We start from the raw sequence: 57,671 nt of genomic DNA, 5'->3' as shown, positions 1-57,671 counted from the left end.
GCGTTCTCCATCGCCATTGCGGCCTGTGCGGCGAAGTCGAGAAGCATGCGCATGTGGCCGTCGTCGATCTCTGCGGTCGGCAGGTCGTCTGCATAGAGCAAGCCCCGTACCACGTCACGCGTGACGATAGGAACGACGCAGTAAGCGCCCCGGCCGTCGGTCAGCGGTGCGTCAGGGTCGGCGGGCGAACCCGTGGAGAGAGGGATCGCTCCGGAAGCGACCTCGCGCAACGTCGAGTCGGCTCGATAGGAGCGCTCGTCCTCGGAGCGAGCGACGTTGCCGTCTGCGTCGCACTCGAGCCGCCGGAGGATCGCGCCGTCGGCGAGGACGTCGAAGAGAATGACGCGCCCGAACTTCAGCGCCGCGCGGACGCCGCGCAAGACGGTCGAGAGGATGTCGTTGATCTCGAGTGACGAGTTGATGGTGGAGAAGACTTGCTGGAGGACGAAGAGTTCCTCGATCTGCCGGGCGTACTCGTTTTTCTCGGCTTCTAGCGCCGCGAGGCGCGACTTCAGTTGCTCGACCTCCTCGTGCGGGGCCGGCCCGTCGTGGGAAGCAGAAGAAGCAGGGTCCGTCATGCCCCACCGAGATTGATACGTACAGCTTGCATCAGTTCGTTCACCTACACGTCCATTCCGAGTACTCGCTGCTCGACGGTGCATGCCGCATCGAGCAGCTCTGCCGCCGAGTCGCCGAGTTCGGCTCGCCTGCGGTCGCACTCACCGACCACGGGGTGATGTACGGTGCGATGGAATTCTACGATGCAGCGCGCAGAGCGAACCTCACTCCTATTATCGGCTGCGAGGCGTACGTAGCGCCACGCGGCCATCTCGATCGTACGCTGCGCGATGAGGCGCACGTGACCCTCCTCGCGGCCGATCTGGAAGGGTACCGGAACCTGAGCGTCCTCGTCTCTAAGGGCTTCCTCGAGGGATACTACTACAAGCCTCGCATCGACCTTGATCTGCTCGAGCGGCATAACCGGGGCCTGATCCTCCTCTCCGGCTGCATATCGGGCCTCGTGGCCGCCCCGCTCCTGCGCAACGATCGCGTCGCTGCGGTTCGCAACGCCAGGACCTATCGGGAGATCTTCGGGGACCGCTTCTATATCGAAGTGATGCGTCACGGCATGCCCGAGCAAGACGTCGTCAACGAAGGCCTGATCGGCATCGCGCGCGAGCTCGACGTACCGATCGTGGCCACGAATGACGCGCACTACCACGAGCGTGCGGACGCCGTCGCGCACGACGTGCTGTTGTGCATCGGCACGGGACGCACCGTCGCCGACACGAACAGGCTGCGCTTCTCGACGGATCAGTTCTACCTGAAGACGCCCGACGAGATGTACGACGTCTGGAGCGATTTGCCCGAAGCCTGCGAGAACACCCTGCGCATCGCCGAGCGCGTCGATCTCGCGTTCCCGAAGCGTACGTTCAGCATGCCGGAGTACCCGGTCCCGCCCGACGCTGGAGACGACGACGCGTACTTGCGCCGGCTCTGCGAAACGGGGCTTGTGGAACGCTATGGGGAGGAGCGCGCGCGAGACGATGGCGCACTGCGTGAGCGGTTCGACTACGAGCTGGGCGTCATCGCGGCGATGGGGTACGCATCCTACTTCCTCATCGTGTGGGATTTCATCAAGTTTGCTCGAGACCGGGACATCCCCGTGGGGCCGGGCCGCGGCTCGGCCGTCGGCTCGCTCGTCTCCTACTGCCTGCGCATTACCGATCTCGACCCGCTCGCGTTCAACCTCTTCTTCGAACGGTTCTTGAATCCGGAACGCATCTCGATGCCCGACATCGACACAGATTTCTGCGTGGAACGGCGTGACGAAGTCATCGCATACGTGACGGAAAAATACGGCGTCGATCGCGTTGCACAGATCGTGACGTTCGGTACGATGGCCGCGCGCGCGGCCGTCCGCGACGCTGGACGCGTGCTCGGCGTGCCTCTGCCAGACGTCGATCGGGTCGCGAAGCTCATCCCTTCAGGCCCTACGGGGCTGTCTATCGCGGCGGCCGTCCGGCAGATATCGGAGTTGAAATCGCTCTACGATACGAGCCCGCAACTGCGTCATTTGCTCGATACGGCGAAAACCATCGAAGGACTCGCGCGCAACGCGGGAACTCACGCGGCGGGCGTCGTGATCTCGGACAGACCCCTCGTCGAGTACGTGCCGCTCGTGAAGTTTGGCGATGGCGGCGTGAACACGCAATACGACATGGAGTGGATCGAGAAGATCGGCCTGCTCAAGATGGACTTCCTCGGCTTGCGCAACCTGACGGTAATGCACAACGCCGTGCGCGAGATTCGGCGCACCACGGACGGCGCGTTCGCGCTCGAGCGGATTCCTCTCGGCGACGCAAAAACGCTGGAGATGCTCGGGCGCGGCGAGACCGTGGGCGTCTTCCAGTTGGAGTCGGAGGGCATGAAGCGCGTCTGCACCGAGCTGCAGCCCTCGCGTTTCGAAGACATCGTGGCGCTGGTCGCGCTCTACCGTCCGGGGCCGATGGAGTGGATTCCGCACTACATCGGCAACAAGCACGGCCGCAGCAGGCCGAACTACCTGCATCCGAAGCTAGAACCGATCCTCGCCGAGACCTACGGCATCGCCGTGTATCAGGAACAAGTCATGCTGATCGCGCGCGACGTGGCTGGATTCTCGATGGGGGAAGCGGACGAGCTGCGCAAGGTCATGGGCAAGAAGCTCAAGGACCAAGTGCCCATCTACCGGGAGCGCTTCATCGAAGGCGCGATGAATCACAGCGGCATCTCACGCCGGCTTGCCGAGGATATCTTTGCGTTCGTCGAACCATTCGCCGGCTACGGCTTCAACAAGTCGCATGCGGTAGCGTATGCGATGATCGCCTATCAGACGGCGTATCTGAAGGCGAATCACCCGCTCGAGTACATCACGGCGCTGCTGACGTCGGTGAAAGACCGCACCGACAAACTTGCCGAGTACATCGAGGACGCCCGCCGCTACGGCATCGCCGTTCTTCCACCCGACGTCAACGAATCGCTCGTCGACTTCACCGTCGTCGCAGACCAGATTCGCTTCGGGCTCTCCGCCGTCAAGGGCGTCGGTGAGGACGCCGTGCGCGCGATTATCGACGCGCGCGAGCGCGGGGGACCGTTTACCGATCTGTTCGACTTCGCCGGACGCGTCAACGCGCGCCAAGTAAACCGCCGGGTCTTCGAGGCGTTGGTGAAGTGCGGCGCGACCGACGCGCTTACCGGAAACCGCGCCCAGAAGCTCGCGGCGCTGGATCTCGCGCTCGACCTAGCCGCTCGAGCGACGCGCGATTTGGAGCTCGGGCAGGCATCGCTCTTCGGCGACATTGCGCGTGACGCACCGTCGCTCGCGCCCGTGCTGCCCAGCGTCGCCGCGCCGTCGCAGCGTGAGAAACTTTCGTGGGAGAAGGAGACGCTAGGCATCTTCGTCTCAGGGCACCCGCTTGCGGACGTTCAGGATACTCTCGTGCGGTCAGGCGCGACGGTGATGAAGGCGTTGCGCAGCCTCGACGACGACACGGCAGTGACCATCGCGGGAGCCGTCACGGGCGCGCGCCGCGCGACGACGCGTGCGGGAGGCCAAATCCTGATCGCACAGCTCGAAGATACGACCGGAAGCTGCGAAGTCGTCGTCTTTCCGAAGCTCTATCCACACGTGCAGCAGCTCTTCGAACGCGACCGCATTCTGGTCGTGAAAGGACGCGTGCGCATTCGCGAGCGACCCGGAGCGCACAACGGCGACGAGGGGAATGTCGATCTTTCGGTGAGCGCGAATGACGTCGCTTCTTTCGAGGGGGCAGCGCAGACGCACAGCGTGCGCGGCTGGCTGGTAGAAGTCTCGCAGCGCGAGCAGATCGACAGGTTGGCGGCGCTCATCGAGCGCTTCCCCGGTGACGCCCCGGTACTGCTGCACGCGCGAGGCAGGGTGCGGCGTCTTCCGCGTACGATCGCCGGCGACGTGCGCGTGCGCCCGGAGCTCGAGCGGATCTTCGGCGGCGAACACGTGCGCGAAGCATGAAGATCCCCCCAGGCGTCCGCGACTGGCTGCCGCAGGAGTTCGCCTTCAAGCGCGACGTCGAGGAGCGCATTCGCGAGGTCTTCCGCTCGTGGTCTTACAGCGAGGTTCTTACGCCGACTTTCGAAGTCTACGAGGCGCTGGAACGCGGCCTGGGCGAGCGGCTGATGCAGCAGACGTTCCGCTTCAGCGATCCGCTGGGGCAGTCGCTGGCGCTGCGCACGGAGATGACGACGCCGATCGCCCGCGTCGTCTCCGCGCGCTTACGCCAAGCGACGCTTCCGCTGCGCCTCTCGTATATCGCGACCGCGTTTCGATACGAGGAGCCGCAGCTCGGGCGCATGCGCGAGTTCACGCAAGCCGGCGCTGAGCTCATCGGCGGTATCGGCACGAGCGCCGACGCCGAGGCGCTTTTCATGGCGGCCGAGACCCTGGACGCGGTCGGCCTGGGCGACGCGCGCTTCGACATCAACGATGCTGCAATCGTCGACGGCGTGCTCGCGAGCGTAGGCCTATCGGGGGATGCGGCCGAGACCTGCAAGCAGTTCATTGCCGAACGCAATATCGTCGCATTGCAAGACTTCGGTGAGCGCAATGCGGTGGAGCCGGAGCGATTTGAGATGCTCGTACGGCTCACGATGACGCGCGGACGCGACGACGTGCTGCGGCTCGTGCGCCCGATCTGCGCGACGCAACAATCGCTCGCCGCGCTCGCGCGCCTGGAAGAGATCCTCGACCGCGCGGACGCGTTCGGATGGCGGGAGCGGATCAATATCGACTTCGCGCTCTTGCGCGATCTGCGATACTACACCGGCTTCGTGTTCGAAGGGTACATCGACGATCTCGGCTTCTCGCTCTGCGGCGGCGGACGGTACGATCAACTCCTACCGCGCTTCGGGTACGACGTGCCCGCCGTTGGCTGGATGGTCGGCGTCGAGAGAATACTGCTGGCGCTCGAGCGGAGGCGAGAGGACGAGCGCCCGCGCAACGAAGTGGACGTGCTCGTCAGCGGTTCGGACGTCATCGCGAAGCGCGAGCGCGCGAAGGGCTTGCGCGTTCGTCTGGACGTCCGTGACCTGGATCGCGGCGGCCTGCTCGCGTACGCGAGCCACAAAGAGATCCCGCGCGTCATCATCGTCGAAGGCGACCGCGTGGAGGAGATCGTGCGGGAAGAGCTCGCGTGAGCGAGCGCCTCGTCATCGCGCTTCCCAAGGGCGCGCTCTACGAAGAGACGAGACGGCGCCTGGCAAGGGCGGGCATCGACGTGCCGGCAAATGTCGGGCGCAGGCTGCAGGTCATGGCCGGCGACGACCGCACCGAGCTGCTCGTCCTTCGCTCGAGTGACGTTCCGGCGTATGTGGAGTTCGGCGCAGCGGACTGCGGCGTCGTCGGTAAGGACACGCTCTGGGAGACGGATCGCTCGGTCAGCGAGCTTGCGGATTTGCGATTCGGCGAATGCCGGCTCGTCGTCGCCGCGCGGCGCAGCGACGGCTACCACGAAGGCGCGCGCTACCCGACGTTCCTGCGGGTCGCGACGAAGTTCAAGCGTTCGGCGCAGGCATATTTTGCGGAGCGCGACGTCGCTTGCGAGATCATCGCGCTGCACGGATCGGTTGAGCTCGCGCCTCTCGTCGGTCTTGCGGATGTGATCGTCGATCTCGTCGCGACCGGAAGGACGCTGCAGGAGCACGACATGGTCGTCGTCGACGAAGTCGGCCGCTCCTCGGCGCGCTTCGTCGTGAATCCCGTGCGCTTTCGCGCGAAATACGCAGCGATCATCAACTTACTCGAGCGCTTGCAGCGTGACTAGACTCGCCATCGTCGAGGCGTCGGACCCCGCGCTCCGCCCCTTCTTCAAAGCCGGCTGGGAGCCGTCGCCGGAGATCTCGGCCGCCGTCAGCTCCATCGTCGCCGACGTGCGCGAGCGAGGAGATGCGGCGCTACTCGACTACGCGCGGCGATGGGACGATCCGGCGTTCGACCTGCGCGCGCTGCGCGTCCCGATCCCGATGCAGGGCCAAGCGCGCTCGCTCGTCGCGCCGGAGGTCGCCAATGCGCTTGCAATCGCGAAGGAGCGGGTGGCACGATTTCACGAGCGACAGCGCCGCAAGGACATCGCGTACGAGGAGTCCGACGGGACGCGCTACGCGTTTGTTACGCGCCCGCTCGATGCCGTAGCGGCCTACGTGCCCGGAGGGTCGGCCCCGCTGCCGTCGACCGCCGTCATGACGGTCGTACCGGCGAAGCTCGCTGGGGTCTCGCGCGTCGTCGTGCTGACGCCGCCCCAAGGCAACGGCCGCGTGGACGCGGGGATTCTCTACGCTTGCGCGCTGTGCGAAGCCGACGAGTTATACGCCGTGGGCGGCGCGCATGCGATCGCTGCGGTCGCCTACGGAACCGATTCGATCGCGCCGGTCGACAAGATCGTCGGTCCGGGCAACGTTTGGGTGACGGAGGCAAAGCGTCAAGTGGCCGGCGTCTGCGGCATCGACGGCTCCGCCGGCCCGTCGGAAGTGCTGGTCGTCGCCGACGCTTACGCCCAGCCAAAAGAGATCGCCGGGGAACTGCTCGCGCAAGCGGAGCACGATCCTCTTGCCCGCGTCGCAGCGCTCTCGGAGTCGCGCGAGATCCTCGAATCCGTCGCCGGCGTGCTCGAGCGATACGATGTCGCAGGCATGCCGCGCGCCGAGATCGTCGCGCGGGTGCTAGCGTCGCGCTGCCGTCTCATTCACGCAGCGCACTTCGACGAGTTGTGTGCGACGATCGAGCGCTTCGCGCCCGAGCACCTCGCCCTACAGATGCGCGAACCCGAGCCGGTGCTTGCGCGCGTACGTCATGTGGGCGCGGTCTTCGTCGGCGCGCAAACGCCTGTCGCATGCGGCGACTATCTTGCGGGAACGAACCACGTCCTGCCCACGTCGGGAAGCGCGCGCTTTGCGTCGGGACTCTCACTCGCCGATTTTACGCGCACCTTCTCCGTCGTGCGCAACGGCGATCGCCGCATTCGTCAAGACGCTCCGGCGATCGCGACGCTTGCAGAGTACGAAGGCCTTGCACAGCACGCGAAAGGCGTCCGCGAGCGGGCGCAGCGGGAGCCGGAATGATTCGCCTCGTCGCTCTGGACCTGGACGGAACGCTCGTCGGGCGCGACCTTGTCCTGCGCCCGCGGGTGCGAGCGGAGATCGCTCGCGTGCGATCGCGCGGCGTCGTGGGATGTCTCGTCACGGGGCGCATGTACCGTGCGGCCCTCCCCTATGCACGAGAACTCGACCTGGACGCACCGATCGTCTGTTATCAGGGGGCGGCGATCGTCGATCCGCAGGGCGACGAGGTGCTCTTCGACATGCCGTTGAGCAACGAGGTGGCGCTCGACGTCGTGGCGATAGCGCAAGCGGAAGGGCTGCACGTGCAGCTGTACCGGAACGACAACTACTACAGCGAAGAGCGCAATCGCTTCTCGGATCTCTACGCGCGGCTCTCGCGCGTGGAGCCGATCGTGGTACCGTCGCTGCGCGAAGCGTTCGCGACGAGCGATGCAACCAAGGCGGTGATCGTTGCGGATGCCGACGTCGCGAGCCGGTATGTGGCGCAGGTACAGGTTCGCCTGGGCAAGCGCGCATACGTTACGCGCAGTTACCCGGAGTTCATCGAGATCCTCAATCCGAACATCGACAAGGGCGAAGCGCTCGAGTTCGTCTGCGCGAGGCTGGGCGTTGCGATGGACGAAGTACTGGCCGTGGGAGATTCCTGGAACGACGAGCCGCTCTTGCGCGTTGCAGGCGTGGCCGTTGCCATGGGCAGCGCCCCGGACGCGGTAAAGGCGCTTGCGGATGCTGTCGTGGGCGACGTCGAGCACGATGGCGTGGCAGAGGCGCTCGCGCGCTACGTACCGGCATGAGCGGGAGAAGGCGGCGCCGCGCGCCGGCTGCGCGATTGCGGCCCTTCTGGTTCGTCGGAACGGCGGCGTTGCTCGTTGCGGTCGCCGCGGGATATTTCTTGATGAGCTGGCCCGGTTTCCGAGCGAAGCACGTGCGCGTGATCGGTAACAGCGTCGTGCCGGCGCAGGAGATCCTCGCGCGAGCGCGCATCGAGCCGCACGGTAACGTCTGGCTCCAGAACACGGCAGCGGTCGCGCGCCGGATCGAGACGATCCCGTACGTGCTTACGGCGCGCGTCCACCGTTTGCCGCCGGCTGACGTCACGATCGTCGTGACGGAGCGCCGCCCCCTTGCGATCGTGCAGAGCGGCGGTGAGATGGCGACGGTGGATCTATCGTTGCGGGTGTTAGAGACGGGCGCGAGCGACGCCGCGCTCCCGGTATTGGTCGTCGCACCGGGTGTGGATTTGCGCGCGGGGAAGTTCGTGCGCGCGCCTTCCGCCCTAGCGCTGCGCACGGCGTTGCTCTCGCTGCGCGCGCACGGCGTGAGCGTTCAACGTCTGTTGGACGATCGAGGGGACGTCGACGCGCTGCTACCTGGAGGCGTTCGCGTCCTGCTTGGCGACGAAACGAACGTTGCCGGCGCCGTTGCGCTGGTCGAGCCGATTCTCACGCGTTTCGCCTTGTTGGGGCGCTTCGTCGGAACGCTCGACCTGCGCTCCCCCACCACGCCGGTGGTGACGGAGCGCGGCAGCGCGCGGCCTAGGGCCGCGAGGTCGGCGCTGGCTCCGACTGGACGCCGTAGTCCTTGAAGACAAGGACCGCGCCCTTCTCCGTAGAGAGCATGAGCGTGTCGCCGGGGTGCACGGCCGCAAAGGTCATCGTCGGCCGTCCTGCGGCGAGCACGGCCTGATCGCCGTCCTGGAACCTGACAAGGATGTGGGTTGCATCCTGAACTTGGCTGACGATGACTCTATAGGTCGTATCCGGGATCTGGGTTGTCGCGTTGAGGGTGCGGCCGGCCGTCGCGGTCTGAGATGCCGCTGCGGCCACGGGAAGGGCGAGCGCCCAGGCAATTACGATAGCAACGAGTCGCATAATCTCAAGATGATAGCGCAAAGGGCCCCTGCTCTTCTAGGGGCCCGTCGGCCTTTGTCGTCTCGAACTGACCGGCGAGCCGCTTGATCTCCCCCGTCCCGGCGTGCACCTCGCGAGCGCCGGAGGCCATCGCAGCGACTGCCTGGGCGTTCTGCTCGCCGAGGTCCTCAGCGCGACGAACGCGCGTCCGGAGTCGGTCGATCGCTGCCTGCTGCGCGGCCGCGGCGTGCGCCACGTCGCCCGTACGCCGCTCGATCTCCGAGACCGACGAGAGGATTTGACTCGATGTGATCGACTGCTCGCGCATCGTTGCTGCGGCCTCGTGCGTCATCGCGCCCATCTGTTCGCTCGCCTTGGCCAGCTCTTCGGAGCCGCGCGCCTGCTGCGTCGTTGCGATGCTGATCTCCGAGATGAGGTCCGCAACGTGCGCGACGCGCTCGCTGATCTGCTCGATCGTCGCGGTGACGTTGCCGGCCGATCGGACGTTGTGCTGCACGAGCTCGTCCGCGCGGCCGGCGCGATCGAGCACGGCTTTGGTCCGGCGCTGAATGTCGACGACGAGCGACGCGATTTGCTGCGTCGAGCCGGCGGACGTTTCCGCTAGCTTGCGTACTTCGTCGGCGACGACGGCGAAACCGCGTCCGTGCTCGCCGGCGCGAGCCGCTTCGATCGCGGCGTTGAGCGCGAGAAGATTCGTTTGGTCGGCGATGTTCTCGATGATGCTGAGGATGTCACCGATCTGATGCGCAGCGCGATCGAGGTTCTGCATCTCGGCGACGACAGCGGAGACGGTTTCGCCGATGCTCGCAATGCCCTGCGTGAGCGCGAGCACGTCGTTGCGCCCGCCGCGTACGCGCTCGTCGGTAGCGCCGGCCTCCGCGCGAACGCTGTCGGTGTTGGCGGCGACGTGCGCAATCGAAGCCGACATCTCTTGCGCGTTCGCAACGGCTTGCTCGACGACGGTCGAGAGGCTGAGGAGATTGCGATCCATCTCGGAGATGGACGCGGTCATCTGTGCGACGGAGCTTGAGATGTCGGTGACGAGGCGCGCGACGCCCTCAGAGTTCTCCGCAACGCTGCCTGCGGCGGTCGCGAGTTCGGTTGAGTAGGCGAACGCTTCGCCGAGCACCGTGTGCTCCTCACCCGCACGCTGCGCCACGTCGGCCGCGAGGCGGCTGCTGCGCTCGCCGGCTTCTTGCAGCATCGTCGCAGCGCGCTGAATCGCCCCGATCGTACGGCTCAGACGATCGGCGAGTGCGTCGATCGAGCTGCCGAGCCGGCCGAGGAGATCGCTCCCGGCCCAGCCCGTTCGCGCCGCAAGGTCGCCGCGTCCCATCGCTGCGAAGATCTCGGTGCAACGCCCGATCGTACGCAGTATCGACGCACGCAGCCACGCGAGCGTAAACGCGACGGTTGCAAGGAGCAGCAGCGGTGCCGCGACGAGCATCACGCCGGCGAAGGCGGAGCCGTTTTCGTACGCCCACAAGCCGATGAGAATGTCTACGAGCACCGCGACGGCGACGATGCCGAAGGCCATCGCGAGGCCGTGCTCTACGCGGCTATGCACGGATTTGTTCAGTTTCTCCACACGTTTTCACACGTTGTCCTCAAGGAGTCTGCCGGAGCCCCGCCAACCCAGGCCCAGACTCTCTCCCGGCTCCTATAGATTGTAGGAGTTCCGGGGCCAAGCCGCAATATATGGTGGGTATGAAGCAAGAGACCGTTTGCGGTCTCGATATCGGAACGACGAAAACCTGTGCAGTCGTTGCCGTCGAGGGCCCTAGCGGTCTCGAGGTCGTCGGGATCGGCGAAGCGCCGTCCCGTGGGATGCGCAAGGGCGTGGTCGTGGACTTGGACGAGACGATCAGGTCCATCGAGGCTGCGACCGAGCAGGCCGAGCGCATGGCCGGCATGCCCGTCCAGGACGTCTACGTCGGCATCACCGGCGATCACATTCGCAGCACGAACAACCGCGCCGTCGTTGCAACCGCAAACGACACGCGCGAGGTCAGCGAGAGCGACGTGCGCCGCGTCGTCGACGCGAGCAAGCTCATCAACGTCACCTCGGATCGCCAGATCATCCATGCTCTGCCCCGGTACTTCACGGTCGACGGGCAGGACGGCGTCGACGATCCGGTCGGCATGGCGGGCGGCCGGCTCGAGGTGGACACGCATATCGTTACCGGCGGTCAGACCTTCATCACGAACGTGCTCAAGTGCGTCCATCGCGCGGGTCTGGAAGCCGCGGGCGTCGTCTTCGAGCCGCTCGCCAGCTCTGCATCGACGCTGCTCCCCGAGGAGCGGCAGGTGGGAGCGGTGTTGCTGGACATCGGCGGGGGCACCACGGACATCGCGGTCTACTCGCTCGGAAGCGCGATATACACCGCGACGATTCCCGTCGGCGGCAACATCCTGACGAGCGATATTGCGCTCGGCTTGAAGACCTCGCACGACCAGGCGGAGGCGATCAAGCGCCGCTTGGGCGCAGGCGTGCGCGACGGCTCGACCGAGGATGCGTTTGCGGTTCAGGCGCTGGACGGTCGCACGACCAAAGAGACCTCGACCGCGGAGCTGCGTGCGATCGTGGTGCCGCGCGTGCTCGAAACGCTGCGCATGGCGCGGCAGAAGATCGTCGAGAACGTGCCACGCGATCTCGTGCTCGGCGAAGTGGTCATCACGGGCGGTGGCTCGCTTTTGCCCGGCATCGACGCGATCGCGGAAGACGTCTTCGGGTTGCCGGTGCGGCTCGGAGTTCCCAAGCACGTCGTCGGGCTGACGGAGACGGTCGCGCAGCCGCAGTACGCGACGGCCATAGGGCTCATTCTCTTCGGCGCCAATGGTAACGGCTCGCTCATCGAGACCTCGCGGCGCAGCGGATCGCCGTGGCAGCGTATTCGCAAGTTTGCATCGGATCTGTGGAACTAAACTTCTCTTCGTCATCGGAGGACAACATGGCAGACGGACGGCGCTACGTACCCGAACACGCGGCCACGATCAGAGTCATCGGCGTAGGCGGAGGCGGTTGCAACGCCGTGAACCGCATGATCGAAGCGGGGCTTACCGGCGTGGAATTCTACGCGGTGAACTCGGACGTTCAGGCATTGCGAAGCTCGCTGACCGAGAACACCGTGCATATCGGCGGCGGGATGACGCGCGGCCTCGGCGCGGGCGCGAACCCGACGCTCGGACGCGAGGCGGCGGAAGAATCGCGCGAAGATCTCTCGATGCTGCTCTCCGACGCTGACTTGGTCTTCATCACCGCGGGAATGGGCGGCGGCACGGGAACCGGCGCGGCGCCGGTGATCGCGGAGCTCGCGCGCGAAGCGGGAGCGCTGACGATCGCCGTGGTGACCAAACCGTTTGCCTTCGAAGGCCGCAAGCGTATGCAGCTGGCGGAGCACGGCATCGGTGAGCTCGAGCAGAAGGTCGACACGCTCATCACCATCCCGAACGAGCGCATCCTGCAGGTGATCGAGAAGAAGACGCCGCTCAACGAGGCGTTTGCGTACGCCGACGACGTGTTGCGCCAAGGCATTGCGGGCATCAGCGATCTCATCACGCAGCCCGGCTTGATCAATCTCGACTTCGCCGACGTGAAGACCATCATGACCGACGCAGGCTCGGCGATGATGGGCATCGGCGAAGGCTCTGGCGAGCACCGCGCGGCCGATGCCGCGCAGAAGGCGATCGCATCGCCGTTGCTAGAGACGACGATCGAAGGCGCGCGCGGCGTGATATTCAACATCACGGGCGGCCCCGATATGGCGATGTACGAAGTGAACGAAGCCGCGGAGATGATCAGCCGCGCGGTCGACCCGGACGCGCAGATCATCTTTGGCGCATCGATCGACAAGAGCATGCAGGGCAAAGTGCGCGTGACGGTGCTGGCGGCCGGATTCGGCGCGGGACGCTCGTATCGCGGCTCCGTCGCGGGCTTCACGTTCGATTCGGGGAAGTTCGAAACCGTCGCTCCGGTCAACATGGACGACATCGAAGTACCTGCGTTCCTGCGCTATCGCGGCTAGAAACGCCGGCAGTGTCATCCTGAGCGCAGCGCTACTGAGCCTGTCGAAATAGCGCGAAGTCGAAGGGACGTTCGTGGCGTACGCAGCGCGGGTGCTACTGGACAGCATCAGCGAGGCGGGGATTCGGCTCACCACGTTGGAGGTGACGTTTCCTCGCTTCGTCCTGGCGGAGTTTAACACGCACCGCCAATTCTCTCGGAACAGCGCGAGCAGCCGCGCCATTCCGACGAGTACAATTATCGGGCGCGTCGAGAAGGACCCGGTGATGCCGCTCGAGTGGGGACGCAACAGGAAGGGCATGTCCGCGAGCGAGCGGCTTGCCGAGGAAGAAGTGGACGAAGCTAAGCGCGCTTGGCTGGAAGCACGAGACGCGGCGGTCGAGGGGGCGCAGAAGCTCCAGCAGCTTCAGGCGCACAAGCAGATCGTCAATCGTCTCTTGGAACCGTTCCTCTGGCACACGGTGATCGTGACGGCGACGGAGTGGGAGAATTTCTTCGAGCTGCGCTGTTCGCCGAGCGCGCAGCCAGAGATCCGCGAGGCCGCCATGCGCATGCGCGATGCGATGGACGGGAGCGCGCCGTCACCGGTTGGATACGGCGAGTGGCATCTGCCGCTCGTGCAGACCGACGAGCGCGATCTGGATCGAGAAATGCTGAAGCGAATCTCCGCCGCTCGATGCGCGCGCGTCTCGTACCTGACACACGCGGGCAGGCGTGAGATCGAGAAAGACCTCGAGCTCTACGAGCGCCTGAGGCACGATCGCCATCTCTCGCCGTTCGAACACGTTGCGACGCCGGCAGCGGACGTCGGATTCCATGCAAATGTTCGCGGCTGGGTGCAAATGCGCCAAGCCATAGAGAGTGCCCAATGACCGGAGTGCTGCGACAAGATTGTGCCGGCGAGAGACCGGCCTCTTGCGCGACTGACCAATTTATGGCATAAGAGATTCCATAGCAGCTGGGCAGAGGGTGGATGCCCGCGACGTAGTGATCCGTGAAGAGGAGAGGTCGAGGTGTGACTCTTTCTCATGAGTTTCGATTTGGCTTGGGCACGCAAAGTGCGCCTTTCCATCCCGATCCGGAGGCGCTCCGCTATATTCCCGCAGGCTTTGCGTTCCGGCACGATGTGCTGCCGTACGGTGTCGACGGCACTGAGTTGTTGGTTGCGGTGCCGGACGGCGAGCCGTCGACCGTGGATCGGATTCGCTTGCTTACCGGGATGCGTGTCCGGGCCATGCCAGTTGCGCGCGAGCTCATTCGTAAGCAGCTCGCTGTTGCGTACGGCGGCGCCAGAAATCGCCGGTTCGAAGGTGACACGTCGTCGTCAGCCGTTCGGGTTCTCGACGAGATACACGAGGGCGCAATCCGGTCGCGCGCTTCGGACGTTCACATCGAGCCGTACGCTCGCGGAGGACGCGTGCGCCAACGCATCGACGGGCGCCTTCAGGAAGTACGCGTGCTCGAGGAGCGGCTTCACGCGCAAATAGTCTCGCGCGTGAAGGTGCTCGCGGAGATCGACGTAGCGGAGCGGAGGCAGCCGCAGGATGGGCGATACTCGCTGAACGTCGACAGCCGAACCATCGACGCACGCGTTTCGGCGATCTCGACGATCGATGGAGAACGCGTCGTGATTCGCCTCTTCGACTGGCATGCTGAGCGTCCACGTCTCGATCTCCTCGGCATGGACATAGGGACGCTAGAGCGCTGCCGCTCTCTTATGGGGGCTCCGCATGGCTTTGTCGTGGTATGCGGTCCGACCGGAAGCGGAAAATCGACGACGTTGTACGCAGCACTGTCCGAGCGGACGTGCGACGCCGAGCACGTGTGCACCATAGAAGATCCGATCGAAATGCACCTTCCCGGCATTGCGCAAATGCAGGTGAACGTCCGAGCGGGCTTGACCTTTGCGCGCGCACTCCGCTCGATACTGAGGCAGGATCCCGACGTCGTCATGGTAGGTGAGATGCGCGACGCAGAGACCGCAGGGATTGCCAGCTCCGCCGCTCTCGCCGGCCAGCTCGTTCTCACGACGCTTCACAGTCGGGATGCGGCGCGTGCGATCGAAAAGCTGATGGACTTGGGCGTAGCGCGTCACACGCTTGGTGCAGCTTTGACCGGCATCATTGCGCAGCGACTCGTGAGGACAAAATGCTCCAGCTGCGTCGACGGAGCCGGCTGTCAGGACTGCTTCGGCATGGGCTTCTCTGGGCGTACGGGGATGTTCGAGTGCGTCGCTATTAGCGAGGAGTTGCGTAGCGCGATCTCGAGCGGCTCGCCGGCACAGCAGCTCCGACATCTCATCGAGCGCGACGCGTGCGGCAGCCTTGCGCGAGACGGCCTGCGTCACGTCATGGCAGGCCGGACGACCGCTGCCGAGGTAGAGCGCGTTCTTGGCGAGCGCATTCCCACGTGACGAGCGCGCTAGCAACGATATTGCTCTCGGACACGCTACATGCAGCGCAGATGCGCGGAGCCTCCGACGTACACTTTGCCCCGGGTCTTCCGCCGGTTCTACGCATCGACGGTCGGCTCGAAGCGTGCGGTGCCTCCGGCGTTTCGCCGGAGGACGTCGAACGCGTTGCTGCCTCGTTGTTCGGCGACGCCGAACGGGAGCGTTTGGCTGAAGTCGGCGACGCCACTACCACGATCGCGGAAGAGGGGACGACGATTCGCGCGCACGCGGCTCGTACGATGGACGGCCTCTCACTGACGCTGCGCTTTCTCGCGCGAGAGGTCCCATCGCCGCGTTCTCTGGAGCTCCCGGAGGTCCTGAGCGACCTCGCGCGTGCGCCACGTGGACTTTTGATGCTCGGGGGGCCTACGGGGAGCGGCAAGTCTACGACGCTTGCGAGCCTCATTGCGATGCTCAACGATACGAGCGCTCGCAAAATTATCACGCTTGAGGATCCTGTGGAGTACCGCATTCCACCGAAGCGCTCGCTGATCGTGCAGCGCCAGATCGGGCGTGACGTGCGTACGTTCGCGGAGGCAATACGTGGAGCACTGCGTAGCGATCCGGACGTAATCGTGATTGGCGAGATGCGGGACGCCGATACCATTTCCGCTGCGATAGCCGCCGCCGAGACGGGACATCTCGTGCTGGCAACCGTTCATACGGGCGACGTCCCCCAGAGCGTTGACCGCCTCATCGATGCGTTTCCATCCGATCGCGCAGAGCATGCGCGCGGTCGAATAGCGAACGTCTTGCTAGCCGTGATCTGTCAGCGGCTCGTCCCCCGAGCCACGGGAAGCGGCCGGCACTTGGCGGCAGAAGTGCTCGTCGCAACGGATGCCGTGCGGCATATGATTCGCGACGGCAAGCATCACCAGCTGCCAAGCGTCATGGCGACGAGCAGGCGCTTTGGGATGCAAACGCTGGAAGCGCATCTCTCCTCGTTGGTGGCAAGGGGCGCGATAACCCCCGCTTGTGCGGAGGCCGCGCGCTAATTGGACGCTGTGTATCATTACACGGCGCGCTCAGATGAGGGTAGCATCGTCACGGGAACGATGCGGGCGCCCTCGCGGTACGATGCCGTTTTGCAGCTGCGGGGGCGGCGACTCTTCGTGACATCCTTGGACGATGAGGCGGACGTACGGGGCAAGGTCAAGGCGCTTTTGACGCTCGCAGCACCGCGGCGGCGTACGCGAGCGGCATTCTTTCGCTCACTCGCCGTTCTTGTTGGCGCAGGTGCGACGTTGCGGCGCGCCCTCGCTGTTTCAATCGATCAATGCGGCGATTCGCGATTCGCGGAAGCTTTGCGCGCTGCAGCCGCAGATGTCGACGAGGGGACTGCGCTTTCAGATGCGATGTCGCGGCGACCGGCCGAGTTCTCTACGACGATCGTAGCAATGGTTCGTGCTGGGGAGGTTGGCGGGGTGCTCGAAGAGGTTCTCGATCGTTGCGCGATCATGCTCGAGCGCGAAGGCGAACTACGTCGCCGCGTGGCGGCGGCGCTGACGTATCCGGGGCTCGTCATGGCTGCGGCTGGCGGCCTGGTCGGCTTCTTGCTCCTTACGACCGTGCCCAGCCTGAGCTCTATCTTTACGGAACTGCATGCCTCCTTGCCGTTATCAACGCGACTGATGATCGCTGTGAGTGAGAGCTTGCGCACGCCGGTGGCACCGTTCGCGGGTGCTGCTATTTGCGCGTGCATCATCGGTGGTACGGTGGCATTTCAGCAAGGAGGAGCGCGCAGTCTTTGGCTGGACGAGAGGATGCTCAAGCTGCCGGTCATCGGAAGGATCCGAAGCAGCGCAGCGACGGCGACGTTTGCGCTGACCGTTGGAACGCTGCTGCAGTGCGGCGTCGCCATCGCGGAGTCCGTTGGCACGGCGGCCGGCGTGGTGGGGAATGGGGCGTACCGGCAAGCGATACTGCGAGTAGAGCGGCTGCTTGCCGAAGGAACCGGCTTTGCCCTCGCGCTGCGAACCGTAGGAACCTTCGAAGCACTCTGCGTCGGGCTGGCTGCTATAGGAGAGGAATCGGGCTCCCTCGACGGCATGTTGCTGCGCGCCGCCGAGCATTACGAAGCCGACGTTTCCGCGACACTCGCGACGATCACATCGATCATCGAGCCCATAATGATTGCGGTTCTTGGAATTGCGGTGGGCACGATCGTCGCCTCGATCATCATCCCGCTATACGCTGCAATAGGGAACATTCGGTGATAGCCTTGTGTCTTTCGCGCGACGATGTAGTCGCGCGCTATCGGTACCTATACGTTCGCGCCGCTCGACGTTTCGCTCGACCCGGTCTCGACAGAGCCGATCTCGAACAAGTAGCCGCGATCGGTCTCATCAAGGCCGCGGATCGGTTCGACCCCGCGTCGCGCACGCCGTTCGAGGCCTATGCGTGGCTTCTGATGATCGGAGAGCTGATGCACTACGTGCGGGACAGCGAGCGGCTCGTCCGCGCGCCGCGACGACTCAGAGATCTCGATCGTCGCTGGCTTCAGGCGGAACACGACGTCTGGATGCAGCAGGGCCGAGAATCGACGCAAGCCGAGATCGTCGAGGCACTCGGCGCCTCCGCTTCGGAGTGCCGCGAGCTCAGGCAGTATCGCGCTGCGAGCCACGTCGTTCCGTTCGATGCGCTGAAGCCTCCCGAGCAGCAGTCGCTGGCATATACGATCGACGCGGAGCTGGACCGGATCGGACTGGAGAGCGTTGTCAGTCGCTTTTCACCTCTCGAGCGTACTATTCTGCGAGAAATTTATGAGTGCGATACTCCGATGACCGCACTCGCGGCAAAGCTCGGATATTCCCGGCGTCATGTGGCGAGATTGCATCGTCGAACCCTTCGAAAGCTAGCGGGATTAATGCGTCCCGCGGTCTCGTGCACGGGGCATTACGATAACAAGGTGATGTCGTCGTGACGAATGACAGCGAGCGTGGTTTCACGCTGATTGAGATGATGATCGTCGTGGCCATCATCGCGATCTTAGTGACGATACTCGTACCGAATCTGATGCGAGCGAGGGCGCAGGCGCAGACGGCCGCCTGCGAGGCGAACCTCAAAGAAATTGCAACGGCATTAGAGCTCTACGAAACAGATCATGATGCCTATCCCCAGAGCGGCAATGTGGACGCAAGCAACAGTGATCTTCAGCCGTACGTGCAGCAGGTCCCGGTGGATCCGGCAGCAGGCCCGGGTAAGCCGTATACGTTTACGGTAAGTACGGATGGTAACGGACAGCCTTCGTATACGATTACATGTCCGGGAATTCACGATCCCGGGACTCTTCAGGGCTTCAATCAAGGCAACACGACTGCGACTCACATCCAGTACGGTTCGCAGACTGGGTTTTCCGCCGTGAGCAGTCAATAAGCCGTGGATATCGTCGGCGCGTTCCTTGCGTCGCTTTCGCGGCAGGCCGGGGCGACGCCGGCCTTGGCGTTCGCGGCCGGGGTCGCGGGCTCGGTGGGGCCCTGCTTTGCAGCTCGCGCCGCATCGCTTACCGGTCTCACCAGCGGAGCGCGCGGCGTTCGGCGGTTGGTGCTCGTGGCGACGTTCGTCGTTGGTATCGTAGCGTCGTACGTGCTGATCGCGTCCTCTGCAACGCTGTGGTTTCGAATTGCGATGCAATCGTCTTGGATATATGGCGCGCTCGCATTCGGCCTGCTGATCTACGGAGCGCGCGGGCTTGCGCGATCGAATACGCACGAGTGCTGCGGTGCCACAATGTCTGCACCGGCGGTACGTTCGATCGGGTGCGCGTTCTTGAGTGGAGCTTCCTTCGCTTTCGTGGCGTCACCGTGCTGCACGCCTGTTCTCGTGGCCATCGCGGGTGTTGCTGCGAAAGCATCGAGTCCTTTCTTCGCCGCGGCAGTTGCCGCCGCATTTGCAATCGGTCATGGGATGCCCCTCACCCTGTTGACGTGCAGAGACTCGCGCATTTGTGGACTGCTGCATGGTGAGCAGTGGCGACGGGCAGCATCGGTCGTCGGAGGGGGCGTGATGGTCGCGCTTGCGGGATACTATGCTCTGCTCGCGTGACGGTGCCCATGGGCGAGCGGAGCCCGCACGCAATGCGCTGGCGAGCCTCACCGCAATCGCTATGACGACCGTGTTGCTGCACGCGCAGCTCGCTTCAGCAATGGTCACCCGAGGCGACGATATGCTGTATCAATCGAAGGTCGAAGCGGCAATGAAGTTTTACGCACGTGCATTGTTCCTCGATCCAGGCAGTGCGACAGCGATGGACCGATATGCATTTGTAGCTCTAATGATGCACAGAAGGTCGCTCCTGCGGCTCGCGGTTCGCAAGCTGACCGCGTTCTTGCGAGGACCTCGGATGAGCGAAACATTGCTCCTAGACAGGGCGCTTTGCGAGCGCGCCCTCGGGCAGTACGCTGCAGCGGAGCAAGACTTCGTTACAGCCGGAATGCTCGGGCGAGATGCGCGCGCGCTCGTCTTTGCCGGCTACGCAGCGTTGCGCCTCGGATCGCGAGAACGGGCGCGGCTCTGGTGGCACCTGGCATTGGAGGCTCGGCGCCGGTACGTGCCGGCGCTGCGAGCGTTGGCCCGGTGATGAACGGCGCGCATGCAGGGATCGCCAGCGCGGTCATTGGCGGTACGTGCGTCGTGATTTCTCGCTGCGCGGCCGAGCGTTATGGATGCCGCGCCGAACCACGGTTCCGCTCGCACATTCTGATGGGATCGGTCGTGGCAATCGATGTCGTGGGGTCTAGCTTATCACGCGTGACAGCAGGTGAGGTTGCTGCGCTTTCGGTGGCGGGAATTTGCGCCGTGACGGATTTGGAATGTGGCTACATCTTCGATTATGTCGTTGCATTCGGATGTGCGCTGACGATGGCATGTTGCCTCGTGGAAGGAAACGCCCTGAATGCTGCGCTGGGGGTTCTCTCAGGAGCGACTCTCCCGGCATTACTCAGCGTTGGCAGTCGAGGACGCGGGCTCGCGCTGGGTGACGTAAAGCTCGCTGCACTGCTCGGAATGTCTGAAAGCGTGAGCGGGGCGTTGTCCATGGTCGCAGTTGCGTTTATTATGGGTGGGATCGTCGCGGCCGCCCTCGTGCTTGCGCGCCGAAAGCGATTCTCGGACGTGCTTCCATTTGCTCCATTTCTCTCGATCGGTGCCTGGTTTGGCGCGCTCGTGGTGGGACGATGATACACGTCCTTCCGCTCGGAATTGATATCGGGGCGACACGAATCCGCGTTGCCGTTGCGGAACGGCGTAGGGACGGAACGATACGGATTCTTGGGATCGCGTCGCGCGAGCGCGCAGACTGTAACGAAGCCGAACGCGATGCCGCGGCGGTCGCCGTTCTCGAAGATCTCAGCCGCGAGCTCGGGCTGCGGCGACAGAGGGAGTGCGTGTCAGCGCTAGGATCGCCTCAAGCGACGCTTCGTAACGTGCGATTTCCTAAGATGAGTTGGCTGGAGCGGAGGAACGCTGCGCGCTTCGAGGCTCTGGGAGAGTACGGTGGGACGTCGCGAAAGCCGATACGGGTGCGTTTGCACTCGATCGATCGAACGTCGGGCGTGTTTGCCGTCGGAATGGTAGACGAGATGCTGTTGCGGCATCATGTCGATATCCTGCGCAGAGCACGCCTACGCGTAGCAGGCGTAGATCACGATGCCTGCGCGTTGCAGCGCGTACTGGGCGACGTCGATGCCGTGGTTGATATCGGCTATGAGACGCTGCGACTTCACGTGTTCTTGGAAGGAGCGCCGCTGTCGTGGACGGCGGGCGTGGGAGGGGTGGACGTAACGCGATGCATCGCGAGCGACCTTCTTATCGACACGGCAAGTGCGGAGCGGCGCAAACGTATACTGGGCGTTGCCGGCGCCGGCGAGAGTGCCCGAGAGTCCTGCGTGGAGGCGATTTGCGCACTGATCGAAGAGGCGCGAGCTGGCGGAGTACGCGTTAGTGAGATTGGATTTATCGGTAATGGCGCCCGTCTCCCTGGCGTGGTGGAATCGGTGGCTGAACGGACCGATGTCCGCGTCAGGACGCCGGTTTCGCTTCTCATGAGAACGGCAAGACTGTCGGACGAAGCGGTGGAATGTGGCTCGCCTGACTGGACGCTCGCCGCAGCCTTGACTACGTGGCGTGCAGCGTGACTTTCGACTACCTGCGAGATGAGGCACCGGAAGCGGTCGAACGCGTTCTCGCCCTTGGGCTTCATCCGGAAGCGAAGGCTCTGGCGAGCGTCGTCGTGATTGCGGCAATCGTGCTTTTGAGTGCCTGGGCGATCGGTGAGTTCCACGTTCGGAAAGAGCGTTCGACCCTGGCGCAGGCCAGAGCCTATCTCGAACGCAGCACGTTCGAAGCGAACAAGGTTCTCGCTCGCGCACGTCGCGTTCGATCGTGGCTTTCGCTCGATCGGCGTATACGCGCGATCAGGACATCCGGATCCGCGACGGCACGGAACATCACCTCCGCGGCTAATACGCTTCCTTTGGATGCATGGCTCACCAGTATCCGCTATGATTTGGCGGGATATTCCGTGACGGGCAGGGCTGTAGGCCTCCGCGGAGTGGAGCGCGCCTTGCACGCTTACCGCGCGATACGCTTGACCTCCGTACGAAGCTCCGGCTCGAACTCGGCGCGCGTCGTCGACTTTGAGGCGCACGTCTCGGAATGATAAATGCTTACGTGAAAAGCCGGGCTATGCGAGGGACCTGGGCGGTCGCCGTTACCTGCATAATTCTCGCGTACGCTGCGATCGTCTCGCGCGAGCATCGGCAGCTTGCCGCCGTGCGAGCGGCGGAGCGGTCCGTCTACGATGCGGCAAACCGAAACGAGCGCATTATCTCGCAAGAAGCAGCGCTCATCTCGGAGCGCAACTACGTGCGTGCTGATATCGCGCGTATGGTACACGATACGACGCGGCCGGCAGATGCGTTGCTCGGCGAGCTCGACGTGGAAAGTGGTGAGTTGGGCGTGCGCGTGATCAGCGTGAATCCATTGGCCGACGTCTCGCAACGTTCCGGAGCACGGCGCTCGACTCTTCACTCTGACGGCTTCACGATTGAGGTCGACGGCACGTTTGAATCGCTGTTGTCATTGCTCCACGAGATGACGTCCGGCGCACCTCTGATCGGAGTGGATTCGATCGCAATGACCACGGCCGACGGAGAGCAGAAGGGGTCGCCCACGCTCCACGCGACGTTGAGTGCGCGCACGTATGAACTCGATGCCCATTGGTCACAGGAGTTTCGATGAGGCTTCCGGCTTTGTATGACGGCCAGCGAGCCGTAATCTTTCGTTGGGGAATGCTGCTGGCGGCGGCCGCGTGTGCGTTGGCGCCTTTATCCGGAGCATCTTCCGCAACCCCTCGCAACGGCGTGGCGGGCGCACGTATCCGGATCGGAAGGCTCGCTCCGCTCGGTGTTCCGAGCCCGATTGCCCTGAAGCGCGATCCGTTTATTCCACGCGCCGCGGAGCTGCCGTCCGGAACGGTCGTTGAGGCCGTGCTTCTCGGGGAATCGCCGCACGCGCTCATTTCCGTCGGGGCGCAAACGGCGATCGTCGGTGTCGGCGATGCCGTCGCGGGTATTCGCATTCAGTCGATAGACGCACGCGGCGTCCGTCTGGCCGACGGTACGCGACTATGGCTGCGAGGAGCTGCACCATGAGCCGCCATATTGCAGGCGCGCTGTTCGCGTTCTGGTTCGTCGCCGCCGTACCGAATCCGGCGGTATCGTTGGACGTTCGCGATGCGTCTATGACCGACGTCATCGCTTTGCTGGCTCAAGAATCCGGCGTCAATTTGGTCGCGGATCAATCGGTTGGGTCATCGCGGGTGACGTTACGCTTGATGCACGTTCCCTTCATGACGGCGCTGGACATTCTGGCCGGGGCACACGGGCTTAGCATCGAGCAGCGTGGAACGGTCCTCGTCATCGGAGCGCGCGAAGCATTGAACCGAGACGGGCAGGATACGGGCGCGAACGATCCTCACACGATCATCATGCAGCTCGAGCATGCGCAAGCGCAAGACGTCGGCAAGGTGCTCGTAGCGTCGCTTCCGGTGGGAACGCTCGTGGTACCCGACTCGCGCACGAACGCCCTCGTCTTGAGTGGCGATCCTCCGGTGTTGGAACGCGCGCGTATGCTGGTGTCCGCTCTCGACTCCCCGCTTGCGGCGCCGGCCCGCGTTCAAAGCGTTGCCTATCGATTGCGCTACTCGCGTGCCGGGGACGTCGCGCGCGAGTTGAAGGCCGCTTTGACGGATGGTGCGTTCGTTGCCGACGACCAAGGAAACGCGGTTCTCGTGACGGGCGACGACGGCGTCCAACAGGCGGCGCGTCAGGCGATCGGGGCTTTGGACGTCGCAGGGCCCGAGGTCCTCTTCGAGGTGCGCGTGGCGGACGTCACGCCGGCGAACGATTCGAGCAACATCGGCCTAGAGTTTGGCGGAGTAGACGCGCACGGGCAGCCCATCGTCGGCGGTTCCACGTACGCCTTCGCCGGCGGTAGCATTGCGGTAAACGTGCGACTAAACGCCCTGCTCTCTCGCGGGCACGCGCAAATACTGGCCACGCCGCGCTTGGTGACGCTCAATGGGAAGGAGGCCGACCTCCTCATCGGCGAGACGTACCCGGTCGTGTACAATACCTCGGTGCTCGGCGGCGCGAACGTTCAATTCGTCGATATCGGTGTAAAACTTCGCCTGACGCCGATCGTCGGCCCTGATGGAAGCGTTACCGCGGAACTTCACCCAGAATATAGCGAGCTGCAAGGTTTTACTTCGTCGGGATACCCGATTATCGCAAGTCGAAAGATCGATTCCACGCTGAGGGTACGAAGCGGGCAGACAATCGTTCTCGGCGGGCTGCTTCGCGACGTATCTAACGAAACGATCGAGCGGGTACCGTGGCTCTCCGATATTCCGATTTTGGGAAAACTCTTTGAAAATAGGCAGGCATCGCACGAGCGAGACGAGATCGTTTTCCTGATCACCCCGCACGTAATCGACCCGGCAGCACCTCCCGAGCGCTAGGAGCTGCGTTTCCCGAGGGACTGCCTTTCGCTCGGATGAAGCTTCGAGCATGCGGATATTGGCGGTCTGCCTTGCTCTGCTCACCGGGGGCGCCGGCATCGTACTCGCCGCGGGGCAGCAGACTGCGTCGGAGCTGGCGCAGATCACCGCGCGTGGGCGAGCTCTGTACCAATACGATGTGGCCGCGACGCTCGCCATGGATGCCGTACGAGCGCGCTATGGGACGGCGATGCCGCAGGCACCAGCGGGCTCGCGCGTCCTCTCCATCTGCCGGCCGGAGTTCAGCGGATGGTCCGTCGACGTCGGCGCATTGTCCGGCGATACGGCGTCGTTTGTGGTGTTCTATCGCGCGGTGCAGGCAGGGCCAGGCGCTCGAGCGTTCGACGTGACGAAGGTCGACGCACCGGCTACCGGAGCGTTCGACGTTCAGGCAGCGCGCGCCATCACACGTGCGATCGGCGATTTTCAGGCCGTGCGGTCATCGCCGTACAAGTATGCTGCGCTCCAACGCGCGGACGGTCAATGGTACGTCTACATATATCCGGGCCCGACGGCGGCGCACGCGTATCCGCTGGGCGGCGATGCCCGGTATCTCGTCTCCGCTGACGGGAGACAGATCGTCGCGCGCCACCGCATGCACAACGGGATCATCGACGAGGAATCGGCGAGCCTGCCGAACGGCGCGCACATGGCCGCCGGCTTTCATACCGTCGTCGTGGACGACGTGCCGCAGGACACCGATGTCTTCCACGTCTTGCTTCGCGAGCCGCGCGTTCCGGACTACGTCTCCGCGCAGGGCCACATGTACAAGATCGACACCAACGGCTCGATTGAGGACCTGGGGACTCCAACGCCAACGCCTCGCCCGTGAAGACGGACGTCGTCGTCATCGGGGCGGGCGCTGCGGGGCTCGCGGCGGCGCGCGAACTCGGAGCATGTGGGAAGCGTACGCTGCTCCTGGAGGCGCGAGAGCGTGCCGGTGGGCGGATGTACGGCGTGCGCGATCCGCGCTCGCCGGTACCGCTCGAGCTGGGCGCCGAGTTCGTCCACGGGGCGCCGTCGCAGACCTTGCGTCTGCTGCGCGAGATGGGGACGACGCGCTGCGACGTGCCTGAGTCGCGCGCGGAGGTGCGTAACAGTGAGATCGTCACAAATGTTAACATCGAGGCACAACTCGAGGCGCTGCTCGAATGCGTGCCTCGGCTCGACGGCGACATGAGTGTGGAGGCGTTCTTGCAAGACTTCGGTACGCGCCCTGAGTTCGTGGAGGCATCGCGGCGGATGCGCTTGATGGTCGAAGGCTTCGACGCTTCGGATCCCGCCGTCGCGAGCGTCCAGGCAATCGCGCAAGAGTGGGCCGGCGACGCGGGAGCCGGCAGTGCCGAATCGCGTCCCGTCGGCGGCTACGGCCCTGTCGTGGAGCACCTCGTGCGCTCGCTCGACGCGGGCTTCGTGGAGTCGCTCTTCGGCGCGGTCGTGGAGAGCATCGCGTGGAAGCGTGGCGCCGTGCGCGTATGCGCAACGCACGAGGAGGAAAAGATCGAGGTCGAGGCGCGCGCCGCCGTGGTGACGCTGCCGCTGGGCGTCCTCCAACTGCAGGGCGAGAGCGCCGTGCGCTTGGATCCGGAGCTTCCTGCCGTACGGCGCTGTGCGATCGATGCGCTTGCGATGGGGCCCGTCCTCAAGGCGGTGATGGTGTGCAGCGAACCTGTCTGGGAAAGCGTGCACGACGACGCGCTTTGCGACGTTGCGTTCATGCACGGAGAGGATGCGCCGTTCCCGGCCTTGTGGACGTCGCTGCCGATGCGCTCGTCGACGCTCGTCGCATGGGCTGGCGGACCGCACGCCGCGGCGCTCGGCAGTGCGTCGAACGAGGAGCTGTACGCCTGCGTTCTCGAATCGGTGCGGCGCATTCTCGGTCAAAGCGCGCGCGATGCCGTGCAGACGATCTACGTCCACGACTGGCAACGCGACCGGTTCGCGCGCGGCGGCTACAGCTACGTGAAGGTCGGCGGCATGGGCGCGCGGGAGCAACTCGCCGCTCCGCTGGACGAGACGCTGTTCTTCGCGGGCGAGGCGACGGCGCTACGCGGTGAGGCCGGGACTGTCGGCGGCGCGCTCGAGAGCGGCGTGCGCGCCGCACGCGAAGTCTGCGCCGCGCTAAAGGAAGCACGATGAAGCTCGACTTTCGCGTACCCTCGGTCGAGCTGGTTCCTGAATACCGTGCGTTCGTTGCGTCGTTCTTGCCGACCGACGTGGACATGTGGTCGCGCACGCACGCGCTCGCGCGCAGCGATCCGGCGGCGTACGTCGAGCAGGCGCAGCGTTTCGCACGCGGCGAGATGGAGCCGCTCGTGAAATCCGACACGTATTGGGTCTTTAACGGAAACGAGATGGCGGCAGAGTTGTGGATCCGCCACCACCTGCGCGGCATGCTCCTGCGCCACGGCGGGCACGTCGGCTATGCGGTTCAGCCGGCGTTTCGCGGCAAGGGCGTCGCGACGGCAATGTTACGCTTTGCGCTGGAGCGTTTGCGGACCCTTGGCGAGGTGGAGGCGCTGGTCACCTGCGACGACGACAATCCGGCGTCCGCGCGCGTCATCGAGAAGTGCGGCGGCGTGCGGATCCACGACAGCGAGAGGGACGGCCGGCCGCACCGGCGCTATCTGATCCCGCTGTCAGCGCCTTAGTCGGGGACGTTCGTCGACGCCCTGAGCGGCTGGACGAGCCCGCGCAGGAAGTCGAGCTCGATGCGCATGCGCGCGTTCTCGGCAGCCCGCTCGATATTCGAGACGTGATCGTACGCGATCCTCGCGCGCCCAACGAACTCTTCGAGGATCCGCTGCTCGTTCGGGTCGATATCGGAGGCGTTCACGTGCGCGCCGAAGAGCACGAAGCCGATCATCTGCTCGCGGATGCGTATCGGGACGGCGAACGCCGGCGCGGCGGCTCCTTGAGGGAAATCGTCGCGGCCTGCGAGGAACGGGCCGCCCGCGATGCCGCGCTTCTGCGCTTGTAGATCGAGCACGAGCGGGTCGTCGGCGGGGATCGCGTCGCGCCCGACCCCGCTCCATCCGATGGCCGCAGCTTGTGCGAACGCGCCGGCACCGTCGCGCCGAAAGACCGCGGCGGAGCCCAGGCGCAGCGCCCGCGTGCTCTCTTCGACGAGCAGCTTGTCGAGCGACGCGAGCGATTCCGCGTACATCATCGCCTCGCCGACGCGCTCCAAGTGCCGCTCGGCTTCATGCACGGATCGGAAGACGAACCGGTCGACGAGCGAATCGACGAACCCATGCAGATGCTGGATGCCGACACCGAGCGCGAGCGCGCCCGCGACCTCGATGACGAGACCGAACGATTCCAATCGCCGTGCGACCGCCCAGTCGAGCAAAACGAGCAGCCCGACGCCGATCGACGTGAGAATACCGTAGACAAGCGCGCGATTGAGGAAGAAGCGAATGTCGATGACGCGATGTTTGAGGATCGCATATGTCACCGTGATGGGAATGAGGACATCGAAGATCTGCAGCGTGTTGGTGAGCCAGATCGGGGACGTGCCGGTGTAGCCGAAGAATGCGTTGAAGCTCGCAAACGCTCCGTATCCGACGAGAAAGCCGAAGATGACCCAAACGATTCGCGGGCGCTCTTGCGGCGTAGCTTGGACGAGCGTGGCGATGAATGCTCCCGCACCGACGCAGTACCCGAGGAGCACGAAGGCGTCCGCGACGGAGGAAACGGCGAGGGCGTGGGGGAGCAAGAAGACTAGCCCGAGCCCCCAGTAGAGGTTTGAGAGGACCAACAGAGGCGCGGCAAAGAGCACGGCGCGCTCGACGGTGCGCTTCCAGCCCGTCACGACGTTCGACGGAAAGCGCAATGCGAAGATGATGAACGCAGCGAGCCCGGCGACGCCGAATGCCGAGCTCCACGCGTACTCGAGAACCTGAAGCCACGTGGGTGAGTAGGACTGGCTTAAGGTCGATCCGTTCGAAACGTCGAGAGCGTAGATGAAAAATGCCCATGTGAGCGCTGCGGGACGCAACAGCAAGAGCGCGCCCGCGAGAATCGGGAAGGAGATCAGCGTGAGCAGCTGGATCACGTCGGTGACGTTGTCTGCGAGCGTTCGCAAGTGCCGCACTGAAACGAGCGTCACGGCCTGCAAGCCGATACCACGAACGAACTGAAACGTCGCTCGTCTCGCAGGGCGCTCCGTGTTGTACGACGTGTAGACGGAGCGCCGGTCGTCGAGCGGCATGGCGGCGAGGTCGATTTTGTCACCGACGCGGATGCCGGCGCGAGCCGCGGGGCCACCTGGGTCGACGGACGCGATCGTCGCCTCCGTACGGCTCGTAACCGCCTCCGTCATGCCGAAGTTGCCCCACGGGTGCCACGGCAAGATAAGGTCCGGAGCGGTGTAGACAAGGGAAATCGCAGCTAATGCCACGACGACGACCGCGCGGAACTGCGCCTTCACAGCGGGGCCTTTCGACGCGCGGCCGAGCGCCTCTTAGCCCCGGGGACGGCATGGACTCGGCGGTTCGGCGAGGAAGGGTACGGGGAAACCGCAAGCGGTTTGGAGGTTCCTTGTGAGGGGTCGGTCTTTTGCGTGGCTCACCTTCGCGCTCGTCTTTACATTCGCCGGCCGCGCGGCGCCGGGGGCGCCCGCGGTCGCGCACGCATCGCACGTCTGCGGCCCCTCCGTCGCATCGCACGCGCTCGAGCAACCCCCGGACGTCGAGATGTGGAAGGCGCCGCTCGATGCGTCGGGCGAACGCGAACTGATTCTCGCCGTCCATCGCGACGGCGATCGATTCTGCTACCGCTACGCTTGGGACGGCGTCGTGCGAACCGTAGCCCCGACGATTCGCGTTCGGCGCGGCGAGCATTTCGCGCTCCGTATCGCCAATGACATCTCCGGGCCAAGCCGAGGCGAGAGCGTCGCATCGACGGCCATGCTGCCATGCATGCCGATGCACATGCCTTCGGCGGTGTTGACGCGCTACGTCGGGTACCTCAATCACACCGTATACGATCGCTATATGCACGTCGCGCCGGTCGACACGAACATCCACTTACACGGCTTCGAAGGGCCGGCGGACCAAGAGAATATCTTCCTCTCGACGCTCAGCACGCCGATGCATGCGTGCGAGTATCGGATCACCGTTCCGCGTACGCAGCCTCCGGGAGTGTATCTGTACCATCCGCACATCCATGGCGCTTCCTACAACGAAGTCGCAGGCGGACTCGACGGCGTGTGGATCGTCGAGCCCGACAAGCCGCAGATCGCGCGCTCGGCCGAGCACGTCATCATACTGCGCTACCGGCTGCCCGCCCGGCTCGACAATCCGTTCGCGCCGAACGAAGACGCCTTTGGGACGGCGGGAGCGAGCTACGAAGGAGCACGGCCGGCGGCACCGCCGGTCTCGTACGACCCGTTTAAGCCGCCGCCGTGGCCCGTTACCTTTCCGATGCGGGCCGGCGGCGTCTCGCTGGATCCAACCGGCTGCAACGGCCTCGCTTCGGAAGCGATCGTCAGCGTGAACGGATCCGAGACGCCCGCACGCCTGGGCGTTCCTGCCTCGCGGACGCAGCTGCTGCGCATCCTGAACGGAACCTCGGACTCGCCCAAGCTGCTACGGATCCGCGACGGTGCCGGCCGCGAAGTTCCGTTTCGCGTCGTCGGGCTCGACGGCGTGCCGGTCGCTGGCAATATGGAGCACCCGTTAGCCGGATACATTCCGATGAACTCGCTGATGCTCTCCCCGATGTCGCGCGCGGACGTTCTCGTAACTGTGGGGGCCGGTTCGACCCTGACGCTGTCGAGCGAGCACTTTTGCGAAGGCAAGGACATGTTCTTCCAGATGCACCACGATCTGCTCACGATCGCCGGCATCGCCACGACCTCGCACGCAGTGAACGTGGCATCGGCGCCAGTTGCAATCGCCGATACGCCCGCCGCACGGCTGGTTGCCTTCGTGCGCACGCATCCGTCGCTCGTTCATCGGCGCGCGATCACGTTTACGGAATACGCGTTCCCGCGTAGGGGAGCGATACCGCTTCACGCCGCGTACTACATTACCGACACGACCAATCCGCACTTTCACGAGCATCCCTTCTGGCCGGTCTACAGCTCGGGAGCAATGGTCCCGTCAAACCCGGATATCGTGGTGCGGCAAGGCGCGATCGAAGAGTGGTACCTGATCAACGCGACGATGGAGTCGCACGCCTTTCACATTCACCAGATGGCGTTCGTGCAGGAGCAGAGCTCGATGGGCATGCCCGTCACGATTGATACGGTCTTCGTTCCGGTCGGAAGCCTCCAGCCGAACCCGCAGAACCGAAACTATCCGCTCGTCAACCCGAGCATTACGCGAGTGATTCTCGACTTTCGCCACGTTCCCAAAGGCGAGTTCGTCTTTCACTGCCACATGCTCTTTCACGAAGACCGCGGGATGATGGGCATCATCCGCGTCGAGTAGAACTTCGCGCGCGCCTGCTAAGAGCGCTCGCGATCGTGCGGGCGATCGCCCTAGCTACCCTAGCTACAGCCCGACGTTGCGCCGCACGAGTCGCACTTCTCGCAGCTGCCGTTACGAACCATGGTGAGCTGGCCGCACTCGGGGCAGGCGTTACCGGTGTAACCTTTTGCGCGGGCAGCGGTAACCTGCTGCGTGCGCGTCGCAGTGGCGACGCCGGTCGCGGCAGAGAGCAGCGAAGCGTGGGGCGGGGTGGGCTCATGCTCGCCGTCGTGCTCGTGCGTACCGCCGACGTGGAGATGCTCGCTCACCGGATGCAGGCTCTCCGCAACGCCTGCGGGACGCATGCTGACCTCGCCCACTTCCTCGGCAACGTACTCTTCGTCCGTGCCTGGACCCATCGCGTCCATCTCCATCGATGGTTGCACGTGAGCGAGATCGTAGCGACCCAGATATGTAACCGCGAGCTCGCGGAAGATGTAGTCCAGGATCGAGGTCGCCATCTTGATGTGGTCGTGTCCGACGACGGGGCCGTTCGGCTCGAAACGCGTGAACGTGAAGGCGTCGACGAACTCCTCGAGCGGGACGCCGTGCTGTAAACCGAGCGAGATCGCGATCGCGAAGTTGTTCATCAACGAGCGAAAGGCCGCGCCTTCCTTGTGCATGTCGATGAAGATCTCGCCGAGCTGGCCGCCTTCGTACTCGCCGGTCCGGAGATAGACCTTGTGCCCCCCGACGATCGCTTTCTGCGTGTAACCGCTACGGCGTTCCGGTAAGCGCCGGCGGCGGGCGATGTACCGATAGACGATTCGCTCGGCGACCTGCAACGGCTGCGCGTACGGCTGCTGCGCGAGCGACGAGTTGTCGTCGACGTCGCTCTCACCGCCGAGGTCGTAGCTCGCCGCAAGGGGTTGCGAAAGCTTCGAGCCGTCGCGATAGAGGGCGACCGCCTTAACCATGCGCTCCCACGAGTAGCGGTAGGCTTCCTTGACGTCGTCGATCGTGGAGGTCTGCGGAAGGTTGATGGTCTTGGAGATCGAGCCGCTGATCGACGGCTGGGCGGCAGCGAGCATGTCGACATGTGCCAGTGGCCGGATGAAACGCGTGCCGTACTTTCCACACGGCGTGGCGCAGTCGAAGACGGGCAGGTGCTCGTCCTTCAGGTACGGCGCTCCTTCTAAGGTCATGCGGCCGCAGATGTGTGCCGAGGCCTCTTCGATTTGCTGGGTCGTGAAGCCGAGACCGTCGCGTAGCAGCGAGAAACTCCAATCGGAGATTTGCTCCTCGGTGAGGCCGAGCTTGGTCTTGCAGAACTCGTCGCCGAGCACGAAGCGATTGAACGCAAATGGCAGTTCGAACGCGGTCGGTAGCGCGGCTTCGACGCGTGAAAGAATCTCTTCGTCGAAGCCTTTGGCGCGCAGCGTCGCACGATTGACATGCGGCGCACCTTCGAGCGTGCCGGTGCCTTTGGCGTACGTTTCGATGGCGGCGATCTGCTCCTCGCCGTATCCGAGGCGGCGCAGCGCACATTCGACGGACTCGTTGACGATCTTGAAGTAGCCGCCGCCGGCGAGCTTCTTGAACTTGACGAGCGCGAAGTCGGGCTCGATACCGGTCGTATCGCACCCCATAACCAAGGCGATGGTTCCAGTCGGGGCGATGACGGTTGTTTGTGCGTTGCGGAATCCAGCGACCTCGCCGATGGCAAGCGCATCGTCCCACATGGAGCGCGCGAGCTCCCAGGTCTTCTGCGTGAAGAGCGTCGGCGTCTGCGTCGCGGGGGGGATCGTGAGCCCTTCGTATTCGTCCGCCTTCGCCTGGTGCGCGAAGCGGCGATGATTGCGCATGATACGCAACATGTCGCCGGCGTTGTTCGCGTACCGTGGAAATGCGCCTAGCTGCTGCGCCATCTCCGCGGAGCAGCGGTACGCGGCTCCCGTCATCAGCGACGTTATCGCAGCGCACCAATCGAGCGCATAGAGCGAATCGTAGGGGAGGCCCATGCGCATGAGCAAGGTGCCGAGGTTTGCGTACCCGAGACCGAGGGTGCGGAAATCGTAGGACTTTTGCGCGATGACGCGACTGGGGAACTGCGCCATGAGCACGCTGATCTCAAGCGTGAAAGTCCAGATGCGGCAGGCTTCCGCGAATCGTGCAGCGTCGAACTCGCCGCGCTCGTTCTCGAACTTCACGAGGTTGAGACTTGAAAGATTGCAAGCCGTATCGTCGAGGAACAGATATTCGGAGCACGGATTGCTCGCGTTGATGCGGCCGTCGCTGGGACACGTATGCCATTCGTTGATGGTGGTATCGAACTGGAGGCCGGGATCGGCGCATTGCCACGCGGCGGTCCCGATCTGTTCCCACAAGTCCGATGCCGGGACGGAGCGAGCCACGCCACCGTCCGTACGCCGAATCATGTCCCACGAGCCCCCGCCGTCGAGCGCTTTGAAGAACTCGTTCGGGATGCGGACCGAGTTGTTGGAGTTCTGCCCGGAAACGGTACCGTACGCCTCGCCGTCCCAGTTGACGTCGTATGTGTCGAGCTCGAGCGCCGTGTACCCTTGTTTGGCAAAGTCGAGCGCGTACTGGACGTTTGCCGATGGTATCCCGGCGCCGAGCGCTACGCGTAGCGCGGACTTCAAGCCTGCATTGAGCGACGGGTCGAGGCGCGCGCTCTCCGGCAGCGTCTGATCGTGCGCGGCGCGCATGATCGCGTTGAGATGCTTCTCGATCGTGATCGATCCCGCAACGAGCGCGGAGACCTTTTGCTCCTCGCGGACCTTCCAGTTGATGAAGTGCTCGATGTCGGGGTGATCGAGATCGAGGACGACCATCTTCGCGGCACGACGCGTGGTGCCGCCGGACTTGATCGCTCCTGCCGCCCGATCGCCGACGCGCAGAAATGACATCAACCCTGACGAGGTTCCGCCGCCGGAGAGTCTCTCGCCGGCACTGCGCAGCTTGGAGAAATTCGAACCAGTACCCGAGCCAAATTTGAAGATACGCGCTTCGCGCACCCAGAGATCCATGATGCCGCCTTCGTTGACGAGGTCGTCGTCGACGCTCTGAATGAAGCAGTTGTGCACGACGACGTTATTCGTCAGGAAGGTGTGGCTCGCGGTTTCGATGTCGTAGACGGGCATCGGCTGGGGGAGTTGATCGATTGCGACGATTTCAACGGCGTGAATCTCGAGCACCGCGGTGGCGAGCGGCGATCCTCCCCCAGCGCGCGAGAGTTGCGGTAAAGGCGCTGGATCGATGCCGCTGCGGGCGAAGAGCACGTCGCCGGCCTGCAGGTCGCCGAGGTGACGCCAGCGAGCGGTATTGCCTTGCTGCGAATAGACGCGGTGATCGGGCGTAGCTTCGATGTACGTGCCGCCGGCCAGATGCACGCGCAACACGGGCTTGATTCCCGTGCGCTTCGCTGCGACGACGCGCGTAGTGCCGCGTGCGTCATAGACTTCGAGGCCGATGAGTCTGCGCTCGACGATGTGACCGATCGGAACCGGACCGTCAGGCGTGGAGACCGGTGCCCAGTACGGAAGGCAGGCGTGCGGTGCGGGATGCTCGTAGGCGCTCGTGGAGCGCACGAGCTCCTGACTCGCGGGGTCGACGAAAAAATGTCCTTGCGCCGGCCCCGAGATCCCGTACGCCCAATGCAACCCGGTGTTGAACCATTGCGGTGAGTTGGGCGCGCCGATCTGACGTGCTAGCATGGCGCACATCTCCTCGTAGTACGCTCGAGCGTCGTCTTCCGAATCGAAATACGCGTGCTTCCACCCCCAGTACGCCCAGCAACCAGCGAGTCGATTGAAAACCTCGCGCGAGTCGAGCTCGCCGCCGAACTGCTCGCTGCGCGGCAACTTGGCCAACGCCTCGTCATCGGCGACCGACCGCTGCAGCCATTCGGGGACGTTTTCTTCCTCGAGGCGCTTGAGCGCTCGCGGCACCCCGGCCTTGCGGCAATACTTTTGCGCGAGCACGTCGACCGCAACCTGACTCCACTCCGTCGGAACCATTACACGCTCGGCTTCGAAGATGACCGAACCGTCGGGATTCACGATTCGCGAGGTTCGCGGCTCGAAGGTCAGGCCGAAATAGGGGTCGTTCGGGGCAGAATAGGTGCGGCGAAACTTCATGCGCAGTAGCTCCTGGGGCATCTATTGTGGCATATTTTCGCTAGGACCACAAGATATTGTGGTGGACCGGTGGAATCCTTGTGAACCGGCTGTTGATGGCTGGGGATAGCGTTATCTGCCCTGTGGAGAGAACCGAGGATACCGAGGATAGCCGGTGCAAGAGCCGCCCGATGCTCGGCCCGGATCGCTTTGCCCCGCGCCTTTGTGAGGTGCCGCTCGCGGAGCTGGAGGCAGCCGGGATTCGAGGACTGATTCTGGACCTCGACAACACGCTCGTTTCCTGGGGTGGCAGCGAGATCGCGCAAGAGCATCTCGCGTGGGTACGAAGCGCGCAGGAGCGTGGCTTGCGGCTCGTGATGCTTTCGAACAACTTCTCCGATCGCGTCACGCAGATCGCTCGGCAGATGGGTATTCCATTTGTTGCCAATGCGTGTAAGCCGTCCCCAGTCGGGTTCGTGCGAGCCCTGCGTACGCTGCAGCTTCCCCGACGTCACGTCGCCGTAGTCGGCGACCAGCTCTTCACCGACGTCCTTGGCGGTAAGCTTTGCGGGCTCTACACGATTTTGACGGAGCCGCTCGAAGCGAACGACCACCCGATCACCAACGTGTTCCGGTTCTTCGAGCGTTTGATGCTGCCGCAGCGGCGATGAAACTAGCGGTCATCGGCGATCCCGTCGCACACAGCGCAAGCCCCGAGATTCATCGTCGCCTGCTGCGCGAGGCCGGAGTCGACGGATCGTACGAAGCGATTCGCGTTGGGGCTGGCGGAGCAGCGGGCGCGCTGCGCCGGCTCGCGGAGGAAGCCTTTGCCGGGTGTAACGTGACGTCGCCTCTCAAAGAAGAAGCGTTGGCGGCATGCGATCACCTTTCGCTCGCCGCGCAGCGCGCTCGGGCGGTGAACACGGTCGTCTTCGGACGGACCTTGCTGGGGACGACGACCGACGGTACCGGCGCAGCGGAGGCTTTGCGCGCGCATCTCGGATCGCTCGCCGGGCGCGAGATCCTCGTCCTCGGAACCGGTCCGGCGGCTCGTGCGGTCGTCGCGCAGCTCGCCGAAGAGGGCGTGCGCCTCTGGCTCTGGAGCCGCGACGCGGGCAAGGTCGAGGCACTCCGCGCGCGCTTTGGTGGGCTGGCGTTCGCTCGCGAGGTTCGCATCGAAGATGCTGTTTTTTCCGCCCTCTCACCGGAGGCGCAGTTGCCTGCGGAGGTCGCCGCGGTGGCGTCGCGCGTACCGCTCGTCATGGATGCGAACTATGGCGATCGTGCGACGCTGGGCAGACAGATAGGACGCCGCGTCGTGGACGGCGCGGAGATGCTCGAGGCGCAGGCTCGGGCAGCGTTTTCGTTTTGGCTGGAGAGCAGATAAGCAAGAAACGCTATTGAAGGGCCCCATGAACCGAGTGCCAAGTATGCGCCACGGAGGTGCCCAGGAGATGACACGTCGACACCGCTCGCTCGCCGCTACCCTCATCGCTTTCGCCATGACCGCGGGTTGCAACGGAAGCGGCACCGCCTTAAATCCGCCGACGAACGCGATTCCGACGCTTCTCTACGTCGCCAATGCATCCAACTCAGCCGACGTGTCGCCAGGGAGTCTGCTCGCGTTCACGTTACCGTTCTCGAGTAACTCCGCCCCGCTCGTCAGCGTTGCACCCCCTTCCGGTAACGAAGGGCCTTTCGGGCTCGCGCTCGACTCGAGCCATCGCTTGTTCGTCGGTTATCAGGACAAATACATCGCCGTCTACAAGCTGCCGCTCATGCATCTCTCCTCGCCGGATTTTGAGATTTCAACGCCGCCCGGTGCCGCTCAGGGACTCGCTTTCGACGGCTCGGGGAATCTCATCGCCGGGATCGGCAACTCGCTGTACGTCTTTTCCACGCCGCTCAGCAGCGGGAGCACCGCGAGTTTCAACTTCTTGCTACCGAACGGTAACCATTGTTGCCTTCAAGAGTTAGCCGTACACGCAAGCACGTTGGCCGTCGCCACCTTTACCGGGTTCACCGACCACATCTACGTCTATTCGTTGCCGCTAACCGCTGCGTCGACGCCGATCGCATCCATTACCAGCGGTGGTTCTCAGGGGTACTCCGGCGTTGCATTCGACGCGAGCGGCAATCTGTACGCTGCGGGCGGCAACCCGGAACAAATTGAGATTTATAATCCGCCGTTCAGCAACTTGAGCACGCCGGCGACAGTTATCTCGACGGCGACGCTGCCCAACTCGGAGAACCTCGCGTTTGACGCGAACGGAAACCTCTACTATACGACGACGAAGACCGTAACGCTCGCGTCGACGCTCTACGAATACTCGCCTCCTTTTAGCGCGGCGAGCGTTCCGGTGGCGCAGACGACCATTGGATTCGGCGCCTTGGTGCTGGGCGTCGCGGCGGGCAACTAGGAGTTCGGGAACATCGTGTCACGCTGAGCTCGTCGAAGCGTGGCGGAGAGGGGGAGATTCGAACTCCCGAGAGGCTTATCACCTCTGCTCGCTTTCCAAGCGAGTGCATTCAACCGCTCTGCCACCTCTCCCGGTTCAAATGGTGCCCCACCGTGCGCGGTACTCCTAGCTTTTAAATACAAGCCCGCCTTTGTGGTAGCGTTCAAAGAGTTCCTCGAACTCGCCCGGCGGCAGCGGCCGGCCGAAGAGAAAACCCTGCGCGAGCTCGCACTCACATTCCCGCAAAAACTCCGCCTGGGCTTCCGTTTCGACGCCTTCGGCTTGCACTTTGAGTCCCAAGGCATGCGCCATGGCGATGATCGCGGATACGATCGCGAGATCGTTGCCGTCGTTGGGAATGTCGCGTACGAAGGTCTTGTCGATCTTGAGTTTATCGAGAGGAAAGCGCTTGAGATGCGAGAGCGATGAATAGCCCGTACCGAAATCGTCGAGCGCGAGGCTGATTCCCAAGTTCTTTAGCTGACGCATGATCCCGATGGAGTCGTCGGCGTTCGTCATTGCGACGGTTTCGGTGATCTCGAACTCGAGGCACTCCGGCCGGTATTGAACGTTCGCCAGCGTGCCCTCGATGGAGCGCACGAGGTTGTAGTGCACGAACTGGCGTGCCGAGAGATTCACTTCGAGCAGGATCGGTATGTCGAATCTCTTCTGCCACGCGTAGACCTGCTGCGTTGCCGTGCGAAGCACCCATTCGCCGAGCTGGACGATAAACCCGGAGGCTTCGGCCTGCGGTATAAACGTGTCCGGGGGCGTGAAGGTGTTGTCCGGCTGCGGCCATCGGCACAGGGCCTCGCAGCCGATGATCTCCCCGGTCTGCAGATCGAGCACCGGTTGGTAGAAAAGCACGAACTCGTTGTTCACCAGCGCGTTTGCGAACCGGCGATGCATCGGTTGGCGATAGCTCAGGGTAAGCGAACCTCTCTACACGCCGGCCGGATGCCAGATGGTCTTGATCTCGGAGAAGGCCTCGATATCGTCGAGACTCTGTGCCTCGTCCGAAAACCATTCGTCGCGCGCTCGCGCAGGCCGCGGGCGCGTACGCTTGACGTTCTCTGCGGCATCGGCCTCCAGCTGCGCGGCGAGCACGCTCTCGGAACCGTCGTACGCTATTGCGTTGACGTCCATGTGCTTGGCGAGCACCGGCCCCACCTCGGCGCGCGAACCGGTGAGAAGGTTGAGGACGCCGGCGGGAAGGTCGCTCGTTGCGACCGACTCTGCGAAGACGACAGCCGTACGGGGATCGTGCTCGGAGGCGACGACGACGAGCGCATTTCCGGCTGCGAGCGGCGGCAAGATCACCGACAAGAGTCCGAGCAGGACGGGCGCGTCCGGCGCGAGCACCGCAACGACGCCGGTCGGCTCCGGCGTCGAAAAGTTGAAGTGCGGTCCGCCCACGGGGTTACGCGTCGAAAGCAGCGCCGCGAATTTATCGCACCAGCCCGCGTACCAGATCGTGCGATCGATCGCGGCGGTTACCTCGAGCGACGCCGCGGCCGGTTCGCACGGCGTACCTTCGCGAACCCGTTCCGTCAGCTCGGTTCGGCGCGCCTCCATCATCTCGGCGAGACGGTAGAGGACCAGGCCGCGTGTCCCCGGCGCCGTTCCCCACCACGCGCGCTGCCCGGCACGCGCGGCGACGACCGCGTCGCGCGCATCTTTTCGAGACGCGCGGGCGATGTTTGCGGCGAACGACTTGCCCTCGCTCAGCAGATCGCTGCGTCCCGATTCAGAGCGGACGAACGAACCGTTGATGAAGAGCTTGTACATCTTGCGGACTGGGAGGCGCGCGACGCCGTTCTTCGACACGGGAGCAACCTACGACGCCGGGAGGCAGGAGCCCTAGGAGAGCGACCCGTACGCTCGTGTCCCCGGGTTCGTAACGGGGAAAGCCCGCATCGGGAAGGAGACGCTGCAGTGGCAAAGACGCAACCATTTCTGAGCGACGTGAAGGAACTACGCCGGCGCGCTCGCGAGAACATCGAGCGGGGAGCCGTCACCGAAAGCTATCGAGGCGACCCGAAGGTCGCCTGCGAGATCCTCAATGCAGCCCTGGCGACGGAGATCGTGTGCGTCCTGCGCTACAAGCGTCATTTTTTCATGGCGAAGGGCCTGAACAAGGACGCGGTGGCGCAAGAGTTCTTAGAGCACGCGAACGACGAGCAAGATCATGCCGATCGCATCGCGCAGCGCATCACGCAGCTGGGCGGCGCGCCCGACCTCAATCCGGAGGGCCTCGCAATGCGCAGCCACTCGGAATACAAGGAAGGTGACACGCTCGTCGACATGATCCGCGAAGATCTCATTGCAGAGCGCGTAGCGATCGAGTCCTATACGGAGATTATCCGGTATTTTGCCGACAACGATCCGACATCGCGACGGCTCCTCGAATCGATCCTCGAAAAAGAAGAAGAGCACGCCAACGACATGCAGGACCTCATCGACCGGCTCGAGCCCGAGCTGACCACGCAGAGCGACGGCCTTCACAAGGGACGCTAGACTCTACGTAATTCGGGACCTTTTTCCCCATTTGCACCGGGGCCGAGGAAGAGCGAGCGCGCTTCGGCTAGACTGGTCGCATGCGTGCATGTGCGGCAACGCGGCGGCTGGATGTGGAGCTTGGTATTGCGCTCTGGCTGGCGTACGTCTGCGCCGTGCGTTCCGCCGCAATCCAGCTCGAGCTGGAACGTACGAACCTGCGCCTTGGTGTCGGCATCGTGCTCCTGGCGGCGATCGAATCCGCGCACGCGCTCCCGGTCATCGGCGCGGGCAGCGCGCGAGTGCTGCTCGGCGCGTCGTTCTTTTTCTTGTACGCGAGCTGGACGAGCCTGCCGGCGGTTCACCGGGTCTATGCGAACGTCGCCGCGGCGCTCAGCGTCCCGCACGGGGACGCATATACCATCGTAACGGTGCGTTCCGATGGTATGGAGCCCGCGATTGCGGTAGGGTCCCTTGCGGTGGTGGACTTCTCCGCATACCGGCACCGCATGCCCCGCATCGGCGACATCGTTGCCGTCGCGGTAGCCCCGAACCGCGTGTATCTGAAACGCCTCGTCGCAAAGCCCGGCGATCGCTTCGAGGTCGATGGCCTCGGCGTTCTCAGGAACGGGCGCAGACCCCGGGGCTGGAGAAACCGCGCCTTCCCCGACTATACGCTCGATGTCGCACAAGACACGATTGAAGTGAACGGCGTTCCCCTCGATCGCAGCATCGCCGACGTGCCCCTGCCGACGGCATGGAACGATCCTGCACGCCTACCGGAGAACTGCTACTTCGTCCTCGGCGACAACGTCAACGATTCCGAGGACTCCCATGTCTTCGGCTGCGTGCCGCGCCGCGCCATCGTCGGACAAGCAGTGCGCGTTCTCTGAGTGCGCCTCTACTCACCCTGTGCGAGCGAGAAGCCGCGCGCGCCGTCGAAGGCGTAGAGCCCCTCGGTCTTCACGACGTCGAGCCCCGCTGCATCGAGCGCTCCGACGATGCTCACGACGTCCTTCGTGGAGAAGGCGGTGCCCTCGCGCTCGAAGCGGCACGCCCAGTGATCGCTCCAGAACGTGTCGGGATCGCCGTTCGGCCAGACCTTCGTCCCGCGATTGGCAATCACCGTAAGCGTGGCTCTCGGAATCGAGAGCGCCTGAATGCGCGCGGCAATCTCGTCCGGATTGCCGCCGGGGAGATCGAGGAAGACGTCGACTCCGACGTGTTCTTTGCGAGCACGTGGGCCGGCTGCGCGTACGCCGAGCTCCATCTCGGCGCGCTTTGCGTAGCGCGCGGGGCGCAGATGCTCGGGCTCAAGGCCGATGCGCGCGATCACTGCATCGGCAAACTCGCTGGTGCCGACCTTCTGCTTCGAGACGCGCGCATCGTAGATGTCGTAGGTATGTATGCCGTCCTCGATCGTTCGCAGCCATGCATTGTGAATGCGCTCGGCGATGTCGCCTTGACCGATGTGCGAGAGCATCAGAAGCGCGCCGTGCAAGAGTCCTGACGGATTCGCCAGGTTCTGGCCTGCACGTCGCGGCGCGGAACCATGAATCGCCTCGAACATCGAGCAATGGTCCCCAATGTTCGCGGAGCCGGCGAGGCCGACCGAGCCGGTCATCTGGGCGGCGACGTCGGAGAGCACGTCGCCGTAGAGATTCTCCATGACGAGTACGTCGAAGGCGTCGGGGGTATCGACCATCTTCGCCGAGCCGATGTCGACGATCCAGTGCTCGTTCTCGATCTCGGGATACTCTTTGGCGATCTCGTCGAAGATTTTGTGGAAGAGACCGTCGGTCATCTTCATGATGTTGTCTTTCGAGAAACACGTCACTTTTTTGCGCGCGTGGGATCGCGCGTATTCAAAGGCGTAGCGGACGACGCGCTCGCTCCCGGGACGCGAGATGAGCTTCAAGCACTGCACGACGTCCTGCGTCTGGCGATGCTCGATGCCGCCATAGACGTCCTCCTCGTTTTCGCGCACGATGACGAGATCCATGTTCGGATTCTTCGTCGCGACATACGGGTAGAGCGACGCGCACGGCCGGACGTTTGCATACATTCCTAGCGTCTTGCGCACGGTTACGTTGAGGCTCTTGAAACCGCCGCCTTGCGGCGTCGTAATCGGCGCTTTGAGAAACACCTTCGTACGGCGCAGCGAGTCCCAGGCACGCGGCTCGATGCCGCTCTGCAGTCCGCGCTTGTAGATCGACTCCCCGATCTCGATGCGATCGATATCGAGCAACGCTCCGGAGTGTTGAAGGATCCGTAGCGTCGCGTCCATGATCTCGGGGCCGATGCCATCGCCGTATGCGACGGTAACCGGGGTTTTCTTGGCGGCTACAACTGCCATTCCTGAGCGTTCCATCCTTCGCTGATGCCGTTGGGGGTGAAGTTCTGCAGCTGCCTCACGAGCACGTATCGCAGCGGTGCGTCGAACAAGAACGCAGCGGGCGCATCCTGCAGGAGCAGCGATTCGATCCGTGCGTAGGCGCGCTTGCGGACCGCGCGATCGAACGTCGAAAGCGCGAGGCGCTGCGCGGCATCCATTTGCGAGGAGCAGTAACGCGCGACGTTGTTCCCGTTGGGCGGAATTGCCGCACACGTCCACTGGGAGGAGTTGTCCGGATCGGCTCCCGATATCCAGGCATAGAGAGTCATGTCGAACTTGCCGCCGTTGAGTATCCCGCCGTTCTCTGCGGCGGCATAGAGATTGGCGTAGGCGTAGCTCTTGAGCTGCACGTCGACCCCGACTTTACGCAGCATCTGCTGTACCTCTTCGACGATGGCACGCGCGCCCGTGCTCCCTTGGCCGTACGCGAGCTGGAGCGTCAGCCTCTTGCCGTTTTTCGTGCGGAGGCCGCTCGGGCCGAGGTGCCAACCGGCCGCGTCGAGCATCGAGGCCGCACGCGTCGGGTCGTACGGCGTCGGAGCGAGCGCGGCGTCGTAGCCCCACGAGAACGGTGTCAGGTCCGCGTTGCCGACTTGCGCAGTGCCGTAGGTCGTATCGCGGACGAGCGTCCTGTCGTCGATCGCGAGCGCCAGGGCGCGGCGCACGTTGACGGCATCGAGCGGTGCGCGCGCCGTGTTGAAGAGGATCGCGTCGTACGACGGAGCGTTGGCCAACAGGCCGACGAAGCCGGGATCCTGGATCAGGCTATGGTAGTTCGTCGTCGGAACTTCGATCTCGAGGTCGACGCCGCGCGAGCGCATCTCGGTTTCGGCAGTATTCGCATCGGTGATGATGAGCAGCGTTAGCTGCGCGATATGCGGTGCGCCGCGGAAGTACTGCGGGTTTGCGTCGAGGACGATGCGGTCGCCACGCTCCCAGCGTGCGAAGCGGTACGGACCGGTGCCGACCGGGCTCGAGTTGAACGGCACCTGATTGAGGTTCGGGTACTGCGCCAGCAGATGCGCCGGAAGAATGCGGTACGGCGTGTCGCTCTCGCCGAAGATCGTGTCGATGGCGGGCGGAAAGATTCTCTTCATGTGCAGCACGACCGTGTACGGGTCGGGCGCGTCCATCGAGGCGATTTGGTCGTATCCGCGGCGCGAGAGCACGTTGTTGTTGGGGTTCATGATCGCCTGCCAAGTGAACTTGACGTCGCGGCTCGTGAACGGCGTACCGTCCTGCCAGCGGACGTTGTGGCGCAAGTGGTAGGTGATCGTCAAGCCGTTCCGGCTGATGCCGCCGTTCTGCATCGTCGGCACGACCGCGGCCAGGTCCGGCACCTCGTTCCCGTGGCTGTCGATCGTGACCAGCTCGTCGAAAATCAAGCCGTCGACGAAGCTCTCTACCGCGTTCTGCGCGAGGATCGGATTGATGTTCGTGATATCGATTGGAAGGGCGATGCGAAGATTTCCGCCGGTTGTTCCGGCCGTGCCGCCGGTGCGAGAACACGCGGCGAGCAACGCGGCTGCCAAGAGGGCGGCAAGCATTCTATGCATGCTTGAGGTACTCGCGCAGGCCGTGGATGCCGCCCTCGCGACCGAACCCCGACTCCTTGTATCCTCCGAACGGCGAGCTGGGGTCGAACTTGTTGAAGGTATTGCACCAGACGACGCCTGCGCGTAGGTGCTGCGCGACCCACATGTTCTTGCTCCCCTCGGTGGTCCAAACGCCCGCCGATAGACCGTACGGGGTATTGTTGGCCTTGTCGATCGCCTCGTCGGGCGTGCGGAAGGTCATGACGGCGAGCACCGGGCCGAAGATCTCTTCGCGAGCGACGCGGTGCGACGGCTGCACGTTGGTGAAGAAGGACGCGGGAAAGAAGAAGCCGCGCGGCGGCAGTTCGCACTCCGCTTGGACGAGCGTCGCGCCTTCGTCGATCCCGCTGTGGACGAGCTCGCGAATCTTCTCGAGCTGCACGCGCGAGTTGATCGCACCGATATCCGTGTTCTTGTCGAGCGGGTCGCCTAGGCGCAACGTGCGTATCCGGTTGGTGAGTCGCTCGACGATGTCGTCGTGGACATTCTCCTCCACGAGTAGCCGCGATCCCGCGCAGCACACGTGGCCTTGATTGAAGTAGATGCCTTGGACGATCCCTTCGACGGCTTGGTCGAGCGGCGCGTCCGCGAAGACGACGTTGGCAGCCTTGCCGCCGAGCTCGAGCGTCAGGCGCTTCCCTTTGCCTGCGATGCGTCGCTGGATGATCTTGCCGACTTCGGTCGAGCCGGTGAAGGCGATTTTGTCTACGCCGTCATGGTCGACGAGAGCTGCGCCCGTCGCACCGTCGCCGGTGACGACGTTGATGACGCCCGGGGGGATCTCAGCTTCTTCGACGATCTGGGCGAGCGCGAGGGCGGTGAGCGGCGTCGTCTCGGCGGGCTTGAGAACGACGGTATTCCCGCAGGCGAGTGCCGGTGCGACCTTCCATGCGGCCATTAAGAGCGGGAAGTTCCATGGGACGATCTGTCCGCAGACGCCAATCGGCTCCGGCGTGCGCTCTGCGCGCATTGCCCACTCGAGTTTGTCAGCCCAGCCGGCATAATAGAAGAAGTGCGCCGCCGACGTGGGGATATCGAAGTCGCGCGATTCGCGAATCGGCTTTCCGCCGTCGAGCGACTCGAGCACGGCGAGCTCGCGGGAGCGCTCCGTGATCGCGCGCGCGACGCGGTAGATGAGCTTCGCGCGATCTGCCGGCGAGAGCTTGCTCCAGCGCTCGAAACCTTTGCGGGCGGCGCGTACGGCGCGATCGACGTCCTGTGCGTCGCCGTAGGCGACCTCGGCGATACGCGTTTCGTCAGCAGGGTTGATCGTCTCCATGTAGCGCTCGCTCTCCGGCGCGGTCCAGCGACCGCCGATGAAGAGTCCATAGCGTTCCCGCAACTGCGGTCGCACGCGTTCGGGAGCTGGGGCGTATGCAAATTTCGTCGCCATGCTTTTAGTCTTTCGGTATGTAGTCCGCTCCGGCGTAGTGGCCCGTTCGTTCCTTTTCGAACTGCATGAGCAGGTCGTCGAGAAGCGAGCTTGCGCCGAGGCGGAAGAGCGTGGGGTCGAGCCACGACTCATTGAGAGTCTCGTTGACGATGACAAGATAGGTCAGCGCTTGTTTGGTCGTGCGAATACCGCCGGCGAGCTTGAGGCCGCGTTTCTGCCCGGTGCGCCTAGAGAAATCGCGAAGAGCCTCGCACATGACGAGCGCCGTGGGAAAGGTTGCATTCGTGCCGACCTTGCCGGTCGAGGACTTGATGAAGTCCGCGCCCGCCTCGAGAGCGAGGTCGCTGGCCCGGCGCGTTGCCTCGTAGCTGCCGAGCTCGCCCGTTTCGAGAATGACTTTCAGGCGGACGGCCTGCGCGGAGCTCGTCGAGGAGCAGAGCTTCTTGATTGCGACGATCTCGTCGAAGACCATCTGCTCGCGCCCTGCGAGAAACGCGCCGCGGTCGATCACCATGTCGATCTCGTCGGCGCCGGCCGCAATTGCTTGAGCTGTATCTGCGAGCTTCACGTCGAGGTCGACCAAGCCGCTTGGGAAAGCCGTCGCCACCGACGCCACCTTGACGGTGCTGCCTTCGAGTGCGGATTTCGCAACCGCCACGAGGTTCGGATAGACGCAGACCGCCGCCACGCTGGGAATCTCGCTCCACCCTGGGCGGGGACGAATCGCCTTTGCGCACATCGAACGCACGCGGCCCTCAGAGTCTTTGCCTTCGAGCGTCGTGAGGTCGGTGCAGCGCACCGCGATGTCGATTCCCGCAAGTTTTGCCGAGGTCTTGATGGAGCGCTTGCCCAGCTCTGCAGCGCGCGCTTCCAGCATGACCGCATCGACCGGAACGGTCGCCGTCATAAGGTGCCGCGTCTCTCCTGCTCGCGCTCGATCGAGACGAAAAGCGCCTTGAAGTTCCCCTTGCCGAAGGAGAGGCTTCCCTTGCGCTGGATGATCTCGAAGAAGAGCGTCGGGCGGTCCTGGAGCGGCTTGGTGAAGATCTGCAGCATGTATCCGCGATCGTCGCGGTCGACGAGGATCCGCAACTCGCGCAAGGTTTCGATCGCTTCGTCGATCCTGCCCACGCGCTCGGCGAGCATCTCGTAGTACGAATCCGGCGTGTCGAGAAACTCGACACCGTTGGCGGAAAGCGCGCGGATCGTCTCGGCGATATCGTCGGTTCGAATGGCGATATGTTGCACGCCGGCACCGCCGTAGAAATCGAGGTACTCCTCGATCTGTGACTTTTTCTTGCCCTGAGCCGGCTCGTTGATCGGAAACTTCACGCGGTGGCGCGGATCGGTCATGACCTTCGAGCGCAGAGCGGTGTACTCCGTCGAGATGTCTCGATCGTCGAACGAGACGAGCTGCGAGAAGCCGAAGACGCGTTCGTAGAACGTTCCCCACGCGTCCATCTCGCCCCATCCGACGTTGCCCACGCAATGGTCGACCGCTTTTAGACCGGGCTTGTGCGCGGTGAGCGACCGGCGATGCTCGACGTACCCGGGCGCGAATATCCCCCGGTAGCCGTCGCGCTGAACGAACGAGTGCACCGTGTCGCCGTACGTCTTGATCGTTGCGCGCAAGAGAGCACCGGACGCGTCCTCGTAGACCGTCGGTTCGAGCAGGGAGACGGCGCCGCCGTCGCGTGCGGCCTCCCAGGCAGCGCGAGCGTCGTCGACGAGGATGGCGACGTCGTGAACGCCGTCACCGTGCAGCCGCACGAGATCTGAGATCTCGCCGTCGGGCCGCAGGCTCGACGTGAGAACGAAGCGCAGATCGTTCTGTGCGAGCACGTAGCTCGCCCGGTCCCGTACTCCGGTCTCCGGCCCGGCATAGGCGATCTGTTCGAAGCCGAACGCCGACATGTAGTAGTGCGCCGCTTGTTTTGCATTTCCGACGTAGAACTCCACGTGGTCCCAGTCGATGTGTGCCAGCGGGTGGGGATGGGTCCGCGGGGCCGTACTCATAACCGTTGAGGCTTTGCGAAGCGAACCAGGTGGCCCTGTCGAAAGGAGCGCGCCATGCCTGAGTCGCTGCTGGTTCCAACCTCAGCTCGCGTCGCTCTCGAGCGTATCGTCGATTACGCCGGCCTCTTCCCGCCGGCACAGCTTTCGATGCCGGCAGCGGCGCGCGAGTACGAGCGCTGCCGGCAGAACGCACACGCCTGGATGCTCGGCAAGTTCGTCGTCCCGGCAGAGAGAGTCGGCGAGCTGGACGCGGCGCTCGCGGAGGACTTGCCGGTGCCTATGGCCGTGCTGCTAGGCGGTGAAGCGGCGATACGCCCGATGCAGCACGTGTTGCCCGAGAGCTGCGAGATCACGTTGGCGCTTCCGGTACGCGAACTCGGCGCAACCCGTACGGCGATTCGCGCGCTGCGCAAAGTCCTGGAGCGGCTCGCGCCGGGGTTGCCGATCGCCGTGGAGCTTCCGCGCAGGCTGAGCTCCGCGGCGCTCGCCGAGGCGATGGACGCGCTCTCGGATAGCAGGTTTGGCGCGAAAATTCGGTGCGGCGGCGCGACGCCGGACGCTACGCCGCCGGTCCAAGAGGTTGCAGACTTCGTCGTCGCCGCCTCGCGAGCGGGCGTCGCCTTCAAGGCGACGGCGGGACTGCACCATCCAGTACGGCACTTCAACGCCACAGCGGGGTTCGTCATGCACGGGTTTCTCAACGTGCTCGGCGCCGCGTGCGTCGCGTCGCGGTACGATACTGCAACTGTCCGAGAAGTCGTCGCGGAGGAAGAGGCGTCGGCGTTTTCGTTCGACGAACGCGGGTTCTTGTGGCACGACACGGTCCTCGCAGATGCCGAGGCGTTGCGTGCGGATCGCCTACAGCGCTTTCTCGGCTTCGGAAGCTGTAGCTTCGCGGAGCCGGTCGACGATCTCATGGCGCTCGGCATTCTGCCGCGGCAATGAACGAGTTTCCTATCGAGAACTTGCCGTACGGCGCGTTCGAGCGCGACGGAAGCGTCCATCTCGGCGTGGCGATCGGGGATCGCATCTTCGACCTGCATGCCGGGGCGGAGGCTGCACTCTTCGACGGGGTCTGCGCACCCGGCGTGCTGCGCGCGCCGTCTCTCAATCCGCTGCTCGCCGAAGGACCGGGCGCCTGGCACGCGCTGCGAAAACGGTTGCAGGCATTGCTGCAAGACGATCTCGACGCAGAGCTATACGTGGAACGGATAGGGGCTGCGATGCGCCTGCCCGTTGAAGTCGGCGACTACGTCGACTTCTACTCGTCGGAGCAGCACGCGAGGAATCTAGGCCGCATCTTCCGCCCAAACGCCGAGCCGCTTCTGCCGAATTGGAAATGGATGCCCGTCGGATATCACGGACGCGCGGGCAGCATCGTCGTTGACGCGACGCCCGTGCGGCGCCCGAACGGCCAGCGCAAACCGCAGGACGCGGACGCGCCCGTCTTCGGGCCGAGCACGATGCTCGACATCGAGCTCGAGGTGGGCTTCGTGACGGGCAGCGAGTCGATCTTCGGGCTGGTCCTCGTCAACGATTGGAGCGCGCGCGACATTCAAGCCTGGGAATACCAGCCGCTCGGCCCGTTTCTCGGCAAATCGTTCGCGACGACGATCTCGCCGTGGGTCGTTACCCTGGATGCGCTCGCGCCCTTTCGCATCGCGCCACAGAAGCAGAGTCCGGCGCCGCTGCCGTATCTGCGCCTCGAAAACGACTGCGCGTACGACATCGATCTCGCCGCCGACCTGCAGAGCGCTGCAATGCGTACGGCCGGGCTTGCGCCCCTCACGATCGCGCGAACGAACGCCGGCGAGCTCTACTGGACGATGGCGCAGCAACTCGCGCACGTGCGCAGCAACGGAACGCGCATCCGCCCCGGGGACCTCTTCGCATCGGGGACGATCTCGGGATCGGATCCGGCGAGCTATGGAAGCCTCATCGAGCTCACGTGGCGCGGCACGAAGCCGCTCTCGCTTCCGAGCGGCGAGCAGCGCGCGTTTCTCGAGGACGGCGACGAGGTCACGCTGCGCGGATGGTGCGAGCGCGACGGGTTACGCGTGGGTTTCGGCGCCTGCCGCGGCCGAATCGTTGCCTGTTAGGCTTCCTTAGTAGGCTAGGTGACCGCAGTAGGCTAGGTGACCGCCGGCGCCTCGAGCCAAGAACGATAGTAGTTTTCGTCCTCGACGTCGCTCGCGGCCCGAGCGATATGGAGCGGGGCGAACGTATCGATCATCACGGCGATCTCGTCCGTGGACGTTTTTCCGAGCGACTGCTCTACCGCGCCCGGCTGTGGGCCGTGCGGCGCACCCGCCGTGTGTAGGGTGATCGAGCCCTCCTCCACGCCGCGGCGACTCATGAAGTTACCGCTGACATAGTAGAGCACTTCGTCGCAATCGACGCTCGAGTGATTGTATGGAACCGGAATCGCGAGCGGGTGATAATCGAACAGACGCGGCACGAAAGCGCAAAACGCAGCGCCTGGTGCCTCGAACGTTGCATGCGCGGGCGGCGGCTGATGCAGCTTGCCCGTGATCGGCGCAAACTCGTCGAGGTTGAACGCATACGGGTAGCAGTATCCGTCCCAACCGACGACGTCGCACGGATGGTGTGCGACGATGTAAATCGCGTTGCGCTCCTTGCCGGAGACGCGAATCTCGAAGGCGCCATCTTCCGCGATCGGCTCGTCGAGCGCGGGCCCGCGAAAGTCGCGCTCGTAGTACGGAGCGTGCTCGGCGAGCTGGCCAAACTCGTTGCGGTACCTGCGTGGAGTCTGCACCGGCCCCGAGGTCTCGTAGACGAGCATCCGCGTGGCTTCGCTCGGATGGACGCGGTAAGTCGTGCCCACCGGGATGACGAGGTAGTCGTGCGGGCGGTAATCGAGCCGCCCAAGCGGCGTCTGGAGATGCCCGCTGCCACGATGCACGAAGAGGAGCTCGTCGCCCCGGACGTTCCTGTAAAAGTAGGGCATTGACTCGGAAAACTCCGCGACGGCGATCGTTACGTCGGCGTTGCCGAGAACCGGGACGCGTGAGGAGACGGCGTCGCCGGACGTCGCGATGCGCGCGGTCTTGAAGTGCCGGTTACGGAGCGGCTCATTCGCCTGCAGCGGCGGCTGCGGCCGGTCCCACGAGCGAACGTCGAGCGTGGCCGTCGGCGGATGGAGATGGTAGAGCAAGGAGTAGACGCTCTCGAAGCCTTGCGTTGAGAGCAGCTCCTCGGCGTACAAGCCGCCGTCGGGACGGCGAAACTGAATGTGGCGCTTGGGCGGAAGGGCACCCGCCCGCATGTAACTCGGCACGCGCGGGAGTTCGGCGCTCTCCCAGGGGTCTCTTCGTCCGGGGAGAAGGCGGTTGCTTGTAACGGAGGAGATGACTGATGGAGCGCTTCGTTCTGGGAACTCTCGCGGCGGTGGCTCTTGCAGCCGCGATCGCCACCGGCTCGACCGTGGCGAACGCCATGCCGCGTCCGACGCCGACGCCGGTCGCTCTTCAATACGAGGAGATCTCTCGCGTCGAGATGCCGCCCGCTACCCCCGTTCCGCCCGGAACGTTCCAAGATGACCGGGCGGCTATCATGGCTGCGGTCCAAAACACTCCCGCGCCGCATCGCGGCCTCTTCAGCGGGGTGATGAACGGTTATCAATCCGCGATGAACACCATGCAGTCGATGCGCTCCGGGTTCCTGACGCGGTACACGTACTATCGCAACTGGGTGCGCACCGACGATGTCGTCCACCAAACTGCGACGATCACGAAATGCGACCTGCACGAGTACGTGACCTTGGATCTCGCGCATCGGACGTACACGATCGCGAGCACGGTGCCATCACCGCAGCCGGCGCCTATGCCGCAGAGTTACGGCCGGCCAGCCATCGTGAACGAAGCTCCGGGGAGCGAGGACTTGACCGTACGCGCGAGCGCGCAGAATCTCGGGCCGAGAACGCTCGACAACGTTGCGACGCACGGAAGCTCCGCCTCGCTCTCCATCGTGATGTCCAACGCGACGGGGTCGTGCACGAACGGCTCGTCCTCTATGGAGATCGTCGAGTACGTGTCAGGCGTGGGCATTCCGCGCGCCTATTGCCCGCTGCCGCGCGTCAGCGGAGCGATGCAGCCCGCACAGCAGACCATCGTTCACGGGGGATGCAGGCCACGCATTCACGGCAACGCCTCCGGAATGTCGCTGCTGTCGGGCACGTCATCACGCGTGACGATGTATCGGCGCATGGTCTACGGCGGCGAGCAGACGCAAGGGCAACGCTTTGGGATGGTGACCGAGGCCGGAAACGTCCGTTGGCTCTACAAGCCGGAAGCCGAGGCGCTCTTCTCGATTCCCCCGGGATTCACGCGGACGCGGTAGGCGATCAGCGAACGCCGTAGCGGCCGAGGAGGCCACCCCGTGCGATCGCATGCCCGTCGTCGTGCGCCGTCCATTCCGGCAGGCGTCCACCGGACGCGAACGGCAGGCTGAGGAGCTGCAGCGCGAGGAGCGCCGATGCCACCATGGCCGAGTTCTTCGCCGACCCCTGTGGTATCATGGGCGGGCCATTGATGGGGGTCGGGCTTCACGCGGCGTAACCTCGTGAACCCCGCCAGGACCGGAAGGGAGCAACGGTAAGCGAGCCCTTACGGGTGCCGTGAACTCCCCGACCCTCGTCGTGGTAGGAAAGAGTGGGCACGTGCGCGAGCGAACGAGGGCCCCTGGCTAATGCCCGAGGACCGCTACTACATCAAGATCGTGCCGCACAAGGGCGATGCCATTCATCGCTTCGTCGTGCGTCGCCGCCACGTCGCGCTGGTGAGCGCGCTTGCTTGCGCATGCCTTCTGGCGGCGCTCGGCTATGCAGCTCTTCAGTACCGGCACCTGGGCGACGAGCGCGCCGCGCTGGCGCATATCGCAGGGCAGACTGCGGCGCTGCATCGTCAGCTCCAACGCGTCCAGCAAGAAGATCGAGAGATCGCGCGCCTCATCGGCGCGCCGACACCGGCGCCCCGGCATGCGAAGGCCAAAGTCTCCTGGGCTCGCCCGAGCGGCAGCGTCCGATCCCTGGAGTCGCGCGTGCGCATTCTAGCTTTGGCTTCGGCGACGCTCTTGAGCGAATCCGAGCGCAATCACCGCCTCGTTCTACGCGTGCTGAATCTGCGCCACATTCACGCGCTCGCGCAGGAGCGGCTCATGGCGTTCATTCCGTCGATCGATCCGGTCGCGGGGGCGGCGGTGACCGGGTGCTTCTGCTATCGCACCTCCCCTGACGTGGAGTTTCATGAAGGCGTCGACTTGAGCGCGGACTATGGCGAGCCCGTGCGCGCATCCGCCGCTGGAACGATCGCGTCGGCTGCCTGGGACGGCGGGTACGGCTTGAAGATCGACATCGACCACGGAAACGGCTATCACACCTGGTACGCGCATTTGTCGCGCATCGACGTCCACGTAGGGCAGCGCGTCTACAAGGGACAGACCATTGCGGCCGTCGGCGCGACCGGTTTCGCAACCGGTCCGCATCTGCACTACCAGGTGATGCTGGATGGCCGCCCGGTCGATCCGGCACCATATCTCGACGGCATTCCTTCCTCCGTTATCGCAGCGCTGCGGTAGATGAGCGGGGTGGCATGCGACCTGACCCAGCTGCTGGGCCTGCTGGTCTGGGTCTACACCATCGTTCTGCTGGTCTATGCGGTCCTGTCGTGGATTCCCGACCTTCGCGGCAGCGTCTTCGAGCGGTATCTCGGCATGCTCGTCGAGCCGCTCCTCATGCCGATTCGCCGCGTCATTCCGCCGATGGGCGGGTTGGACATCGCGTTCCTCGTGTTGATCGTCATCCTGCAGTTTCTCATCCGTCCGCTGCTGCAGAATCTAACGATCCAAGCCTGCGCCCCACTCTACTAGCGACGTGAAGGCCGAGCATCCACACCGGCTGGAGACCGCCGGCCGCGTGCGCAACTTCTGCATCATCGCGCACATCGATCACGGCAAGACGACGCTCTCTGACCGCCTCATCGAAACGACGAAGACCGTCGAGGCGCGCGAAATGTCCGACCAGCTGCTGGACGCGATGGATCTCGAGCGCGAGCGCGGCATCACGATCAAGATGCATCCGGTCACGCTGCGCTATCGCGCCGGAGACGCACAGACCTACACGCTCAACCTCATCGACACGCCGGGTCACGTCGACTTCTCGTACGAGGTCTCGCGATCGCTGGCTGCCTGCGAGGGTGCGGTCCTGATCATCGACGCGGCTCAGGGCATCGAAGCCCAGACGCTCGCGAACTACCACTTGGCGCTCGAGCACGATCTTACGATCGTGCCCGTCATCAACAAGATCGATTTACCCGCTGCCGACCCGGAACGCGTCATGGGCGAGGTCGAAGAGCTGCTGGTCATGGAGCGCAGCGAGTGCATCTTGGCAAGCGCCAAGAACGGCATAGGCATCGACGAGATCCTCGAAGCGATCGTCGCGCGCATTCCGGCGCCGAAGGGGCACCGCGATCGTCTGCGCGCGCTCGTCTTCAATGCGCAGTTCGATCCGTACCGAGGCGTGGTCTGCTACGTGCGGGTGGTCGACGGCGAGCTGAAGCCCGGAACGCGATTTCTCTCGATGGCACACGAACGGGTCTTCGAATGCGCAGAGGTTGGCATATTCTCACCGGAGATGCGCATCACCGACGCGCTCGGCATCGGCGACGTCGGATACGTGATCGCGAACATTCGGTCACTCGGCGAAATCGACGTCGGCGACACCATCACGGAGGCCGGAAACCCGGCGCACGTCGCGCTTCCCGGATACCGCAAGGCCGTGCCGATGGTCTACTGCGGCCTCTATCCCAACGAAGGCGTCGAGTACTCCGAGCTGAGGGACGCGCTCGAGAAGCTCAAGCTCAACGACGCCGCGCTCGTCTACGAGCCCGAGAGCTCGGTCGCGTTGGGATTCGGCTTTCGTTGCGGCTTCCTCGGCTTACTGCACATGGAGATCGTGCAGGAGCGCTTGGAGCGCGGTTACTCTCTCGATCTGATCGCCACCTCACCGTCGGTGGTTTTTCGCGTGACGAAGACCGACGGCGAGGTCGAGATGATCGACAACCCCTCGAAGCTCCCGATCACGAACCTCATCCGAACGATTGAAGAGCCGTACGTCAAGGCGACGATCATCTCGCCGCCGGAGTACGTCGGCGCGATCATGGACATCACGCAGCACCGGCGAGGCAGTCTCGCCGGCATGGAGTACTTGCATGACGGCCGCGTCATTATGACCTACGAGATGCCGCTCATCGAGGTCATCGTGGATTTCTTCGATCAGCTGAAATCGCGCACGAAGGGCTATGCGTCGCTGGATTATGAGCTCATCGGGTACCGCGAAGGCGACTTGGTGAAGCTCGAGATTCTGCTCAACGCCGAGCCGGTCGACGCCCTCTCGTTCATCGTCGCGCGCGAACGCGCCGCCCAGCGCGGGCGGGCGCTGACCGAGCGATTGAAGGAGCTGATCCCGCGGCAGATGTTCGACGTACCCATTCAAGCGTCGATAGGCGGGAAGATCGTCGCACGCGAGACGGTGAGCGCGATGCGCAAGAACGTTCTCGCGAAATGCTATGGCGGCGACATCACGCGTAAGCGCAAGCTGCTGGAGAAGCAGAAGGCCGGGAAAGAGCGCATGAAGCGCGTTGGCCGCGTCGAGTTGCCGCAGGAGGCCTTCATGGCCGTGCTTCGTCTGGAGGATTGACCGCGCTCACATACGTGGCGACGAAGAACCGCGGAAAGCTCGGCGAGCTGCAAGCGATCTTTGCGGGCACTCCGCTCGAGTTGCGCGCGTATGAGGCGTATGCCGACGTCGCCGAGGGAGAGGCGTCGTTTCATGACAACGCCGTGCTCAAGGTACGAGCGTTGCACGCGCAGCTGAGGCATGCCGGGATCGATGCCGCGGTGCTCGCAGACGACAGCGGGCTGGAGGTCGATGCGCTCGGCGGCAGGCCTGGCGTGCTTTCCGCGCGCTATGCCGGCGCAGACGCACCGTGGGAAGAGCGGCGCAGGAGGCTGCTCGAGGAGATGCGCGGCGTTCCCGACAGCGCGCGCAGTGCACGATTCGTCTGCGTCGTCGCATTCATGGTCCCCGACGGCGCGATGTGGATCGGGCGCGGCGTTATCGAAGGCCGCATCCCGAGCGAAGAGCGCGGTACCGGCGGCTTCGGATACGACCCGATTTTCATCCCTAGCGGCGAATCGCTGACCCTCGCCGAGTTGGGTGAGACGCGAAAGAACGCGATCAGCCACCGGCGCCGCGCCGCGGACGCGTTGCTCGCAACGCTGCTCGTATGAGCGAGCCGATCTTCACTGCGCCCACGGACGACGAGCTGCAGGTCTTCGCCGAGCTGCGTTGCCGCGATGACGTCGTCCGCCGTCTCTACCTCGGCCTCGCGCGGGAGAGTACTGCGCTCGTTGCACGATTGGGAGACCAAGCCGTCGGGATCGTCTTTGCGAGCGCGAACGACGGCGAAACGTTCGTGCACGAGCTCTTCGTTCGGCCCGCACATCGCAAAGCGGGCCTCGCATCGCGGCTTCTGGAAGAGGCGACGCGCGAGGCGGAATCGCTCTTTGCAATCGTCGATGCAACCGACGGCGCTTCGCTGGCCTTTGCGATTCGACACGGCACTGCCGTCCGCGGCGCGCTGCTCCGCTGCACGGGGGCGCTGCCGAGCGAAGAGGAACTGCTGCGTCTGGCCGCGTCTGAGGGCCGGCGCTTCGAGGTTGTAGCGCTCGATGCGGGCGGGAACCGCTTCGCCATTGAAACCCTGGAACGGGAGGTTCGCGGCGCGCCGCTCGGTGCGGATCACGCGCTGCTCGGGCTCCTTGCGACCGCGCACGCGTTCTTCTTCAACGGCGAGCTCGTCGGCTATGCGTACGTCTGGCCCGACGGAAGGATCGGGCCGATCGCGGCTTCGTCGAGCTCGTATGAGGAGCAGATCTTCGCATTCGCTCTCACGGCGCTGGCGCACCGCTACGGCGCCTCGTGGACGCAGTGTCTCGTGCCCGGCGAAAACGTACGCGTCTTGCGCGCGGCGATCCGGTGCGGGCTCGCCGTCGAGACGGCGTGGCTCTCGGCTCGCGGGCGTGCGCGCGGAGACCCAAGCCGGTACGTCGCTTGCCATCCGCTGCTATACTAGGGAAGCTCTGAAGAAGTCCATGAATGCGGGAATTGCGGGACGTAGCTCAGCTTGGTAGAGCGTTCGCTTTGGGAGCGAAAGGTCGCAGGTTCAATTCCTGTCGTCCCGACCAGCACGCGCCCGTAGTCTAACAGGATAAGGCACGAGTCTTCTAAACTCGAAGATGGGGGTTCGAGTCCCTCCGGGCGCGAATCGGAGAATCGGAAGGGGTCCGAGCGTCATCCGTGGTGATTGTAGCTCAGTTGGTTAGAGCGCCTGCCTGTGACGTAGGAGGTCGCCGGTTCGAGGCCGGTCAGTCACCCCACTTAATGCGCAGTTGCGCGGTCGGATGCATACGCCGACCGCGCTGCGCGTTTGAACCAGGAACTGCGCGGGGAGTCAATTGCTGAAGCGAGAAGTCGCTCGATCATGAAACGCGATTGGGCCCGGCCGCGCTGGCTCGGGTTCTTGGGCATCGCGATCACGGCGCTCTTCGTGCTCGCGCTCGGGCCTGTCCTGTGGCAAGTATCGAAGCTCAACGATGAAGTTGGTATTAATCGCGCGGGATTGCAGCGCGAGCAGTTTGCGGTGAGCCTGAACACGGACTTGTTTGCAACGGTGGCGCAGGTTGGTGAACTGCGGCGTATCATCGCAAGCCGCGCGTCCGCAACGACAATCGCGCGCGAACGAGCCCGCGTAGGCGCACTCATGCTGCGTCTCGATGGGGCATTGCGAAGCGGCGCCGGCCCGAAGCTCGGGGCGCTTCGTCCGTGGCGGAGCGCATGGCGCGCCTGGCGGGATGCACGTCGGCCGGCGTCGCTAACGCAAAGCATCGTGCGGTTGAATCTGATGGTGGTACGAATTCAGGCGGTTCTGGATGCCATTGAAGATAATTCGAACCTGAGCTACGACCGCGGTAAAGTCGCGCAAAACCTTGCGGACATCGCATTCTCCGCGACGCCGGCGGCGCTTGAAGCAGCCGCGCGTGCGAGATTGCTCGTCGATACGGCGGCGCGGGCGCGAACTCTGACCATGCATGATCGCCTCCGTCTAGCGAATATCCTCGTGGTGATTCGAAGTGTTTTTGATCTC

Annotated in this window: 54 protein-coding genes, 4 tRNA genes and 1 other RNA gene (1 of these 59 running past the window's edge); 44 read left to right on the top strand and 15 right to left on the bottom strand. The window is 64.2% G+C overall.

The features are described from left to right. On the bottom strand, positions 1-578 hold the 5' portion of the coding sequence (locus tag VMV82_11130; protein HUY42098.1) for a sensor domain-containing diguanylate cyclase. It extends 547 nt beyond the left edge of the window; 578 of the gene's 1,125 nt are visible here — the first part of the coding sequence; the start codon lies at positions 576-578; its stop codon lies off the left edge, out of view. A gap of 26 nt (positions 579-604) precedes the next feature. Between VMV82_11130 and VMV82_11125 the strand changes: the two genes are divergently transcribed. From VMV82_11125 to VMV82_11100, 6 genes are read left to right on the top strand one after another with little or no spacing between them, the layout of a single operon-like run. Beyond that, entirely contained in the window at positions 605-4,033 is a 3,429-nt protein-coding gene (locus VMV82_11125) for a DNA polymerase III subunit alpha (GenBank protein ID HUY42097.1), read from the top strand. Continuing rightward, complete coding sequence (gene hisZ / locus VMV82_11120) at positions 4,030-5,214, top strand: ATP phosphoribosyltransferase regulatory subunit (protein HUY42096.1); 1,185 nt, start codon at positions 4,030-4,032, stop codon at positions 5,212-5,214. The genes VMV82_11125 and hisZ overlap by 4 nt, the downstream gene beginning before the upstream one ends. Further along, entirely contained in the window at positions 5,211-5,840 is a 630-nt protein-coding gene (gene hisG, locus VMV82_11115; protein ID HUY42095.1) for an ATP phosphoribosyltransferase, read from the top strand. The genes hisZ and hisG overlap by 4 nt, the downstream gene beginning before the upstream one ends. Beyond that, positions 5,833-7,134, top strand: coding sequence for a histidinol dehydrogenase (hisD, locus tag VMV82_11110; GenBank protein HUY42094.1), 1,302 nt, complete (start codon positions 5,833-5,835; stop codon positions 7,132-7,134). The genes hisG and hisD overlap by 8 nt, the downstream gene beginning before the upstream one ends. Then, positions 7,131-7,928, top strand: coding sequence for a Cof-type HAD-IIB family hydrolase (locus tag VMV82_11105; GenBank protein HUY42093.1), 798 nt, complete (start codon positions 7,131-7,133; stop codon positions 7,926-7,928). The genes hisD and VMV82_11105 overlap by 4 nt, the downstream gene beginning before the upstream one ends. Further along, positions 7,925-8,719, top strand: coding sequence for an FtsQ-type POTRA domain-containing protein (locus VMV82_11100; protein ID HUY42092.1), 795 nt, complete (start codon positions 7,925-7,927; stop codon positions 8,717-8,719). Before VMV82_11105 ends, VMV82_11100 begins: the two co-directional genes overlap by 4 nt. On the opposite strand, the gene VMV82_11095 is transcribed toward VMV82_11100, so the two are convergent. Both VMV82_11095 and VMV82_11090 read right to left on the bottom strand, forming a co-directional pair. Beyond that, on the bottom strand, positions 8,670-9,005 hold the full coding sequence (locus VMV82_11095; GenBank protein HUY42091.1) for a hypothetical protein: 336 nt from the start codon (positions 9,003-9,005) through the stop codon (positions 8,670-8,672). The two genes, VMV82_11100 and VMV82_11095, sit on opposite strands and share 50 nt — an antisense overlap. 4 nt (positions 9,006-9,009) lie before the next feature. After that, positions 9,010-10,572 carry a methyl-accepting chemotaxis protein gene (locus VMV82_11090; GenBank protein HUY42090.1) on the bottom strand — a complete coding sequence of 521 codons (1,563 nt, stop codon included), beginning with the start codon at positions 10,570-10,572 and terminating at the stop codon, positions 9,010-9,012. A 140-nt stretch (positions 10,573-10,712) separates the two neighbouring features. Between VMV82_11090 and ftsA the strand changes: the two genes are divergently transcribed. The 19 genes from ftsA (at position 10,713) to VMV82_10995 (ending at position 27,190) form a co-directional block, all read left to right on the top strand. After that, a complete protein-coding gene (gene ftsA, locus VMV82_11085; protein ID HUY42089.1) occupies positions 10,713-11,930 on the top strand; it encodes a cell division protein FtsA in 1,218 nt (405 codons plus the stop codon). A gap of 26 nt (positions 11,931-11,956) precedes the next feature. After that, the gene (ftsZ, locus tag VMV82_11080; protein HUY42088.1) at positions 11,957-13,030 is read left to right on the top strand and encodes a cell division protein FtsZ; all 1,074 of its coding nucleotides are present in this window, start codon (positions 11,957-11,959) and stop codon (positions 13,028-13,030) included. A 73-nt stretch (positions 13,031-13,103) separates the two neighbouring features. After that, positions 13,104-13,901: an FAD-dependent thymidylate synthase gene (locus tag VMV82_11075; GenBank protein HUY42087.1), complete on the top strand. Its 798-nt coding sequence runs from the start codon at positions 13,104-13,106 to the stop codon at positions 13,899-13,901. A 143-nt stretch (positions 13,902-14,044) separates the two neighbouring features. Continuing rightward, a complete protein-coding gene (locus VMV82_11070; protein HUY42086.1) occupies positions 14,045-15,442 on the top strand; it encodes a GspE/PulE family protein in 1,398 nt (465 codons plus the stop codon). Further along, a complete protein-coding gene (locus tag VMV82_11065) occupies positions 15,439-16,476 on the top strand; it encodes a PilT/PilU family type 4a pilus ATPase (GenBank protein HUY42085.1) in 1,038 nt (345 codons plus the stop codon). The genes VMV82_11070 and VMV82_11065 overlap by 4 nt, the downstream gene beginning before the upstream one ends. A 9-nt stretch (positions 16,477-16,485) precedes the next feature. Then, positions 16,486-17,697: a type II secretion system F family protein gene (locus tag VMV82_11060; GenBank protein HUY42084.1), complete on the top strand. Its 1,212-nt coding sequence runs from the start codon at positions 16,486-16,488 to the stop codon at positions 17,695-17,697. A 5-nt stretch (positions 17,698-17,702) separates the two neighbouring features. Continuing rightward, positions 17,703-18,404, top strand: a complete 702-nt coding sequence (locus VMV82_11055; GenBank protein ID HUY42083.1) for a sigma-70 family RNA polymerase sigma factor — start codon at positions 17,703-17,705, stop codon at positions 18,402-18,404. Continuing rightward, positions 18,401-18,856: a prepilin-type N-terminal cleavage/methylation domain-containing protein gene (locus VMV82_11050; protein HUY42082.1), complete on the top strand. Its 456-nt coding sequence runs from the start codon at positions 18,401-18,403 to the stop codon at positions 18,854-18,856. Before VMV82_11055 ends, VMV82_11050 begins: the two co-directional genes overlap by 4 nt. Before the next feature lie 3 nt (positions 18,857-18,859). Next, a complete protein-coding gene (locus VMV82_11045) occupies positions 18,860-19,525 on the top strand; it encodes a cytochrome c biogenesis protein CcdA (protein HUY42081.1) in 666 nt (221 codons plus the stop codon). Positions 19,526-19,823: 298 nt separating this feature from the next. Beyond that, the gene (locus VMV82_11040; protein HUY42080.1) at positions 19,824-20,060 is read left to right on the top strand and encodes a hypothetical protein; all 237 of its coding nucleotides are present in this window, start codon (positions 19,824-19,826) and stop codon (positions 20,058-20,060) included. Between the two features lie 170 nt (positions 20,061-20,230). Continuing rightward, positions 20,231-20,659, top strand: coding sequence for a prepilin peptidase (locus VMV82_11035; protein HUY42079.1), 429 nt, complete (start codon positions 20,231-20,233; stop codon positions 20,657-20,659). A 341-nt stretch (positions 20,660-21,000) separates the two neighbouring features. Beyond that, positions 21,001-21,615, top strand: a complete 615-nt coding sequence (locus VMV82_11030; protein HUY42078.1) for a hypothetical protein — start codon at positions 21,001-21,003, stop codon at positions 21,613-21,615. Then, entirely contained in the window at positions 21,612-22,139 is a 528-nt protein-coding gene (locus VMV82_11025; protein ID HUY42077.1) for a hypothetical protein, read from the top strand. Before VMV82_11030 ends, VMV82_11025 begins: the two co-directional genes overlap by 4 nt. A gap of 26 nt (positions 22,140-22,165) precedes the next feature. Beyond that, on the top strand, positions 22,166-22,720 hold the full coding sequence (locus tag VMV82_11020; GenBank protein ID HUY42076.1) for a GspMb/PilO family protein: 555 nt from the start codon (positions 22,166-22,168) through the stop codon (positions 22,718-22,720). A 122-nt stretch (positions 22,721-22,842) separates the two neighbouring features. After that, entirely contained in the window at positions 22,843-23,133 is a 291-nt protein-coding gene (locus VMV82_11015; protein HUY42075.1) for a hypothetical protein, read from the top strand. Next, positions 23,130-24,500 (top strand): secretin N-terminal domain-containing protein, encoded by a 1,371-nt coding sequence (locus VMV82_11010; GenBank protein HUY42074.1) that lies wholly within the window; start codon positions 23,130-23,132, stop codon positions 24,498-24,500. Before VMV82_11015 ends, VMV82_11010 begins: the two co-directional genes overlap by 4 nt. A gap of 49 nt (positions 24,501-24,549) precedes the next feature. Continuing rightward, on the top strand, positions 24,550-25,371 hold the full coding sequence (locus tag VMV82_11005) for a hypothetical protein (GenBank protein ID HUY42073.1): 822 nt from the start codon (positions 24,550-24,552) through the stop codon (positions 25,369-25,371). Continuing rightward, on the top strand, positions 25,368-26,678 hold the full coding sequence (locus VMV82_11000; GenBank protein HUY42072.1) for an NAD(P)/FAD-dependent oxidoreductase: 1,311 nt from the start codon (positions 25,368-25,370) through the stop codon (positions 26,676-26,678). The genes VMV82_11005 and VMV82_11000 overlap by 4 nt, the downstream gene beginning before the upstream one ends. Continuing rightward, positions 26,675-27,190 carry a GNAT family N-acetyltransferase gene (locus VMV82_10995; GenBank protein HUY42071.1) on the top strand — a complete coding sequence of 172 codons (516 nt, stop codon included), beginning with the start codon at positions 26,675-26,677 and terminating at the stop codon, positions 27,188-27,190. Before VMV82_11000 ends, VMV82_10995 begins: the two co-directional genes overlap by 4 nt. Here VMV82_10995 and VMV82_10990 read toward each other — a convergent pair. Further along, positions 27,187-28,971 carry a GAF domain-containing protein gene (locus VMV82_10990; protein HUY42070.1) on the bottom strand — a complete coding sequence of 595 codons (1,785 nt, stop codon included), beginning with the start codon at positions 28,969-28,971 and terminating at the stop codon, positions 27,187-27,189. The genes VMV82_10995 and VMV82_10990 overlap by 4 nt on opposite strands. A gap of 112 nt (positions 28,972-29,083) precedes the next feature. On the opposite strand from VMV82_10990, the gene VMV82_10985 reads away from it, so the two are divergent. Further along, positions 29,084-30,976: a multicopper oxidase family protein gene (locus VMV82_10985; protein HUY42069.1), complete on the top strand. Its 1,893-nt coding sequence runs from the start codon at positions 29,084-29,086 to the stop codon at positions 30,974-30,976. 59 nt (positions 30,977-31,035) lie between these two features. On the opposite strand, the gene VMV82_10980 is transcribed toward VMV82_10985, so the two are convergent. Then, positions 31,036-35,115 carry an adenosylcobalamin-dependent ribonucleoside-diphosphate reductase gene (locus tag VMV82_10980; GenBank protein ID HUY42068.1) on the bottom strand — a complete coding sequence of 1,360 codons (4,080 nt, stop codon included), beginning with the start codon at positions 35,113-35,115 and terminating at the stop codon, positions 31,036-31,038. A gap of 122 nt (positions 35,116-35,237) precedes the next feature. Here VMV82_10980 and VMV82_10975 point away from each other — a divergent pair, with 122 nt between their 5' ends. The 3 genes from VMV82_10975 (at position 35,238) to VMV82_10965 (ending at position 37,514) form a co-directional block, all read left to right on the top strand. After that, positions 35,238-35,765 carry a YqeG family HAD IIIA-type phosphatase gene (locus VMV82_10975; protein ID HUY42067.1) on the top strand — a complete coding sequence of 176 codons (528 nt, stop codon included), beginning with the start codon at positions 35,238-35,240 and terminating at the stop codon, positions 35,763-35,765. Then, entirely contained in the window at positions 35,762-36,481 is a 720-nt protein-coding gene (locus VMV82_10970; GenBank protein ID HUY42066.1) for a hypothetical protein, read from the top strand. Before VMV82_10975 ends, VMV82_10970 begins: the two co-directional genes overlap by 4 nt. Positions 36,482-36,548: 67 nt before the next feature. Continuing rightward, the gene (locus tag VMV82_10965) at positions 36,549-37,514 is read left to right on the top strand and encodes a hypothetical protein (GenBank protein ID HUY42065.1); all 966 of its coding nucleotides are present in this window, start codon (positions 36,549-36,551) and stop codon (positions 37,512-37,514) included. Positions 37,515-37,554: 40 nt separating this feature from the next. Here VMV82_10965 and VMV82_10960 read toward each other — a convergent pair. The 3 genes from VMV82_10960 to VMV82_10950 form a co-directional block, all read right to left on the bottom strand. Further along, positions 37,555-37,645: transfer RNA gene (locus VMV82_10960), tRNA-Ser, on the bottom strand. Between the two features lie 34 nt (positions 37,646-37,679). Continuing rightward, positions 37,680-38,462: an EAL domain-containing protein gene (locus tag VMV82_10955; protein ID HUY42064.1), complete on the bottom strand. Its 783-nt coding sequence runs from the start codon at positions 38,460-38,462 to the stop codon at positions 37,680-37,682. Between the two features lie 33 nt (positions 38,463-38,495). Next, positions 38,496-39,341: an aldehyde dehydrogenase family protein gene (locus tag VMV82_10950; protein ID HUY42063.1), complete on the bottom strand. Its 846-nt coding sequence runs from the start codon at positions 39,339-39,341 to the stop codon at positions 38,496-38,498. A gap of 147 nt (positions 39,342-39,488) precedes the next feature. Between VMV82_10950 and VMV82_10945 the strand changes: the two genes are divergently transcribed. Then, positions 39,489-40,070, top strand: coding sequence for a ferritin-like domain-containing protein (locus VMV82_10945; GenBank protein HUY42062.1), 582 nt, complete (start codon positions 39,489-39,491; stop codon positions 40,068-40,070). Between the two features lie 113 nt (positions 40,071-40,183). Next, positions 40,184-40,942 (top strand): signal peptidase I, encoded by a 759-nt coding sequence (lepB, locus tag VMV82_10940; GenBank protein ID HUY42061.1) that lies wholly within the window; start codon positions 40,184-40,186, stop codon positions 40,940-40,942. 8 nt (positions 40,943-40,950) lie between these two features. Here lepB and VMV82_10935 read toward each other — a convergent pair whose 3' ends face one another. Genes VMV82_10935 through hppD form a run of 5 tightly spaced genes read right to left on the bottom strand, consistent with a single transcriptional unit; the run spans position 40,951 to position 47,448 of the window. Further along, positions 40,951-42,405, bottom strand: a complete 1,455-nt coding sequence (locus VMV82_10935) for an NADP-dependent isocitrate dehydrogenase (GenBank protein HUY42060.1) — start codon at positions 42,403-42,405, stop codon at positions 40,951-40,953. Continuing rightward, positions 42,393-44,000 (bottom strand): peptide ABC transporter substrate-binding protein, encoded by a 1,608-nt coding sequence (locus VMV82_10930; GenBank protein ID HUY42059.1) that lies wholly within the window; start codon positions 43,998-44,000, stop codon positions 42,393-42,395. Before VMV82_10930 ends, VMV82_10935 begins: the two co-directional genes overlap by 13 nt. Then, the gene (locus tag VMV82_10925; GenBank protein ID HUY42058.1) at positions 43,993-45,432 is read right to left on the bottom strand and encodes an aldehyde dehydrogenase family protein; all 1,440 of its coding nucleotides are present in this window, start codon (positions 45,430-45,432) and stop codon (positions 43,993-43,995) included. Before VMV82_10925 ends, VMV82_10930 begins: the two co-directional genes overlap by 8 nt. A 4-nt stretch (positions 45,433-45,436) precedes the next feature. Next, complete coding sequence (deoC, locus tag VMV82_10920; GenBank protein HUY42057.1) at positions 45,437-46,339, bottom strand: deoxyribose-phosphate aldolase; 903 nt, start codon at positions 46,337-46,339, stop codon at positions 45,437-45,439. Further along, positions 46,336-47,448: a 4-hydroxyphenylpyruvate dioxygenase gene (hppD, locus tag VMV82_10915; GenBank protein HUY42056.1), complete on the bottom strand. Its 1,113-nt coding sequence runs from the start codon at positions 47,446-47,448 to the stop codon at positions 46,336-46,338. The genes deoC and hppD overlap by 4 nt, the downstream gene beginning before the upstream one ends. 54 nt (positions 47,449-47,502) lie before the next feature. Between hppD and VMV82_10910 the strand changes: the two genes are divergently transcribed. Next, a complete protein-coding gene (locus VMV82_10910; GenBank protein ID HUY42055.1) occupies positions 47,503-48,393 on the top strand; it encodes a hypothetical protein in 891 nt (296 codons plus the stop codon). Beyond that, the gene (gene fahA, locus VMV82_10905) at positions 48,390-49,547 is read left to right on the top strand and encodes a fumarylacetoacetase (protein HUY42054.1); all 1,158 of its coding nucleotides are present in this window, start codon (positions 48,390-48,392) and stop codon (positions 49,545-49,547) included. Before VMV82_10910 ends, fahA begins: the two co-directional genes overlap by 4 nt. Positions 49,548-49,579: 32 nt before the next feature. Here the strand turns inward: fahA and VMV82_10900 are convergent, their stop codons facing one another. After that, a complete protein-coding gene (locus VMV82_10900) occupies positions 49,580-50,746 on the bottom strand; it encodes a homogentisate 1,2-dioxygenase (protein HUY42053.1) in 1,167 nt (388 codons plus the stop codon). A gap of 110 nt (positions 50,747-50,856) precedes the next feature. On the opposite strand from VMV82_10900, the gene VMV82_10895 reads away from it, so the two are divergent. Next, positions 50,857-51,807: a hypothetical protein gene (locus VMV82_10895; protein ID HUY42052.1), complete on the top strand. Its 951-nt coding sequence runs from the start codon at positions 50,857-50,859 to the stop codon at positions 51,805-51,807. A gap of 4 nt (positions 51,808-51,811) precedes the next feature. Here the strand turns inward: VMV82_10895 and VMV82_10890 are convergent, their stop codons facing one another. Continuing rightward, positions 51,812-51,952, bottom strand: a complete 141-nt coding sequence (locus VMV82_10890; GenBank protein ID HUY42051.1) for a hypothetical protein — start codon at positions 51,950-51,952, stop codon at positions 51,812-51,814. Positions 51,953-52,003: 51 nt separating this feature from the next. Between VMV82_10890 and ffs the strand changes: the two genes are divergently transcribed. The 10 genes from ffs to VMV82_10840 form a co-directional block, all read left to right on the top strand. After that, positions 52,004-52,102, top strand: an RNA gene (ffs, locus tag VMV82_10885) — signal recognition particle sRNA small type. Positions 52,103-52,155: 53 nt separating this feature from the next. Next, positions 52,156-53,043, top strand: a complete 888-nt coding sequence (locus VMV82_10880; protein HUY42050.1) for a M23 family metallopeptidase — start codon at positions 52,156-52,158, stop codon at positions 53,041-53,043. Beyond that, positions 53,044-53,334 (top strand): YggT family protein, encoded by a 291-nt coding sequence (locus VMV82_10875; protein ID HUY42049.1) that lies wholly within the window; start codon positions 53,044-53,046, stop codon positions 53,332-53,334. Between the two features lie 4 nt (positions 53,335-53,338). Beyond that, positions 53,339-55,162 carry a translation elongation factor 4 gene (gene lepA, locus VMV82_10870; protein HUY42048.1) on the top strand — a complete coding sequence of 608 codons (1,824 nt, stop codon included), beginning with the start codon at positions 53,339-53,341 and terminating at the stop codon, positions 55,160-55,162. Then, complete coding sequence (gene rdgB / locus VMV82_10865) at positions 55,159-55,755, top strand: RdgB/HAM1 family non-canonical purine NTP pyrophosphatase (protein ID HUY42047.1); 597 nt, start codon at positions 55,159-55,161, stop codon at positions 55,753-55,755. The genes lepA and rdgB overlap by 4 nt, the downstream gene beginning before the upstream one ends. Beyond that, a complete protein-coding gene (locus VMV82_10860) occupies positions 55,752-56,600 on the top strand; it encodes a GNAT family N-acetyltransferase (GenBank protein HUY42046.1) in 849 nt (282 codons plus the stop codon). Before rdgB ends, VMV82_10860 begins: the two co-directional genes overlap by 4 nt. Before the next feature lie 35 nt (positions 56,601-56,635). Beyond that, a tRNA-Pro gene (locus VMV82_10855) sits at positions 56,636-56,712 on the top strand. A 4-nt stretch (positions 56,713-56,716) separates the two neighbouring features. Next, positions 56,717-56,790: transfer RNA gene (locus VMV82_10850), tRNA-Arg, on the top strand. Between the two features lie 37 nt (positions 56,791-56,827). Next, positions 56,828-56,904, top strand: a tRNA-His gene (locus VMV82_10845). Positions 56,905-57,008: 104 nt separating this feature from the next. After that, positions 57,009-57,671: hypothetical protein (locus VMV82_10840; protein HUY42045.1), on the top strand; the 663-nt coding region annotated here is incomplete at its 3' end.

Source organism: Candidatus Dormiibacterota bacterium (assembly GCA_035532035.1).
Lineage (GTDB): Bacteria > Vulcanimicrobiota > Vulcanimicrobiia > Vulcanimicrobiales > Vulcanimicrobiaceae > Tyrphobacter.
The sequence above is the reverse complement of the archived record's forward strand: the minus strand, read 5'-3'. Positions and strand labels throughout refer to the sequence as shown.

Coding starts and splice junctions, on each gene's coding strand:
- hisZ (HUY42096.1), top strand. CDS start 4,030: ATGAAGATCCCCCCAGGCGTCCGCGACTGGCTGCCGCAGGAGTTCGCC.
- VMV82_11105 (HUY42093.1), top strand. CDS start 7,131: ATGATTCGCCTCGTCGCTCTGGACCTGGACGGAACGCTCGTCGGGCGC.
- VMV82_11100 (HUY42092.1), top strand. CDS start 7,925: ATGAGCGGGAGAAGGCGGCGCCGCGCGCCGGCTGCGCGATTGCGGCCC.
- VMV82_11095 (HUY42091.1), bottom strand. CDS start 9,005: ATGCGACTCGTTGCTATCGTAATTGCCTGGGCGCTCGCCCTTCCCGTG.
- ftsA (HUY42089.1), top strand. CDS start 10,713: ATGAAGCAAGAGACCGTTTGCGGTCTCGATATCGGAACGACGAAAACC.
- ftsZ (HUY42088.1), top strand. CDS start 11,957: ATGGCAGACGGACGGCGCTACGTACCCGAACACGCGGCCACGATCAGA.
- VMV82_11040 (HUY42080.1), top strand. CDS start 19,824: ATGAGCGAAACATTGCTCCTAGACAGGGCGCTTTGCGAGCGCGCCCTC.
- VMV82_11020 (HUY42076.1), top strand. CDS start 22,166: ATGCGAGGGACCTGGGCGGTCGCCGTTACCTGCATAATTCTCGCGTAC.
- VMV82_11010 (HUY42074.1), top strand. CDS start 23,130: ATGAGCCGCCATATTGCAGGCGCGCTGTTCGCGTTCTGGTTCGTCGCC.
- VMV82_11005 (HUY42073.1), top strand. CDS start 24,550: ATGCGGATATTGGCGGTCTGCCTTGCTCTGCTCACCGGGGGCGCCGGC.
- VMV82_10995 (HUY42071.1), top strand. CDS start 26,675: ATGAAGCTCGACTTTCGCGTACCCTCGGTCGAGCTGGTTCCTGAATAC.
- VMV82_10980 (HUY42068.1), bottom strand. CDS start 35,115: ATGAAGTTTCGCCGCACCTATTCTGCCCCGAACGACCCCTATTTCGGC.
- VMV82_10970 (HUY42066.1), top strand. CDS start 35,762: ATGAAACTAGCGGTCATCGGCGATCCCGTCGCACACAGCGCAAGCCCC.
- VMV82_10965 (HUY42065.1), top strand. CDS start 36,549: ATGACACGTCGACACCGCTCGCTCGCCGCTACCCTCATCGCTTTCGCC.
- VMV82_10955 (HUY42064.1), bottom strand. CDS start 38,462: ATGCATCGCCGGTTCGCAAACGCGCTGGTGAACAACGAGTTCGTGCTT.
- VMV82_10950 (HUY42063.1), bottom strand. CDS start 39,341: ATGTACAAGCTCTTCATCAACGGTTCGTTCGTCCGCTCTGAATCGGGA.
- VMV82_10935 (HUY42060.1), bottom strand. CDS start 42,405: ATGGCAGTTGTAGCCGCCAAGAAAACCCCGGTTACCGTCGCATACGGC.
- VMV82_10930 (HUY42059.1), bottom strand. CDS start 44,000: ATGCATAGAATGCTTGCCGCCCTCTTGGCAGCCGCGTTGCTCGCCGCG.
- VMV82_10925 (HUY42058.1), bottom strand. CDS start 45,432: ATGGCGACGAAATTTGCATACGCCCCAGCTCCCGAACGCGTGCGACCG.
- deoC (HUY42057.1), bottom strand. CDS start 46,339: ATGACGGCGACCGTTCCGGTCGATGCGGTCATGCTGGAAGCGCGCGCT.
- hppD (HUY42056.1), bottom strand. CDS start 47,448: ATGAGTACGGCCCCGCGGACCCATCCCCACCCGCTGGCACACATCGAC.
- VMV82_10910 (HUY42055.1), top strand. CDS start 47,503: ATGCCTGAGTCGCTGCTGGTTCCAACCTCAGCTCGCGTCGCTCTCGAG.
- fahA (HUY42054.1), top strand. CDS start 48,390: ATGAACGAGTTTCCTATCGAGAACTTGCCGTACGGCGCGTTCGAGCGC.
- VMV82_10890 (HUY42051.1), bottom strand. CDS start 51,952: ATGGTGGCATCGGCGCTCCTCGCGCTGCAGCTCCTCAGCCTGCCGTTC.
- VMV82_10880 (HUY42050.1), top strand. CDS start 52,156: ATGCCCGAGGACCGCTACTACATCAAGATCGTGCCGCACAAGGGCGAT.
- VMV82_10875 (HUY42049.1), top strand. CDS start 53,044: ATGAGCGGGGTGGCATGCGACCTGACCCAGCTGCTGGGCCTGCTGGTC.
- VMV82_10860 (HUY42046.1), top strand. CDS start 55,752: ATGAGCGAGCCGATCTTCACTGCGCCCACGGACGACGAGCTGCAGGTC.